This window comes from Kitasatospora sp. NPDC034023 (assembly GCF_055575795.1).
In genome coordinates this window covers 1-57,671 of record NZ_JBVIRY010000030.1, presented here as the reverse complement: position 1 = coordinate 57,671, position 57,671 = coordinate 1, and the positions used below count along the sequence as shown (strand labels likewise).

The window sequence follows — 57,671 nt, the reverse complement described above, 5'->3', positions numbered from 1 at the left end:
TCTTCAGCCGCCTCGGCACCCCGCACATCGGCTCGCCCAAGGCCTTCTCCTTCAACGTCCCCTCGATCAGCGGGGCGGGCGCGGTCACCGTCGAGCGCGGCGGCAAGACCGTCAAGGAGCGGCGCAGCTTCAGCATCACCGGCGGCATGTGCCCGCGCTGCGAGGGCCGGGGCAACGTCTCCGACATCGACCTCACCCAGCTGTACGACGACAGCAAGTCGATCTCCGAGGGCGCGATCACCATCCCCGGCTGGAAGACCGACAGCTGGTGGACCGTCGGCATCTACGCCAACTCGGGCTTCCTCGACCCGGACAAGCCGATCCGCAAGTACACCAAGAAGGAACTGCAGGACTTCCTGTACCGGGAGCCGACCAAGGTCAAGGTCAACGGCGTCAACCTCACCTACGAGGGCCTGATCCCCAAGATCCAGAAGTCGATGCTCTCCAAGGACAAGGACGCGCTGCAGCCGCACATCCGCGCCTTCGTGGAGCGCGCCGTCACCTTCACCACCTGCCCCGACTGCGAGGGCACCCGGCTCAGCGAGGCCGCCCGCTCCTCCAGGATCGCCGGGATCAGCATCGCCGACGCCTGCGCGATGCAGATCAGCGACCTCGCCGCCTGGGTCCGCGGGCTCGACGAGCCCTCGGTGACGCCACTGCTCACCACCCTGCGGCAGACCCTCGACTCCTTCGTGGAGATCGGCCTCGGCTACCTCTCGCTGGACCGCCCGTCCGGCACGCTGTCCGGCGGCGAGGCGCAGCGGGTCAAGATGATCCGCCACCTCGGCTCCTCGCTCACCGACACCACGTACGTCTTCGACGAGCCGACCACCGGCCTGCACCCGCACGACATCGACCGGATGAACAAGCTGCTCCTGCGCCTGCGCGACAAGGGCAACACCGTGCTGGTGGTCGAGCACAAGCCGCAGACCATCGCGATCGCCGACCACGTGGTCGACCTCGGCCCCGGCGCCGGTACGGCGGGCGGCACGGTCTGCTACGAGGGCGGTGTCGACGGGCTGCGGAGCAGCGGCACCGTGACCGGCCGCCACCTGGCCGACCGGGCCCCGCTGCGGGAGAGCGTGCGCAAGCCCACCGGGCACGTGGAGATCCGGGGAGCGAACACCCACAACCTGCGGGACGTGGACGTGGACGTGCCGCTGGGGGTGCTCACGGTGGTGACCGGGGTGGCCGGTTCCGGCAAGAGTTCGCTGATCCACGGCTCACTGTGTCGACAGTCGGGGGCTGCGGGCGAGGGCGTGGTCTCCGTCGACCAGGGCGCGATCAAGGGCTCGCGGCGCAGCAACCCGGCCACCTACACCGGGCTTCTCGAACCGATCCGCAAGGCCTTCGCCAAGGCCAACGACGTCAAGCCGGCCCTGTTCAGCGCCAACTCCGAGGGTGCCTGCCCGACCTGCAACGGCGCCGGGGTGGTCTACACCGACCTGGCGATGATGGCCGGGGTGGCCACCACCTGCGAGGACTGCGAGGGCAAGCGGTACCAGCCCGCCGTGCTGGAGTACCGGCTGGGCGGCCGGGACATCGCCGAGGTGCTGGCGATGTCGGTGACCGAGGCCGAGGAGTTCTTCGGCTCGGGCGAGGCCAAGCTGCCGGCGGCGCACCGGATCCTGGAGCGGCTGGCGGACGTCGGGCTCGGCTACCTCAGCCTCGGCCAGCCGCTCACCACGCTCTCCGGCGGCGAGCGACAGCGGCTCAAGCTGGCCACTCACATGGCGGACAAGGGCGGCGTCTACGTCCTGGACGAGCCGACCACCGGCCTGCACCTGGCCGACGTCGAGCAACTGCTCGGGCTGCTGGACCGGCTGGTCGAGTCCGGCAAGTCGGTCATAGTGATCGAGCACCACCCGGCGGTCATGGCGCACGCCGACTGGATCATCGACCTCGGCCCGGGCGCCGGCCACGACGGCGGTCGAGTGGTCTTCGAGGGCACCCCGGCCGACCTGGTCGCCGCCCGCTCCACGCCGACCGGCGAGGCCCTGGCCGAGTACGTCGGCTGAGACGCCGAGTACGTCGGCTGGGACTGTCGCAGGGCGGCAGCTGGGACTGTCGCAGGGCGGCGACTGGGGCTGGGCTGTCGCAGGAGGTCGGCTGAGGCTGCCGCAGGGCGGCATCAGCCCAGCGGGAGGGCCATCTCCAGGATCCGCGCCGAGGCGTCCAGCACGTACGGCGTCTCGCCCCCGGTGTACGCGAACCCGCGCCGCAGGTAGAAGGCGGCGGCGCGGGGGTTCGCCTCGTGCACCCCGAGGAGCATCCGGTCGGCGCCCAGGCCGCGCGCCCAGGCGAGGGCCGCGTCCAGCATGGCGTCCGCGACGCCGCGCTCGCGGCCGCGGTGCGCCGGGTCGACCCAGACGCCGATCAGGTCGACGGCGCCGGGCTGCTCCTTGGTGACGACCGACAGCATCGTGCCGACCCACTCCCCCTCGGCGTCGACCGCGACCAGGCCGACCTTGTCGGGTTCGTTGACCCAGTTCGTCCGGGCCCGCCAGTTGCCCTCGCCCTGGTGGCTCGCGTACTCGTGGGTCTCGCCGAACGCCATGGGCGTGTCGAGGAGTTGGGCGAGGCGCACCTCCCGCAGGCGCTGCCAGTCCTCGCGGCCGATCCGCTCGATCCGGTACTGCACGTTCTCCCCCGTCACCCGGGCCGTCACAACGACGCTGCCTCCGCCACCGGTGATCACCGGTGGCGGAGGCAGGATAACCGCAGCTCACGCCGCGATGCGCACGACGGCCCGCACTGCGGCTCGCATCACAGCCGGCACTGCGGCTCGCATCACAGCCCGTGTCACGGCCCGCGTCACGGCTTGATGCGGACCACCTGCGGGTCGTGGTCGCTCGCCTGCTGGGCGAACTCGGAGTTGATGTGGACCACGTCGTACTTGGCGTAGCCGACCTCGGGGCTGACCAGGATGTGGTCCAGCACCTGGGAGTTGCCCTGGTAGACGTAGGAGTACTGCTCGGTCTCCGGCAGCTCGTTCACCAGGTCGCGCAGCACGCCGCCCTTGGTGAGCGTCGCCAGGGCGGGCGAGAACTGGTAGTCGTTGAAGTCGCCGAGGGAGACGACCTTGGCCTCCTTGTCGGCGGCCAGCAGCTGGGAGAGGAAGGCCTGCTCGACGGTGGCCTGCTTGACCCGCTGCACCTCCGAGCTGCGGGTCGGCTGCTGGAACCGGCTGTCGATGCCCTGGTCGCCGCCCTTGCTGTTGAAGTGGTTGGCGATCACGAAGACCTTCTGGCCGCGGAAGACGAACTGGCCGACCAGCGGCTTGCGGCTGTTGGTCCACGCCTCGTCGCCGGGCTGGATCCGGCCGGGCGAGGCGGTCAGCGCGGCGGCGGCGCCGGTGCCGGTGACGCCTACGGCGGTGGTGGCGTTGCCGCCCGCGATGTCGGTGAAGGAGACCCGCTGCGGGTTGAACAGGAAGACCTGGCGGATGTTGCCGCCGGGCTCGCCGCCGTCCTTGCCGTCCTGCGGGTCGATCGAGCGCCAGTCGTAGGCCGGGCCGCCGGCCGCCTTGATCGCGGCGATGAACTTGGCGACGGTCTGGCTCGCGTCGACCGTGCCGTCGTTCTTGGAGCCGTTGTCGTCCTGGATCTCCTCCAGGGCGACGATGTCGGGCGAGCGCAGGTTGGTGACGACGCCCTGGGCCAGCTGGGCGAACTTGGCGTCCGGGTTGTTCGGGGCCAGGTTCTGCACGTTGTAGGTGGCGAGGGTGAGTTCGCGGTCGCTCGCCTGGGCGGTGACCTCGCGCTGGAGGTGGTTGTCCTTCAGCGTTCCCACGGTGCCGGCGACGAGCGTGTAGCCGCCGAAGTTGTTGTAGTCCAGCGGGCCGGTGGTGGCGCCGGTCAGCTCGTCGCCGACGTTGGCCACCGGGAAGGGCTGCTGGGAGACCGGCGCCTGCTGCTGCACCATCAGGCGGCCGACGTTGGGCTCGCGGTAGGACTCGTACAGGACGCCGCCGCGCTTGCTGCGCTGGTCCTGGCGGTCGGCGGCGACCCACAGCTCGTTGTACTGGTCGGTCGCCTGGACCACCCGGACGTCCTTGACCTGGACGAGCATGCCCTCCAGGGACTCGTAGAAGTCCAGGGCGTACTTCTCCGGGTCGAGCTTCGCGGCGTCGATGGTGCCGTCCGCGCCGGCCGCCGGGGAGTAGGTGCCGGGGATGTTGCGGGTGTCCACGACCACGGGGGCGGGCAGCGGGTTGCCGGCGGAGACGACCGTGATGCCCGGGGCGGAGATCTCGGTGACGGACTGCGAGCCGCCGGAGTAGCTCGGGTAGTACTCGGTGACCTTGCCGCTGACCAGCACCGAGTCGCCGACCTTGACGGTCGGGTTGCCGCCGGTGAAGACGAAGATGCCTTCGCTGGTGGCCGGGTCGGCGTCCGGGTTCGGGTCCTGGATCCAGAAGCCCTTGGAACTGCCGTACGCGCGCACGCCGGTGACGATGCCGGGCACGCCGGTGACGGGCTTGCCGGCCTGCGGGGATATCCGGGTGGTGCCCTGGACGTCGTGGATCCGCAGCGGGCCGGCCTCGGTCGGGGCGGGGGTGGCGGCGCCGGCGGCGTTGGCCACCGGGAGCGGGACGAGCACCAGCGAGGCGGCGAGCGAGGCCGGGACGAGGGCGGCGCGCAGCAGGGTTCTGTGCGGGCGGGATGCGGGGGCGGTGGTCACCGGGGCAGGTCTCCTAGCTCCGTCGTGCGGCACGGTCGTGGCACGGCGGTCCGGGCGGAGGCGCGGTCGAAGCGCGCGCTACTCGCGTAGAGGAAGAGCAGGGGACGGACGCCCGCCCCCCGCGGCGCCCCTCAAGATACGCGCGTAGAAAATGCCCCGACAAGACCTCGTCAGTGAACTGTCGGTTCCGCCCAGGTGACTTGACCGACGGTCAGCCCGGCCTGCTCACAGCCTTCTCACAGCCCGCTCCCGGCGGACTCCCAGGAAGCCTCGACGCGCTCCACGACCAGCTCGCACAGCTCGTGGGTGCGCAGCGCGTCGTGGGCGTCGAGGGTCCGCCCGGCGCGGACGGCGTCCAGGAATGCGAGCACGCACTGCTCGATGCCGCGCTGGCGGGCGACCGACACCCAGTCGCCACGGCGGCGCACGGTCGGCTGGCCGCGGTGGTCGATCACCTCGGCCAGGTTGTGCACCTCGCGCTTGGAGTCGCCGCCGGAGACCTCCAGGACCTCCTCGGTCGAGCCGGAGACCCGGTTCATGATGCCGAGCGCGGTGAAGCCCTGCCCGCCGAGGGTGAGGACCACGTGCTCGACCAGGCCGTTGCGGCTGCGGGAGCGGACGTCCACGTGCTCGATCTCGCCGGGGACGAGGAAGCGGAGCAGGTCCACGACGTGGATGAAGTCGTCGTAGACCAGGGTGCGGGCCTCCTCGGGCAGACCCTCGCGGTTCTTCTGCAGCACGATCAGGTCGCGCGGGCGCTCCTTGGCCTGGACGTAGCCGGGCGCGTGGCGGCGGTTGAAGCCCACCATCAGCGAGCGGCCGGTGCGGTCGGCGAGGTCGACCAGCCGGCGCGCGCCGTCGAGGGTGTAGTCGAGCGGCTTGTCCACGTAGACGTCCACCCCGGCGGTGAGCAGCCGCTCGACGATCGGGACGTGCTGGTCGGTGGCGGCGTGCACGAAGGCGGCCCGGATGCCGGAGCCGATCAGCGCGCCGAGGTCGGTGAACCGGCGCTCGGCCGCGATCCGGTACGCGTCACCGATGCGGTCCAGCTTCGCCCCGTCCCGGGTCATCAACCGCAGATCCAACCCCGGCAACCCGCCCAGAACCGGCAGATACGCCTTCTGCGCAATATCACCGATCCCGATGACCCCGACCGGAAGAAGGCCACCGTCGGGGACAGAGGTCGAACTCATCGGATTCTCCACACGCACGTCGACACCATCACCCCCACTCTATTCACCGGCTCCCGCACGCCACCAACCCGTCACAGTGCTTCACATGGGAGACACCGGACGCCGGGACACCCGTCGAGTGGGCTGGCGGGTCAGCAGGGTCCGGCGGTGCGGCCGGGGCTCAGGCGGCCAGCAGGGATTCCGCGATGCCGCGGGCCCGCCAGGCGGCGTCCGTGGTGCCCTCGCGCAGGGCGGTGACGATGGCGCCGTCCATCAGCAGGGCGAACTGCCGTGCGCGGCGGTCCGGTTCGGGGATGTCCGCGTCCCGCATGAGCTGCTCGACCAGCTCGATGACGCGCCTCTTGTGCAGCGCCGCCATCTCGCGGGCCGGGCTGGCGCGGTCGGCGATCTCGGTCATCGTGTTGATGGCGACGCAGCCGCGGTAGTCCTGCGCGGCGAACCGTTCGGCCAGCGCGTCGAAGACGTTGAGCGGGTGGCCGCCGTGGGCCGCGACCCGCTCGGAGAGCCAGGCGCGCCACCGCGCGTCCCGGCCTTCCAGGACGGCGGTCACCAGGGCCTCCTTGCCGGCGAAGTGCCGGTAGAAGGAGGCCCGGCCCACACCGGACTCGGAGAGGATGCGCTCCACGCCGACCGCGTGGATCCCGTTGGCGTAGAAGAGGGACTCTGCCGTGCTCAGCAGGCGCGCCCGTGCGTTGACTGCCATGGAGGCGATCCTAACCGCTCTTGACGCCAAACGGCACCGGTCGGTACCGTCCTCCAGTCGGTACCGATCAGTACCGTTTTTGCGGGACATTCGTACACGGGGGACGCATGAACGAGGACTGGGCCGAGGCCGCCGTCGAACTGGTCGCCGGCTACACGGTGGTGAACGCGGACGGTGAGGCGGTCTCCTCGGTGCCCAAGGCGCTGGTGGCCTTCCAGGGCGGCTTCGCCAAGCTGCGCCTGCCCGACACCGAGACGGTGCAGGTGGTCTCCGCCCCCGCCGTCCGCCTGATCACCCTCACGACCGGGTGACCCCGGCGGTCGGGCCCTCCGACCGCCCCCACCGACCAGCGGCTGCACGGCCGCCCGGGCCGGGACGCCACGCCACCTGCACACGGCGCGGCCGCCCGACCCGGGACGCCGAGCAGCCGCACATCCCTTTCCGGACCCCTCGCTGACGGACCCTCCCGCTTTCCGGACGCCCCGCCACAGCCCCCGCCACAGCCCCCGCCGCGCTACGCGCCCGCGGCGGCCGCCTCGGCGAGGGCGTCGAGGACCGGGCGGATCAGCGGGTGCCCGTCGGCGCCGGCCCGGACGGCCGCGAAGACCCGACGGGTGGCGAGCTCGCTGTCCACCGGGCGGACGGCCACCTGGCCGAGGTCGACGCCGCGCAGCGCCGAGCGCGGGACGAGGGCGACCCCGGCGCCCGCCGAGGCCAGCGCCACCACGGCCCGGAAGTCGTCCGAGGAGTGCAGCAGCCGCGGCTGGAACCCGGCGTGCTCGCAGGCCAGCAGGACCACGTCGTGGCAGGGGTTGCCCGGGTAGGGGCCGATCCAGGGCTCGTCGGCCAACGCGGCGACGGCGAGCGGTCCGGCCTCGCCGGCCAGCCGGTGGCCGAGCGGCAGGACGGCCTCGAAGGGCTCGGCGTACAGCGGCACCCGGGTGAGCCGCGCGTCGTCGGCGCGCAGGGCGCCGCGGTACTCGACGGCCACCGCGAGGTCGGCCCGCCCCTCCAGGACCATCGGCAGGCTGGCGTCGCCCTCGGCGTCCAGCACCTTGAGCCGCACCCCCGGCGCGCGCTCGCCGAGCAGGCCGATCGCGGGGGCGAGCACCAGCCCGATGCCGGTGGCGAAGGAGGCCACGGTGACCTCGCCGGAGACGCCCGCGCTGTAGGCGGCGAGGTCGGCCTCGGCGCGTTCCAGCTGGGCGAGCACGACGTCGGCGTGGCCGAGCAGGATCTCCCCGGCGGCGGTCAGCCGCACACCCCGGCCCTCGCGGGCGAGCAGGTGGTGCCCGGTCTCCTGCTCCAGGGCGGCCAGCTGCTGGGAGACCGCGGAGGGGGTCAGGTAGAGGGCGGCCGCCGCGGCGGTCACGGTGCGGTGGTCCGCCACGGCCCGCAGGGTCCGCAGCCGTCGTGCGTCGATCACAAGCCAATTCTGCCAGCGCGGCGGACCGGACCGGGCGGGCCGGGGTTCCCGACCGGAAGGATCGGCCCGCGGCGGGAGCGCGAGGTCGGACGGAGGTACCACCGGTGACGTATTTCCGGACGAGATCGCTTCACTTCGTTGACCGCCGGGCCGGGCGGCGCTTGGCTCGTGCCCAACGGGCCGCGGGGGTCGAGCGGGCCCGGCACCGTCATCTGGGGAGGATGATCGATGACCACCGCACGCACCCGCCGCCGGCTGGCCCGCGCCGCCTGCGTCCTGGCCGCCGCCACCGCGGTCGGCGCCGTGATGCCCGCCGCCGAGGCCCGGCCGCCCAAGGGCGATACCGCCCGGGTCAGCGAGGGGCCCAAGGGCGAGGGGCTCGACGGCGACTCCTACGGCCTCGGGCTGACCTCCGACGGCCGCTCCGTGCTGTTCAGCTCGACGGCGACCAACCTCGTCCCCGGTCACACCGATGCCACCGAGGGCCTCTACGTCAAGGACCTCCGGAACGGGCACGTCCAACAGGTCGACCTGGCCGACGACGGCTCCCGGCTGGACGCGAGCGTCTACGACGCCTCGATCAGCGGCGACGGCCGGTACGTGGCGTTCAGCACCGCCGCGACCAACGTGGTGCCCGGCCAGCAGAAGCACGAGTACGACGTCTTCGTCCGCGACCGGTGGACCGGCCGCACCGAGCTGATCAGCGCCGGCACCGGCTCGACGTCCGACGACCAGTCGATCCGCAGGGCCATCAACCCCAGCCTGAGCTGGGACGGCCGCTACGTGGCCTTCGCCTCCGACCGCACCGACCTCGGGGCGACGGTCAAGCGCGGCAAGGTGAACGTCTACGTCACCGACCGCTGGACCCACACCACCCGGCTGATCACGGTCGGCGCCGACGGCACGCCCGCCGACCAGAACTCCTTCGAGCCGACCCTGAGCGCGGACGGCCGGACCGTCGGTTTCACCTCGCGCGCCGGCAACCTGCTCCCACCCGGGCAGGACCCCGCCGGCACCTCCGGCACCTCCGCCGACACCTCCGGCACCTCCGACCCGGCCGACGACGCCACCGCACCCGCACCCGCACCCACCACCGGCGCGCAGCCCCGGCTGGCGGTGCCCCGGTTCTACCCCTTCTACGTCTGGGACGCCCGCACCGGCCGGATCAGCGGCGCCAGCTACGACGAGACGGGGGCCTTCCGGGCCTCCGGCCAGGACGGCCGGATCAGCCCCGACGGCCGCTACGCCGTCTACAGCGTCCCCCAGCCCGGCGGGCGGCCCGGCTCGCACGGGGTCCACCTGGTGGTCTACGCCCGCGAGTTGGCCACCGGCACCGTCACCCAGGTCAGCACCCCGCTCCCCGGCACCACGACGGACCTCTCCTCGTCCGAGCCCGTCATGACCTACGACAGCCGCTGGGTGTACTTCACGTCCGACGTCGAGACCCTGGTGCCGGACGACACCAACCAGCAGACGGACGTCTTCCGCCGCGACCTGTGGACCGGACGCACCGAGCGGGTGAGCCTCACCCAGGACGGTTCGCAGAGCACCGCCTCGTCGTTCACGCCGTCCGTGGACGCCTTCGGGGGCACCGTGGTCTTCAACGCCACGGACGGCGACCTCGTCCCGGGCGACACCAACAACCTCACGGACGTCTTCCGGCGCCGCCTCTGACGACACCGGCTTCGGCGGCACCGGCGTCGATGGCACCGACGTCGATGACACCGGCTTCGGCGGCATCGGCGTCGATGGCCTGATCCGATGCCGTCGATGGCCTGACTCCCTTGCGGGATACGTCCGTTGACGTATTTTCCGCCGAGATCACCCCCGGCCGTTGACCGTCGCGCCCTCCCGGCGATTGGCTCTCCAGGAGCCCGTCGCCGGGAGGGAGCCCGGCGGCAGGGGCGATCACTGGGGGAGGACAACACCCATGTCCCGCAACACCCGAACCACCCGCAACCGGTGGTTGGCCGGCAGCGGCAGCATCCTGGCGGCCGCCGCCGTGCTGGCCACGGTCGCCGTTCCGGCCCAGGCCGCCCCGGCGCCGCGCGGCACCGTCCAGGTCAGCGTCGGGCTGAACGGCGCCGTGCCGGACAACCAGTCGTGGAGCAAGGGGATCAGCGCGGACGGCCACTACGCCCTGTTCACCTCCTGGGCCACGAACCTGGTGTCCCAGCCCGCGAAGAGCGGACGCGACGCCTACGTCCGCGACCTGCGGACCGGCGGCACCGAGCGGGTCAACCTGGCCGACGACGGCTCGGTGCTGAACGGCTTCACCGACTACGTCGCGATCAACGCCGACGGCCGCTACGTCGTCTTCGAGAGCGACGCCGACAACGTGCTGCCCGGCCTGCCGGTCCAGGGCCGGACCGAGGTGTACGTCCGCGACCGCAAGACCGGCCGCACCGAGCTGGTCAGCGGCGGGCTCACCAGCACCGACACCGACAAGTTCCACGCCTCGTACGCGCCCTCGATCAGCGCGAACGGCCGCTACGTGGCCTTCGTGTCCTCCCGGACCGACCTCGTTCCGGGCCTCCAGGGCGGCGACCCCTCGCTCGCCAGGCCGTACACCTGGGACTACAACGTCTACGTCACCGACCGCTGGACCGGGAAGACCCGCCTGGTGTCCCTCGGCGCGGACGGCAAGCCGGGCGACAGCATGTCCCTCAACCCGACGATCAGCGCGGACGGCCGCACCATCGGCTTCACCTCCTTCGCGTCCAACCTGCTGCCGGCCGAGCAGACCCCGGCCCTCGCCGCCCCGGCCGCCGAGGCCGCCACCGCCACCGCCACCGCCACCGCTGCCACCGCCGCCGGGCCCGCCGCGCCCGCCGACGTCGAGCTCGCCCCGGGCACCGCCCCGGCCCTGCCCCGCGGCGCCCGGGAGGGCCTGGCGCAGCCGAACCTGGCCCGGCCGACCACCGGCGCCTACTACACGTACGACGTGCAGTCCGGCCACATCTCCGCCGCGAGCCTCGACCTCGACGGCAAGCTCGGCTACGCGAGCTTCGACGCGACGATCAGCCCGGACGGGCGGCGCGCGGTGTACGCCCTGCCCGAGCCCGGCGGGTCGACCGACGGCCACCGGTACCACCTGGTGCTGTACGTCCGGGACCTCAGGAAGGGCACCGTGACGAAGGTCAGCGGCGGTCTGCCCGGCACCACCTCGGTCGGCACCTCCGACCACGGCAGCATCACCGCCGACAACCGCTGGATCTACTTCTCCTCCGCCGCCGACAACCTGGTGGCCGGCCCGCAGCACCCGGGCTGGGACGTCTACCGCCAGGACCTGCGCACCGGCCGCACCGAGCGGGTCACCACCGCGCCGGACGGCTCGTTCGGCGACGGTTCCTCGGTCGACCCCTTCGTGGACGCCCACGGCGACACCGTGGTCTTCGGCTCGACCAGCGGCAACCTGGTCACCGGCACCAAGGGTCCGGCGGCCGGCGGCTACCAGGTCTTCGCCCGCCCGTCCGGGCACCACGGCGACGGGGACGACGACCAGGGCCAGGACGACGACTGATCCCGCCGACCCGGCCGCTCCCGCCGACCCGGCCGATCCGGCTGCTCCGGAAACCGCGAACGGGGGCGGGACGTCGGCCGGGCCGGCGTCCCGCCCCCGAAGCGGGAGGGTGGGGCGGATGGTCTGGTGAGCCGTGCGGCGGAGAGGCATCGACGCGCCTCCGCCGCACGGCGGTCGTGAGCCCGCGGGCCGGTCCGGTTCCGAGCGGACCGGCCCGCGGGCAGTCTCGGTGGGGTTGCTCCCCCAGCGGGTAGCTCCCCGGCGGGTAGCTCCCCGGCGGGTTACTCCCCCAGCGCGGCGCGCGCGTCCACGAAGGCGGCGACGGCGCGCTCGACGTCCTCGGTGGAGTGCGCGGCGGACAGCTGCACCCGGATCCGGGCCTGGCCGTGCGGGACCACCGGGTAGGAGAACCCGATCACGTACACGCCGCGCTCCAGCAGCAGTTCGGCGAGCCGGCCGGCCTCGGCCGCGTCGCCGATCATCACCGGGGCGATCGGGTGGTCGCCGGGCAGGATCTCGAACCCGGCCTCGGTCATCTTCGTGCGGAACAGCGCGGTGTTGGCCGCCAGTCGCTCGCGCAGCTCGTTGGACTGCTCGACCAGGTCGAGCACCTTCAGCGAGGCGGCCGCGATCACCGGGGCCAGCGAGTTGGAGAACAGGTACGGGCGGGAGCGCTGGCGCAGCAGGGCGACGATCTCCCGGCGGGCGGCGACGTAACCGCCGGAGGCGCCGCCGAGGGCCTTGCCGAGGGTGCCGGTGATGATGTCCACGCGGTCCATCACGCCGTGCAGCTCGGGGGTGCCGCGGCCGCCCGCGCCGACGAAGCCGACGGCGTGCGAGTCGTCCACCATGACCATGGCGTCGTAGCGGTCGGCCAGGTCGCAGATCTCCCGCAGCGGGGCGACGTAGCCGTCCATCGAGAAGACGCCGTCGGTGACGATCAGGCGGCGGCGGGCGTCCTGGGTCTCCTGGAGCTGCTTCTCCAGGTCGGCCATGTCGCGGTTGGCGTAGCGGTGGCGGCGGGCCTTGCTGAGCCGGATGCCGTCGATGATGCTCGCGTGGTTCAGCGCGTCGGAGATGACGGCGTCACGGTCGTCGAGCACGGTCTCGAAGACGCCGCCGTTGGCGTCGAAGCAGGAGGAGTAGAGGATCGTGTCCTCCTGGCCGAGGAACGCCGAGAGGCGGTCCTCCAGCTGCTTGTGGACGTCCTGGGTGCCGCAGATGAAGCGGACCGAGGCCATCCCGTAGCCCCAGCGGTCCAGGGCGTCCTTGGCGGCGTCCAGCACCTCGGGGTGGTCGGCCAGGCCGAGGTAGTTGTTGGCGCAGAAGTTCAGCACCTCGCCCGGCTTGCCGCCGCCGGTGACGGTGACCGCGGCGCTCTGCGGGGTCCCGATCACCCGCTCGGGCTTGAACAGGCCGGCCTCGCGGATCTCGTCGAGGGTGGTGGCGATGTCGGCGCGCACGTTGTCGAACACAACAGGCTCCTTTTGCGTCGGCGGGGTGGCTCAGGCGGTCCAGTCGAGGATGATCTTGCCGCAGTTGCCGCTCGCGGCGTCGTCGAAGGCGGCGGCGAAGTCGTCGGCGGCGTAGCGGCCGGTGATCACCGGGCTGAGGTCCAGGCCGCCCTCCAGCAGCACGGACATCGCGTACCAGGTCTCGAACATCTCGCGGCCGTAGATGCCCTTGATGGTGATCATCGAGGTGACGATCCGCGCCCAGTCGACGGCGAAGTCGTCGGCCGGCAGGCCGAGCATGGCGATCTTGCCGCCGTGCGTCATGTTGGCGATCATCGACTGCATCGCCTCGGGGCGGCCGGACATCTCCAGGCCGACGTCGAAGCCCTCGCGCAGGCCGAGCTTCTGCTGGCCCTCCTCGATGGTGTGCTCGGCGACGTTGAGCGCCAGCGTCACACCGACCTCGCGGGCCAGGTCGAGGCGGTACGGGGAGACGTCGGTGATCATCACGCTGCGGGCGCCGGCGTGCTTGGCGACGGCGGCGGCCATGATGCCGATCGGGCCGGCGCCCGTGACCAGCACGTCCTCGCCGACCAGCGGGAAGGACAGCGCGGTGTGCACGGCGTTGCCGAACGGGTCGAAGATCGCGGCCACGTCCAGGTCGACCGGCACCCGGTGCACCCAGACGTTGGAGGCGGGCAGCGCCACGTACTCGGCGAAGGCGCCGTCGCGGTTGACGCCCAGGCCGACGGTGTTGCGGCACAGGTGGCGGCGGCCGGCCAGGCAGTTGCGGCACTTGCCGCACACCAGGTGGCCCTCGCCGCTGACCAGGTCGCCGATCGCGATGTCCGCGACGCCGGCGCCGATCTCGGCGACCTCGCCGACGAACTCGTGACCGAGCACCAGCGGGGTCTTGATGGTCTGCTGCGCCCAGCCGTCCCACTTGCGGATGTGCAGGTCGGTGCCGCAGATGCCGGTCCGCAGCACCTTGATCAGCACCTCGTTGGGGCCGATCTCGGGCTTCGGGACATCGATCATCCAGAGGCCGGGCTCGGCCTTCTGCTTGACGAGTGCCTTCACGGGGGCGGCTCCTGACGCGCGGGGGGACGGCCTTCGGGGGTCGGGCAGGCCGAGGTGGCCCGGTTCGGCCGGTCCTGGCGGACGCACTCCGGGCAGGCAGAAATCTGCCTGGTGGGAGGGGGTGCGGTCCATCGAGGAATTCTTAAGGACGGCCACAGCTGGGCTAAACGATCGTGCCCGAGCGGCGGCCGGCAGGGGGTGCGGCATGCCGGTGCTCACTCGTTCGGCCGAGCGCGGAGCGGCGGGCGCGACTCCAACCGGCGGGTGGACGGGGACATTTGGAAGGGCTTGACCGGTTCTAAGCGGGTTTGACGGTTCCTGATGGCGGCCGCCAGCCGGATTGGGGCACTCGGCTGACGACGGGCCCGTTCGGATCAGCCGGGAACCGACCCGCGCGCGGCCCGGCGGCAGCGGTGCTTACGGTGGCGACGCTTCCCCCGCGCCCCGTGGAGCAGCACTCCGGGGCCCCAGCCCAAGGGGCCGACCGCCCCAGAGAGGCGCTCTCGCCACATGACCAAGACCCGACGGCCGCGACCGGCCGCCATCCGCCCGACCGTTGCGCGACCGGCCGGTGCGCACTCCGCCGGTGCCGGCTCGGCCGTTGCGCGATCGACCGCTGTCCGTTCGGCAGGGCGCGTGACCGCCGCCGCCCTGGCCCTGACCGGCCTGCTCGCCACCGCGGCCTGCTCCGGCGACTCGAAGCCCGCCCAGCCGGCCGGCGGCCCGGCGGTCGCCGGCGAGCCGGCCGCGCTCAGCCCGTCCCCCACCACCTCGGTGAACGTGTCCCCGGGCGCGGTGGTGCCACTGACCCCGGCCGTCACCTCACAGCTGGACTCCGCGATCCAGCAGGTGATGAGCCAGGCCTCCGTCCCCGGCATCTCGGTCGGCATCATCACGCCCGGCGGCACGTACCAGAAGTCCTTCGGCGTCGCCGACAAGACCAGCGGCGCGGCGATGGACCCCGGGCTGTACTCGCGGATCGGCAGCGAGACCAAGACCTTCACCGCGACCGCCGTCCTGCGGCTGGTGGACCAGGGCAAGGTGGCCCTGGACGACCCGATCTCCAAGTACGTGGACGGCGTCCCCGGCGGCGACGGGATCACCGTCCGCCAGCTCGGCGAGATGCGCAGCGGCCTGTTCCCGTACAGCTCCGACCCGGACTTCGTGAACACGCTGATCAGCAACCCGAACCACGTGTTCACCCCCGACCAGCTGCTCGCCTACGGGTACAAGCACCCCGCCGTCTCCCCGCCCGGCACCCAGTTCCAGTACAACAACAGCAACTACATCATCCTGGGCAAGCTGATCGAGAAGGTCGGCGGGCAGCCCGCCGGCGCGTTCCTCAAGGACCAGGTGTTCACCCCCGCCTCGCTCGCCAAGACCAGCTTCCCCGTCGACGCGAGCATCCCCGACCCGCACTCCCACGGCTACACCGACCAGACGCCCACGGGGGCGATCGAGGACGCCACCAACTGGAACCCGTCCTGGGCCTGGACCGCCGGGGCCGTCATCACCACCCTCGCCGACCTGGAGAGCTGGGCCAAGACCATGGCCACCGGCACCCTCGTCAAACCGGCCACCCAGGCCGAACGCCTGAAGACCCTGCCGACCGGCGACCCCGGCGTCACGTACGGCTTCGGGCTGTTCAACAACTACGGGTGGATCGGACACAACGGCTCGATGCCCGGCTACGAGAGCGTGGCCGTGTACCTGCCGGAGGCGCAGAGCACGCTGGCGATGCTGCTCAACACCGATGTGCTGTACCAGGGTTCGGAGCCGTCGTCGCTGTTCGCGAACGCGATCACCAAGATCATCTCGCCGAAGAACGTCTACTCGATCCCGCCGGCGACCGCCGCGCCGTCGGCGCCGGGCTCGGGGTCGGCGTCCGGTTCGACCTCCGGCTCGCCGTCCGCCTTCGCCACGATCACCGGCGGCACGGGCTCGCCGTCGGGGCCCTCGGCCACCGCGAGCGGCACCGGCTCGCTGCGCGTCTCCTGACCTCCCGCACCCACACGCCGGCGGCCCGAACGGACCCTTTCCGTTCGGGCCGCCGGCGTTCCGCCCGTGTTCGGCCTTTCAGTGTCAGCAGTGTTGACGACTGACGATCCGTCAGATTCCGAGCACCTTGCCGAGGTCGTACGAGACCGGCTCCTCCAACTGCTCGTAGGTGCAGCTCTCCGGGGTGCGGTCCGGCCGCCAGCGGCGGAACTGCGCGGTATGCCGGAAGCGGGTGCCCTCCATGTGGTCGTACGCGACCTCGACCACCCGCTCGGGACGCAGCGCGATCCAGGACAGGTCCTTGCCGCCGGTCCAGCGGCTGACCGCGCCGGGCAGCCGGCCCTCGGCGTGCGCGGCCTCGTCCGCCCAGGCGCCCCAGGGGTGCCGGGCGAGGTCGTCCATCCGCAACGGGGCCAGCTCCTCGACGAGTTCGCGGCGGCGGGCCATCGAGAAGGCGGCGCAGACGCCGACGTGCTGGAGCTTCCCCTCGGTGTCGAAGATGCCCAGCAGGAGGGAGCCGACCACCGGGCCGCTCTTGTGCTCGCGGTAGCCGGCCACCACGCAGTCGGCGGTGCGCTCGTGCTTGATCTTGTACATGGTCCGCTCCCCCGGCCGGTACGGCTGGTCCAGCGGCTTGGCGACCACCCCGTCCAGCCCGGCGCCCTCGTACTCGGCGAACCAGGTCTGCGCGAGGTCCCGGTCGGTGACGGCAGGGGCGGTGAACACCGGGTCGGCGGCCTCGGCGAGCGCCGCCTCCAAGGCCGGGCGGCGCACCGACAGCGGCTCGTCCAGCAGCGAGTCGTCCCCGAGGGCGAGCAGGTCGAAGGCGACGAAGGAGGCCGGGGTCTGCTCGGCGAGCAGCTTCACCCGGCTCGCGGCGGGGTGGATGCGCTCCAGCAGCTCCTCGAAGCGCAGCCGGCCGTCGCGGGCGATCACCGCCTCCCCGTCCAGCACGCAGCGGGGCGGCAACTCGCGCCGGAAGGCCTCGACCAGCTCGGGAAAGTACCTGGTCAGCGGCTTTCCGGTGCGGCTGCCGAGTTCCACCTCGGCACCGTCGCGGAACACGATGGTGCGAAAGCCGTCCCACTTGGCCTCGTACTGCATCCCGGGCGGGATCTTGGCCACCGACTTGGCGAGCATCGGCGCCACTGGCGGCATCACGGGCAGGTCCATGCGTCCGATCCTCGCCCCGTTCCCGCCGGGGCGCGCGCCAGGCTCGGGGGGCGTTCGCCGGGCTCGGGACGTTCGCCAGGGTCCGGGGGTGTGCGCGGGACTCGGGGGGCGCACGGGGCCCCGCGCGCTTAGCGTGAATGGCATGGGCTCAGCCGTGGAACTGGAAGTCGCCGGGCGCACCGTCCGACTGTCGAACCCGGACAAGGTGTACTACCCCGAGCGCGGCTTCACCAAGCTGGACGTCGCACAGTACTACCTGGCCGTCGCCGACGGAGTACTGCGCGGCCTGCGCGACCGCCCCACCACACTGCAGCGCTTCCCGGACGGCGTCGACGGCGAGTTCTTCTACCAGAAACGCGCCCCCAAAGGCCTGCCGGACTGGCTGCCCACCGCCCGGATCAACTTCCCCAGCGGCCGCTCCGCCGACGAGATCTGCCCCACCGAGCCCGCCGCCGTCCTGTGGGCGGCCAACCTCGGCTGCCTCACCTTCCACCCCTGGCCCGTACGGCGCACCGACACCGACCACGTGGACGAACTGCGCATCGACCTCGACCCGCAACCCGGCACCGACTTCCACGACGCCGCCCGCGCCGCCCACGAACTGCGCGCCCTCCTCGAAGAGCACGGACTGCGCGGCTGGCCCAAGTCCTCCGGCGGACGCGGCCTGCACGTGTACGTGCCGCTCGAACCCGAGTGGACCTTCACCGACGGCCGGCACGCGGTCATCGCCCTCGGCCGGGTCCTGGAACAGCGGATGCCCGGCAAGGTCACCACCGCCTGGTGGAAGGAGGAACGCGGCGAACGGATCTTCGTCGACTACAACCAGATGGCCCGCGACCGCACCATCGCCTCCGCCTACTCCCTGCGCGCCCGCCCCCGCGCCACCGCCTCCACCCCGCTGCACTGGGACGAACTCGACGACGCCACCCCCGAGGACTTCGACCTGCGCACCGTCCCGGCCCGCTTCGCCGAACTCGGCGACCCCAACGCGGAGATGGACGGCCAGGCGTTCCGCCTCGAAGGCCTCCTGGAGCTGTACGACAAGCAACTGCACGACGAGGGCCTCGGCGAACTCCCCTACCCGCCCGACCACCCCAAGGCGGCAGGCGAACCCACCCGCGTCCAGCCGAGCCGGGCCCGCAAGCACTGAAGGCAGCGGCATAGGCTGGCCCTTTCGACGGTTGGGGGCGCGGATGGGCGTGGAGACGGGCGTGCGGGGGCTGGCAGAGATCCTGGCGGACGCGGCAGGCGGGGTGTTCCCCCCGCCGGACGGATCGGTCACGGTGGTGCCGCAGCCGTCACCGCGCGAGACCGGAGTGGTGTCCTTCGCCGCCCACGCGGTCGTCTTCACCGACGAGGACCCGGCCTGGGTGCACTCGACGCTCGCCGCCACCCTCGGCGACCCGCTGTCCGCCCCGCTCTGCCCGCCCTTCCTGACCGCCTTCGGCGAACGCACCGGACGCACCGTCAACAACATCGACCTGCTGACGGTCGCCGACCGCCTGCCGGGTGAGCCGCCGCTGCCACTGACCGAAGTCCGGGACCGCGAGCACCCCCGGGTGCTCCGGGCCCTGCGCTACCGCGAGGACGTCCGCGTCTTCACCACCGACGGCGGCGTCAACGACGGCGGCGTCCTCATCCTCGGTCGCGGCGTCGCCGGCCGCTGGGAGTGCGCCGTCGAGGTCGACCCGCACACCCGGAACCGCGGCCTCGGCCGCACCCTCGCCGGCGCCGCCCGCCACCTCCTCCCCGAAGGCGACACGATCTGGGCCCAACAGGCTCCCGGCAACGCCCCCAGCGTCCGCGCCTTCCAGGCCGCCGGCTACCGCCCGATCGGCGCGGAAGCGCTGCTGGTGTCAGGGCCGGTCTGATCCACTCCCGCCGGACGGCGGCTCCCACAGCAGCCGGACCCGGTCTGCTGCCACGTCGTACCCGAGGAACGGCGGCTGCGCGACGCTGCTCTCGAAGAACATCGGAACCGACTTGCCCAGCCGCCGCCCGATCGCCGCCAGGAACCCGCAGAGGACGTCCAGCCGCTCCTGCCCCTGGAGCTCCCGGAGGTCGACGTCGAAGTCGATCTCCTCGTCCGAAGTGAACCGGAAGATCGCGCACACGTCGGGCACGGGCCACACCGACAGGCTCGGGCACTCGGCACCGGCCGGCCTGGACAGCACGACCTCGGCCGGTGGCAGCGGCCGCGCAGAGCGACCCTCGACGTATGCGGACTCCCAGCCCTGTTCCTCGACCAGATCGAGCACGGCCTGCCAGTCCGCCACCGTCGTGTCCGCGATGATCACGTCGGGGAGGTAGCCCCCGCCGGAGGGGTCGAGCAGCCACGCGACGTCGTCCCACAGCAGATCCGGCATGCCGCCATCCTGCCCGGGCACGCCCGGCCGCGCCGAGCGATTAGTCGGGCCGGGCGCCCGCCGGGGCCAGCTCGGCGATGATCCGCACCGCGTCGGCGATCTGCCCGTCGGTCAGGTCGCCGCGGGCGGTCAGGCGCAGGCGGGAGATGCCGTCCGGGACGGACGGGGGGCGGAAGCAGCCGACCGCGAGGCCGGCGCGGCGGCAGTCGGCGGCCCAGGCGACGGCGGCCTCGGGGCCCGGGGCGCGGACGGAGACCACGGCGGCGTCCGGCTCGCAGGCGTGCAGGCCGACGGCGGTGAGTTGCCGGGCGAGGGTGCGGGCGACCTCGCGGGCGCGTTCGGCGCGGGCCGGTTCGGCGCGCAGCAGGCGCAGGGCGGCGAGGGCGGCGCCGGCGGCGGCCGGGGCGAGGCCGGTGTCGAAGATGAAGGTGCGGGCGGTCTCGGTGAGGTGGCGGATCACCCGGCGCGGGCCGAGGACGGCGCCGCCCTGGGAGCCGAGGGACTTGGAGAGGGTCGCGGTGGCGACGGTGTCCGGCCGCCCGGCGAGCCCGGCCGCCGCGAGGGCCCCGGTGCCGCCGGGGCCGAGGACGCCCAGCCCGTGCGCGTCGTCCACGAGCAGGGCGGCGCCGTGCGCGCGGACGGCTTCGGAGAGCGCGGCCAGCGGGGCGGCGTCGCCGTCCACCGAGAACACCGAGTCGGTGACGACGAGCGCCCGCCGCTGCGTCCGGGCGGCGAGCACTTCGGCGACGGCCGCCGGGTCGCTGTGCGGGGCGCGGTGGACGTCGGAGCGGGAGAGCCGGCAGCCGTCGATCAGGGAGGCGTGGTTGTAGGCGTCGGACACGATCAGGGTGTCCGGGTCGGTGAGCGCGGTGAGCGCGGCCAGATTCGCCGTGTACCCGGAGGAGAACACCAGTGCCGCCTCGGCCCCGCAGAACTCGGCGAGTTCCTCCTCCAGTTCGGTGTGCAGCGCGGTCGTCCCGGTCACCAGCCGCGAGCCCGTCGCCCCGCCGCCCCAGCGCAGCGCGGCCTCGGCAGCCGCCCGTGTCACCACGGGGTGCCGGGTCAGCCCCAGGTAGTCGTTGCCGGCGAGGTCGAGCACCGGGTCCTCGGCGGGCCGGCTGCGCAGCGTACGCGTGAGGCCGGCCTCGGCGCGCAGCTCGGCGGCCTCGTCGAGCCAGTCGAAGACGTTCGCCGGAGCGAGCTCGGCGGTGTGCGGTTCGGAGGCAGGCGGGTGGACCATGCCCGGCACTCTGGCACGGCCCTCGCGGGCCAGGCAATGTGCCGCTCGGCACAGCTTTGGGGCACAAGCCCCGTGTCGTTCACTCAAACTTAACCTCAATTCCATCTCTCGGACCTTTAAACCCTTCCCCTCGCAAAGGCTTCATGTCGCCCACATCATCCCGCCGTCCCCGGACGACCCGCCCCGGCGGCCGTCCCGGATCCGCCCCTGGCACGCCGCCGTCGCCCTCGTGGTGGCGGCGGCGGTCGGTGGGGGGTTGTGGGCGTGGAAGCCGTGGCAGTCCGCGGACCTGCCGGAGCACGCGTGCTGGTCGCTCGTGGACGAGAACGATCTGAAGCCGCTGGCCGGCCCGGACGGGAAGGCCGTCGAGCCCAAGCCGGCCCGGGAGATCGCCACCCTCGAGAAGCCCGAGTCCGGGGACCGCGACTACCGCTGCACCGTCACGTGGACGGGCGGCGCCTTCCTGCTCGACGTGGACATCAGGCCGCCGTGGAACGGGGTCGACGCGGACCGCGCGAGCGACGCCCGCCTCGGCTCGGTCACCCCGCTGGATTTCGGGCCCGGTGCGACCGGCTGGATCGTGAACCACGACAGAGTCCGGCTCTACGTGTCGTGCGACTTCCAGGGCACGCAGCCGGACACCGGCCGCGCCGCGCCGCCGTACGTCGGCGTGCAGGTCAGCGGGGACCACATCGACGGCACCTCCCCGGCTGGGGTGGGGCAGGCGTACGCGGACATCGCCCTGAAGGTCGGCCGGGCCGCGCGACCGCGTACGAGTGCCACAACACCGTGCAGCTGCCCGCCGCCGCCCCGCGCGTCCCCTCCTAGCCCCGGGCTTTGCCCGGGGTGGCCGCGAGCAGGCAAGATAGCCGGGTGACCCTCCTTGATCTGATGCCGAAGCCCGCCACGCCCGACGCGCTGTACGAGACGTTCGCCGCCTGGGCGGAGGAGCGGGGGATCACGCTGTACCCGGCGCAGGAGGAGGCGCTGATCGAGTTGGTGTCGGGGAACAACGTGATCCTGGCGACGCCGACCGGGTCGGGCAAGAGCCTGGTGGCGGCGGGGGCGCACTTCGCGGCGCTGGCGGAGGGGCAGCGGACCTTCTACACCGCGCCGATCAAGGCGCTGGTGTCGGAGAAGTTCTTCGACCTGGTGAAGATGTTCGGCACCGAGCAGGTCGGCATGATGACCGGCGACGCGAGCGTGAACCCGACCGCGCCGATCATCTGCTGCACCGCCGAGGTGCTCGCCCAGATCGCGTTGCGCGACGGCACGCGGGCGGACATCGGCCAGGTGGTCATGGACGAGTTCCACTTCTACGCCGAGGCGGACCGCGGCTGGGCCTGGCAGATCCCGCTGCTGGAGCTGCCGCAGGCGCAGTTCCTGCTGATGTCGGCGACGCTCGGCGACGTCCGCCGCTTCGAGGAGGACCTGACCCGCCGGACCGGCCGTCCGACGACGGTGGTCCGCAACGCGACCCGCCCGGTGCCGCTGTTCTACGAGTACCGCCGCACCACGATGCACGACACGCTCGAGGAGCTGCTGCAGACCGGCCAGGCGCCGGTCTACGTCGTGCACTTCACGCAGAAGGAGGCGGTGGAGCGGGCGCAGTCGCTGATGAGCATCAACATGTGCTCGAAGGCGGAGAAGGAGGCCATCGCCGACCTGATCGGCAACTTCCGCTTCACCACCAAGTTCGGCCGCAACCTGTCCCGTTACGTGCGCCACGGCATCGGCGTGCACCACGCGGGCATGCTGCCGAAGTACCGCCGACTGGTCGAACGCCTCGCCCAGGCGGGCCTGTTGAAGGTGATCTGCGGCACCGACACGCTGGGTGTCGGCGTCAACGTGCCGATCCGCACGGTGCTGTTCACGGCCCTGTCCAAGTACGACGGCACCCGGGTGCGCATCCTGCGTGCCCGCGAGTTCCACCAGATCGCCGGGCGGGCCGGCCGGGCCGGCTTCGACACCGTCGGCCAGGTGGTGGCGCAGGCGCCGGAGCACGTGATCGAGAACGACAAGGCGATCGCCAAGGCCGGGGACGACCCGAAGAAGAAGCGCAAGGTGGTGCGCAAGAAGGCGCCGGAGGGCTTCGTCGGCTGGACCGAGGAGACCTTCGAGAGGCTGATCGGCGCCGACCCGGAGCCGCTGGTGTCCCGGTTCAAGGTGACCCACGCGATGCTGCTGTCGGTGATCGGCCGCCCCGGCAACGCCTTCGAGGCGATGCGCAAGCTGCTCACCGACAACCACGAGGACAGGGTGGCGCAGCGCCGGCACATCCGCACCGCGATCGCCATCTACCGCTCGCTGCTGCAGGGCGGTGTGGTGGAGCGGCTGCCGGAGCCCGACGCCGACGGCCGGATCGTCCGGCTCACGCTGGACCTGCAGGAGAACTTCGCGCTCAACCAGCCGCTGTCGACCTTCGCGCTGGCCGCCTTCGAGCTGCTCGACCCGACCTCGCCGTCGTACGCGATGGACGTCGTCTCCGTCGTCGAGGCGACCCTCGACGACCCGCGCCAGATCCTCGCCGCGCAGCAGAACAAGGCGCGCGGCGAGGCCATCGGCGAGATGAAGCGGGACGGCATCGAGTACGAGGAGCGGATGGAGCGGCTCCAGGAGATCACCTACCCGAAGCCGCTGGAGGAGCTGCTCACCCACGCCTACGAGGTGTACCGAGGGGCGCACCCGTGGATCGGCGACCACCAGCTGCAGCCGAAGTCGGTGGTCCGCGACCTGTACGAGCGGGCGATGACCTTCTCGGACTACGTCGGCTTCTACGAGCTGGCGCGCACCGAGGGCATCGTGCTGCGCTACCTGGCGGGCGCGTACAAGGCGCTGGAGCAGACCGTCCCCGAGGACGTGAAGACCGACGACCTCAAGGACGTCATCGCGTGGCTCGGCGAGCTGGTCCGCCAGGTCGACTCGAGCCTGCTGGACGAGTGGGAGCAGCTGGCCAACCCGACCGATCCGCAGGCCGCCGAGGTGCGGCTGGACGACAAGCCGGCGCCGGTCACGGCCAACGCGCGCGCCTTCCGGGTGCTGGTCCGCAACGAGATGTTCCGCCGGGTCGAGCTGTGCGCGCTGGAGCACTACGAGGAGCTCGCGGCGCTGGACGGCGAGTACGGCTGGGACGCGGACCGCTGGGCGGACGCCATGGACGGGTACTGGGACGAGTACGACGACCTGAGCACCGGCCCGGACGCGCGCGGCCCGAAGATGCTGATCATCGAGGAGGAGGACTCCGCCTGGCGGGTCCGGCAGATCTTCGACGACCCGGAGGGCGACCACGACTGGGGCATCAGCGCCGAGGTGGACCTGTTCGGCTCGGACGAGGAGGGCCGGGCGGTGGTGCGGGTGACCGCGGTGGACCGGCTCGGCGGCTGACGGATCGTCAACCGCGAAGGGGGGCCGGTTTTTCCGGGCCCCCCTTCGGCTTTCGCCCTCGGCGGGCCCGTCCGGACGGAAGGGGCCGCGAGCGGGGCCGTCACGTCCAACGAACGGGCCCGTCATCCAACGGACGGGCCGGTCACATCCAGACGAACGCCGAGCCCGCCGCGTAGGAGAGCGCGCGGGTGGCCTCGTCCAGGGTCTGCTCGGTGCTGGGCGCTGCCGAGCCGGTCGGCGTCGGGGCACCGGCGGCGGGTGCCCCCGTGGCGGGCGCGCCCGTGCTGCTCGGGGTGGAGGCGGCCGGGCGGCCGTCGCCGGTCCGCGAGCCGGTGACCGTCACGTAGTGCCCGACCGCCTCGACCCGCGGGTCGCCGCCCGGGTTGGCGCCGACGGGCTGCGCGGGGGCGGCGGTGGCGTCCGCGAGGATGAAGGCGACCGATCCGGGCTTGGCCCGCAGGGCCTCGGCGGCCTTGGCGGCGGAGGCCAGGTCGGGGAAGCGCAGCAGGGTGACGTTGCTGAGCACCGGGCGGTCCTGGCCGGTGAAGCTGACGGTCAGGTACGCCTGGCAGCCGCTGTCCTTCAGCGGGTCCTGGGCGCGGTCCTGGAGCACCTCGGCGCAGTTGTCGCCCTGCCGGGCCCCGTTGCGCCGTGCCTTGAAGGTGCCGACCTCGACCGGGCGCTGGGCCGGGAAGAAGTTGTCGACGTTGAGACCCTCGGGGTCGGTGCGCGGCGGCGGGGAGCCCACCACCGGCGGCGTCTTCGCGGCGTCCTTGGCGGACGGGCCGAGCCCGGGTATGTAGTCGCCGGGCATCGGGCGGGTGATGATCCATCCGCCGGCCACGACCACGACGACCACGACGACCCAGCCCACCGCCCGACGGCCGGTCAGTCGTCGGCCCCGCCTGGGACCGGCCCCCTCGGCGACCTGCTGTCCCGCCTGGCCTGCCCGGTCTTCCTGCCCTGCCCGGCCTTCCTGGCCTTCTCCCGGAGTCGGGGTGCGCTCCCCCTGCGTGGTCATGGCGCAGATTCTAAGCATCCCGGGGGTGGCGTGGGTCACGGGGGCGGGGGTTGTGGATCATCGTCCGCGCCGGGCTTGCGCTCCGCTCCCGTGCGGCCCGTCCACCCCTGAGCGCTACCCGTCGGTAACCTTCGTCCGGCGTCCGCGTCAAGCTCGTGACCAGCGACGGAGCCGTGACCTTCGACACTGTGGCAATCGGCACATCCTCACACCGATCTTCTGGCGGGTTTGCTCTGGCGCCGCTCGATCACCAGCAGGCAGGATCGCCCCATGGATCTGCTCGATACCCTCACCGCCAAGGGCCTGCGCGGCGACGTCCCGACCCGCGAGGAGGCCCTGGCCGTCCTCGCCACCACCGACGACGAGCTGCTCGACGTGGTCGCCGCGGCCGGCAAGGTGCGCCGACGCTGGTTCGGCCGCCGGGTCAAGCTCAACTACCTGGTGAACCTCAAGAGCGGGCTCTGCCCGGAGGACTGCTCGTACTGCTCGCAGCGGCTCGGGTCCAAGGCCGAGATCCTCAAGTACACCTGGCTCAAGCCGGACCAGGCCGCCGACGCCGCCCGCGCCGGGGTGGCCGGCGGCGCCAAGCGGGTCTGCCTGGTGGCCAGCGGCCGCGGCCCGACGGACCGCGACATCGACCGGGTCACCGACACGATGGCCGCCATCAAGGACGCCGACCCCGCGGTCGAGATCTGCGTCTGCCTCGGCCTGCTCTCCGACAACCAGGCGGAGCGGCTCAAGGCGGCCGGCGCCGACGCCTACAACCACAACCTCAACACCTCCGAGAGCACCTACGGGGCCATCACCAGCACCCACACCTACGCGGACCGGGTGGACACCGTGCAGAAGGCCCACGGCGCGGGCCTGTCCGCCTGCTCCGGCCTGATCGCAGGCATGGGCGAGAGCGACGAGGACCTGGTCGACGTCGTGTTCGCGCTGCGCGAGCTCGGCTCGGACTCCGTCCCGGTCAACTTCCTGATCCCCTTCGAGGGCACCCCGCTCGCCAAGGAGTGGAACCTCACCCCGCAGCGCTGCCTGCGCATCCTGGCGATGGTCCGCTTCGTCAACCCGGACACCGAGGTGCGGATCGCCGGCGGCCGCGAGGTCCACCTGCGCACGATGCAGCCGCTCGGCCTGCACATCGCCAACTCGATCTTCCTCGGCGACTACCTGACCAGCGAGGGCCAGGCCGGTCAGGCCGACCTCGACATGATCAAGGACGCCGGCTTCGAGGTCGAGGGCGCCGGCGAGGCCACCCTGCCGCGCCACCGCGCCGACATCGCCGACGCGGCCCAGGCCACCGGCGGCTGCGGCACCGCAGCCTCGGCCTGCGGCAGCGGCGGCGGCTGCGGCCCGTGCGGCGGCCACTCCCACGCCCCGGCGGAGGCCACCACCGCCCCGGCCGAGCCCGCCACCCCGGACGGCTCGGAGGACGACGAGCTCCGCAGCGACCTCGTCAAGGTCCGCCGACGCGGCGCCGGCACCGAACTCGCGCCCAACGCCTGACCGTTCCACCGCTCTGGAGAGTCGCCCACCATGCCCCAGCTGTCCGCGGACACGCTGCTCACCCTCGACCGCGCCCACGTCTGGCACCCGTACGGGCCGATGCCCGGCACCGTCACCCCGTACGTGGTCGAGTCCGCGTCGGGCGTACGGCTGCGCCTGGCCGAACCGGTCGCGGGCGGCCGGCGCGAGCTGGTCGACGGGATGTCGTCCTGGTGGGCGGCGATCCACGGCTACCGGCACCCGGTGCTGGACGAGGCCGTACGCGAGCAGCTGGGGCGGATGAGCCACGTGATGTTCGGCGGGCTCACCCACGAGCCCGCCGTCCGGCTGGCAGCCAGGCTGGTCGAGATCACCCCGGAGCCGCTGCAGCACGTCTTCCTCGCCGACTCGGGCTCGGTCTCGGTCGAGGTCGCGATGAAGATGTGCCTGCAGTACTGGCAGTCGATCGGGCGGCCGGGCAAGCGCCGGCTGCTGACCTGGCGCGGCGGCTACCACGGCGACACCTTCCACCCGATGTCGGTCTGCGACCCGGACGGCGGGATGCACCACCTGTGGGGCGGGGTGCTGCCCGGCCAGCTCTTCGCGCCGCAGCCGCCGGCCGGGTTCGACGCCCCGCTCGACGCCGAATACGCCGCCCAGTTCGAGGAACTGATGGCGCGTCACGCGGACGAGCTGGCCGCCGTCATCGTCGAGCCGGTGGTCCAGGGCGCGGGCGGCATGCAGTTCCACTCCCCCGCCTACCTGCGGATGCTGCGCGAACTCTGCGACCGGTACGGGGTGCTGCTGGTCTTCGACGAGATCGCCACCGGATTCGGCCGCAGCGGCGCCCTGTTCGCCGCCGACCACGCGGGCGTCTCCCCGGACGTGATGTGCCTCGGCAAGGCCCTCACCGGCGGCTACCTGACCCTGGCCGCCGCCCTGTGCACCGGCGAGATCGCCGACGGGATCAGCCGCGGCGAGATGCCGGTGCTCGCGCACGGCCCGACCTTCATGGGCAACCCGCTGGCCTGCGCCGCCGCCAACGCCTCGCTGGACCTCCTGCTCGGACAGGACTGGGCGGTGCGGGTCAAGCGCATCGAGGGCGGGCTGCGCGACGGCCTCGCGGCAGCCGCGACGGTGCCGGGCGTCCACGACGTACGGGTCCAAGGCGCCATCGGCGTCGTCCAGTTGGACCACCCGGTGAACGTCCCGGCGGCGACCGAGGCGGCCGCGCGGGAGGGCGTCTGGCTACGCCCCTTCCGCGACCTGATCTACACGATGCCCCCCTACGTGACGGAGGACGAGGACGTGGCACGGATCGCTGCCGCCGTGACCGCGGCGGCGGTGGCGGGATGAGCGCGCGCATCCTCTTCGTGACCGGGACGAACACGGACGTCGGCAAGACCGTCGCCACGGCGGCCGTCGCCTCGGCGGCGCTGCAGGACGGCCGCAGGGTCGCCGTGCTCAAGCCGGGCCAGACCGGTGTGACCGCCGAGGAGCCGGGCGATGCCGCTGAAGTCGCCCGCCTGGCAGGCGAACTGACGCTCCGCGAGCTCGTCCGCTATCCCGAGCCGCTGGCCCCCGACACCGCCGCCCGGCGGGCCGGGATGCCGTACCTCTCCCCCGCCGAGGTGGTGGCCGAGGTCGCCGAACTCGCCGCCACGCACGACCTGGTGCTGGTCGAGGGCGCCGGCGGCCTGCTGGTCCGCTACGACGACGAGGGCCGCACCCTCGCCGACCAGGCCCGGGCCGTCCTCGACGCCGGGCTCGACGCCGAGGTCCTGCTCATCGCCTCCGCCGGACTCGGCACGCTCAACATCGTCTCCCTCACGGCGGAGGCCCTGGCGGCGCGCGAACTCCCCCTCACGGGCGTCCTCGTCGGCTCCTGGCCCGCCGCCCCCGGCCTCGCCGAACGCTGCAACCTCGCCGACCTGCCGCGCTCCGCCGGCGCCCCCCTGCTCGGCGCCCTGCCGGAACGCGCGGGCTCGGCCGAGGACTTCGCCGCCCTCGCCCGCACCTCCCTCGCCCCCGAGCTGGGCGGCAGCTGGAACGCGGAGCACTTCGCACACCTCCACCGGCCCGAATAGGCCCGGCTTCGCTCGAAGGTGTGATCTCTGCGCCCGAACCATGGGTACGGGCACTACGGCTCAATACCGTTCCTTCCATGACAGACGGGCTCACCGTGGACGAGGCCCTGCGGGCCTTGGCCGCCCTGGAGGCGGCGTGGAAGGACGACGACGAGGCGCTGTCCGCCCTGGCGGCGGGCAGCGCCCAGGAACAGCCGCTGCCGGCGCTGGTCGCCGCGTACGGCGAACACGCGATGGACACCCTGATGGCGCTGGCCTTCGGGCTGCGCTCCACCATGAGCGACGAGGAACTCGCCGAGATCTCCGATGCGGTCAGCTCCAACATCGGCGCCCGGATGAGCGCCCTGCTCACCCAGACCCTCAAGGCCTGGGGCACCCTCGCCGACCCGGAAGACATCGCCATCACCAAGATCATCGCCCACACCGTGATCGACGCGATGCGGGCCGTCACCGAAGACCCCGGCAAGACCGAAGTCCTGCCCCTGCTCGCCACCTTCCGCAGCTACGCCCTCAACGACAGCTGAGAGCCGTACGATCCGGCGCGGGCGTCGAACCCGCTCGAAGCCCGCACGCGTCGGCTCCGGATCCAGAGCACCGACTGCCCTTGTCGGCCCGATGCGGCCCCAGTTGGTGTGTAATCACGCTGAGTCGGGGGCACACCGGCGTGGGCGAGGGGAGATCCTGGTGGACGAGCTGCAACCGACCGATCCGCGGCAGGTGGGGCGGTACCGGATCACCGGGCTGCTCGGCGCCGGCGGGATGGGCCGGGTCTACCTCGGGCACTCGCCGAGTGGCCGGTCGGTCGCGGTGAAGGTGGTGCGGCCGGAACTCGCCCAGGATCCCGAGTTCCGGCGCAGGTTCGCCCGCGAGGTGGCCGCCGCCCGGAGGGTCAACGGCTTCTTCACGGCCGCCGTCGTCGACGCCGACCCGGAGAACGCGACCCCGTGGCTCGCCACCGCGTACGTCCCCGGAACGGCCCTCGACCAGGCGATCGCGGCCCACGGCCCGTGGCCGGTGGAGAGCGTACGAGCCCTGGGCGCGGGCCTCGCCGAGGCGCTGGAGGCCATTCACGCGGCCGGCCTCGTCCACCGGGACCTCAAGCCCTCCAACGTCCTGCTCGCCCCGGACGGCCCCCGGGTGGTCGACTTCGGCATCTCCGTGGCCGCCGAGGCCACCGCGCTCACCCGCACCGGGATGATCGTCGGCACACCCGGCTTCATGGCCCCCGAACAACTCCTCGGCAGGCCCGTCACACCGGCCACCGACGTGTTCGCCCTCGGTGCCGTCCTCGCCTACGCGGCCACCGGAACCGGCCCCTTCGGCACCGGCTCGGCGCAGGCGCTCAACTTCCGTATCGCGTACGAGGAACCCGACCTCTCCGGACTCCCGCAGGGACTGGAGGTCATCGCCCGCTGCCTGGCCAAGGAGCCCGCGCAGCGCCCGTCCGTGACCGCGCTCATCGAGGAACTCACCCTGGTCCCGGTCGACGGCCGGCCGCCCACCGAGGCCGCTCCGCCGATCACCGCCTGGCGTCCGCCACCGGTCGCCCACCCGATGCCCGGCGCCGTGGCCGCTCCGACGGTCTCTCCAGTGGTCTCTCCGCCGGTCACGCCACCCGCGGGCGCGGCCCCACCGGTCCGCAACGTCTTCCCCTTCTGGATTGCCATCGCGGCACTGGCACTCGCCACGGTCCTGCCCCCGGTCGAAGGGTCATCGGTCGCCATCACGAGCCTGGCCCGCGGCTCCTGGCCGGTCGTCGCGGCCGTCGCACTCGGCGTCGGCACCTGCGCGGCAGCGTTGTTCCTCGCGCGCCGCACCCGCACGCTTCCCGTCCCACGCTGGCCCCGGTACGTACACGCTCTCGCCGCCGTCCTCAATACCGGGCTGTTTCTCTACTACCTGGACAGGATTGCAACGGCACGGGGCTTCGACACCCTCAGCTCCGGCGCCTACAGCTACGGCCTCGGAGCCGCGATGCTCATCCACGGCCTCGTCCGGTTCCCCACCTCGACGAGGCGTGAACGGAAAGACTGAGCGCGAGGAAAGAGCCGGATCCGTGCCCTCGCAAGGACTTACGATTGGCTCTCATTCCGTACCCGTCCCAAGGAGTTCCACGCCGTGTCTCCCATCGCGCTGGTCACGCCCAGGTCCTGGACGAAGTCCTCGCACAGCGTGTGGCAGTGGCAGTCGTTCCTCGCCGGCGTCAAGGCAGGCGACTCCGATGCAATCTGACTTATCCTCAACTCCGGTACCGCCCTCGATCTCGGGACTCCGCGGCAGCGGGCGGTGTTGGCCGCACTTCTGTTGCGGCCCGACGCGGTCGTGACGGTCGATCAGTTGACCGACGACCTCTGGGGCGACCAGCCGCCCGGTTCGCCCGTCGTCACCTTGCGGTCGTACATCTCGCAGCTGCGCAAGCTCCTGGAGCCGGTGCGTGAGACGCCAACCGTCCTGCTGTCCCAGGCCGGCGGGTACCGGCTGGCGATCGACGCGGACCGCGTCGACCTGTGGCGGGTCAAACAGCTGCAGGAGGCGGCCGGGAATTGCTTCACCGAGCAGCCGGAGCGTGCCCGGGGTCTCCTGGCGGAAGCGCTGTCGCTATGGCACGGGGAACCGCTCCTCGACCTGCCGGGGCCGCTCATGCAGCACGAGCGGGAACGGCTTTCGGAGCTGCGTCTCACGCTCCTGGAGGAGCGCCTCGCCCTCGACGTGACGATCGCCGATCCCGCCGCCTACCTGCCGGAGCTTGAAGCACTCGCCGACGCCCACCCGTTCCGCGAGCGCCTGCAAGGTCTGCTCATCCGCGCACTGCACCGGTTGTCCCGCACCCCCGAGGCCCGCGCGGTCTACGACGCGCTGCACTCGCGGCTGGTGGACCACCTGGGGATCGAGCCGGGGCCCGAGCTCGCCGCCCTGTTCCACGAGCTCGACGGAAGCGGAGGACCGGACCAACTCCCACCGGCACCACCGTACTTCACCGGCCGACACGACCACGTCGCCCAGATCGGCCAAGCCCTGACCGCACAGACCGGCCCGGGCCTGCGGCTGGTGACCGTGACCGGCATGGCCGGGGTCGGGAAGACGGCCCTCGCCGTGCAGGCCGCGCGCACCGTGCGCCCCGACTTCCCCGACGGCCGCCTGTACGCGGACCTGCGGGGCGCCGACCTGGTCCCTGCCAGCCCGTCCGACATCCTCGCGGAGTTCCTGACCACGCTGGGCGTCCGGCCGTCAGCCGTACCCAAGGACCTCGCGGGCAGGTCCGCCCTCTTCCGAACCGCCAGCGCCGGCAAGCGACTTCTCATCCTCCTCGACAACGCACGCGACGACGCCCAGATCCAGCCCCTGCTCCCCGGCTCGTCGGACTGCGCGGTCGTGGTCACCAGCCGGACGGTGCTCTACAGCGTGCCGTCGGTCCTGAACGTTCCGCTGGACGTGTTCAGCGAGCACGAGGCGATCGGCCTGCTCGACTCCGTCATCGGCACGGCGCGCCGGTCCGCGCAGAGCGGCCAGGCCGAGCTGCTGGTCGAGGCCTGCGGCCGGCTCCCCCTGGCCGTACGGATCGCCGCAGCCCGACTCGCCGCGACTCCACGCCAACCGATCGCCGATCTCGTCCAGCGGCTGGCCGAGGACCGTGAGGGCATCGCCGCGCTCCGCACGAGCGACCTCGCCATCGAGCAGGTCTTCGACCTCAGCTACCGCCTGCTCCCACCACCCCTGGCGACGGCCTTCCGGCTGCTCTCCTGGGTGGAACCGGACATCGGCCTCGCGTCGGCGTCCGCGGTCCTCGCCCTGACGGAGGACCAGGCGGAGCGGCTCGCCGAATCGCTGGTCGACCAGGCGCTGCTGGAGTCGATGAGCGCCGGTCGCTACCGCTTCCACGACCTGGTGCGTGCCTTCGCCCGCCGAGCCTCCCTGCGGCTCGGCGACGACGAGCGGGCCTCGGCCCACCACCGGCTGCTGACCCTGCTGCTCGGCCGCGCCCGGACGGCCTTCGCCCTCGCCGTACCCGGCGACCCCGTGGCCGACGTCTTCGGCGAGCCGAGCCCACCGGCGACCCCCCGGCCGAACCCACAGCCGACCCCCCTGTCGAGCCCCCAGCCCACCCCACCGGCGACCCTGCGCCCGCCCGCCCGATCACCCTTCACCGACCTGGCGGACGCCCGCCGGTGGGCACGGACCGAGACACCCGGCGCCGTGGCACTCGCGGCCGCCGTCGCCACCGCCGCCCTGCGCGATGCGGAATGCGGCACCGCCGTGCGATCGGCCATCGACCTGCTGATCGCCCTCAGCCCGCTCGGCCTGGGCGCCTTCGGCGGCCGCGCGGAGGAGGCCGCCCGCCTCCTCATCACCGCCGCCGTCGCATCCGGCGATCGCGCCGCTGAGGGCCGCTCCCGGTTCCTCCTGGGCACGATCCTGCTGGCCCGCGCCCGGCTGGACGAGGCGGGCGCACAGGCCCGCCAGGCCGCGCAGGCCTGCCAGGAGGCCGCCGACCTGCCCGTTCTCCGGCAGGCGCTGAACGACCTGGGCCTGATCGCGCAAGCCGAGGGGCGGCACGAGGAGGCGATCGCCGCGTTCGACGAGGCGGCGGCTCTCGCCCGGCGGCTCGGCCACCGGTCGGGCGAGGTGGCGAGCACCGCGAACGCGGCCCTGTCCCGGATCCGCAGCGGCCACGCGGCAACCGCGGCAAAGACCTGCCGACTGCTCCTCGCCGAACCCGCCGGCGGAACCTCCGACCCCGCGATGACCGCGTACGTGCACTACGTCCTCGGCCTCGCCTACCAGGTGCTGGACCGACTCGACGACGCCGCCGCGCAGATGCGTTCCTGCATCGACTGCGCGAACCCCGCCCGCGACCTGGACCGCGAGTCGGCGGCCCGCAGCCGCCTGGCCGACCTCCTGCGCCTGCTCGGACGGGTCGACGAGGCCGTGCAGGAGGCGGAGCGGGCACTGGCCCTGGCGACGGAAGGCGGGCGACAGCGCGAACGCGCCCTCGCCCACCTGGTGTCGGCCAATGCGATGACCGCCCGTGGCGACCACCGCGCGGCGCGGCATCACGAGGCGGAGGCCCACCTGCTACTCAGCCGGCTGAGCGCTCCTGAGTCCGCCGACGCGAAGCTGCTGCTGACCGCGCTGGCCACCGCCGATCGCGCCCTCACCTGCCGCGAGGAATGACGATCACAAGGCCGGTCCCGTTCCACGCGACCGTACTCGCCAGACAGTGCACGTCGGCCGACCCGCCGCAGGCCTGCGCCGGCGGCTCGGCCGGCGAGCCGTGCCGCCCGGGATCTCCCGCGACCACGGCGACGGCACCCATCACCGACGCCAGGACCGCCGCACCGGCAACCACCGCGCGGACAACAACCTTTCGACCCACTGAGGACGCTCCTTACTCGTGTCCGACCAAGCGTCCGAACCCTCGCAGGAGTCGGTGGACAGCCGATCAACACGACGACGGCCCCCTGTTGCCTCAGCCGCCTTCCCGGACCATGAACGGGCCGGTCTTCCACCCCAGGCGGGCCGGCCCGCCACTGGGCCAGTCCTGGTTCAGGTGGCGGCGGTTGTGGCCGAGGGCGCCCAGGTCGAGGGGGCGCAGGCTGCCGGATACCAGGCCGGCGGCCTCGGCGTCGGTCAGCGGCATGATGGTGTTGTACTGCGCGTCGTCGCCACCCCGCCAGTCGATGAACTCGGTGAAGATCCAGACGAACCGCTGCGAGCAGGCCCGGCAGCGCCGCACGGCGACGGAGAAGTGCGAGTCGTCGACGACCTCCGCCACGCGCTCGAACCCGTCGCCCTGACGCTCCCACGCCTCCCGCGCGTCCTCGCCGTAGCACAGCGCGCAGCCGAACTCGCTGATCGCCTCGCTCATCCCGTCCCCCTGGTCCCCGCGGTCGTCCCCAGGGGCCCATTATTCCGACGGGCATTTCCGCAGGCCGGGCCGGGGCTTCAGCGGGCCTCAGCGGGCCTCAGCGGGCCTCCGCGACCCTGAACGTGCCGGAGTTCCAGTGGAGGCCGGCCGGGCCGCCGGTGGGCCAGTCGTGCTCCAGGCGGCGGCGGTCACGGCCGAGGGCGCCCAGGTCGTGTGGGCGCAGCGTGCCGGATACCAGGCCGGTGGCCTCGGCGGTGGTGAGCGGCATGACCGTCACGTACTGGGCGTCGTCCCCGCCCATCCAGTCGACGGACTCGGTGAAGATCCAGACGAACCGCTGCGAGCAGGCCCGGCAGCGCCGGACGTCGACCGAGAAGTGCGAGCCGTCCACCACCTCGCTCTCCTGCTCGAACCCTTCCCGCTGCCCCCGCCACACGGCTTGCGCGTCCTCGCCGTAACAGGTCGCGCAGCCGAACTCCATCATCGGCCTTCTCATCGGTCGACTCCTTGTTCCGCCTGTTCCGCGAACGTCCCGTCGCGGCCCATGATGCCCGGACCGGCGGCGGACGGCAGTGGTTCGCCGATCATCGCCCGGCGCCGGTCCCGGATTTCCCCGGGGGCGGCCGACGGACCGGCCACCGGATCGTGTCAGCCGGAGCCGCGTCCCGCAAGAGTACTCATGGCCCGTACGCAGGCCTGACGCCCCGCCGGGCCCGCCGCGCACACCGGGGCACCGGACGCCGAAAGCACCGCGCCGTCGCGCACAGCAAGCCCGATGAGGCTGGTCGGACGCGAATCCCGGCGGAGGAACAATTCACCGACCATTTCCTCACCGTTCACATACGGGGGAAGGAAGGCGAGGAGAGGCGAGGCGATTGATGCCCGGCAAGTCTCCCGTCTCTCCTACCGGGCCACCGTGCGGGTGCCCGGCCGTGCGGTCAGGCGGTCAGGCGGCGGGGGCCGGGGGTGCCGGGTTGTCGACCAGGAGGTCGTGGCCGACATCGGTCAGGGTGTGGCGGACCTGTTTGCCCTGGCGCTGGGTGACGATCAGGCCGGCTCCGCGCAGGGCGGCGGCGTGCGCGGAGGCGGAGGGCGGGGTGACGCCGAGCTGGTGGGCGAGTTCGGTGGTGGAGCAGGGGCTGCCCGCGATGGCGCGCAGGACGCGGGCCCGGGCGGGGCCGAGGACGGCGGCGAGGCCGTCGGCGGTCGGCGGACGGGACGGCGGCTCGGCGGTCGGGGCGCCGACCGGGTGAAGCAGCACGCTCTGGCGGTTCTGGTCGGCCAGCAGGCCGATGCCGTGCTGGAGGAAGTAGTTGGGTCGCAGTTCCAGGCCCCGGCCGCCCAGTTCGAAGGTGCCGTCCAGATCGGCGACGGTGCACTCCAGCACTCCCTCGTCCCGCCAGACCGCGTTCGGGTGCAGCGAGTCGAGCATCGCGCCGATCCCGGAACGACCGGTGGTGCGGGTGTGGGCGGCGATGTCGGCTTCCAGGACGCGGCGGATCTCGGGCCAGTCCGGGGCGAGGCAGGAGCGGAACAGTGCCCAGGCACCGTCGCTGACCTCGCGCAGGCCCCGGGTGCCGTCGTCGCGCAACCGGGCGAGGGCGGTGGGGAGTTCGGTTTCGCTGCCGAACATCGCGAGGTCCTGCTCGACGGCCTGTTGCGGTACGGCGAGGATCGCGTCGAGCTCGTCGGTCAGCTGCCGGCGCACGGCGTCGAGGTCCGCTGCCATGAAGCTGGGAACGCCGATCGCGCTCGCGTTGACGAGGTCGAGGAAGCGCCCGGCCCGGTGCGGCACATGGCGGCGGACCCCCCGCCACCAGCGTTCGCTGCGCAGCCCGACGCAGTCGTGCACGCCGAGGCGCGCGGCTCCGGTCATCAGGTGGTCGAGCGGTGAGATGACGAACCGGGTCTTCGCGAGGTCCGCGACCCCGAATCTCAGTGTGATCACGAACCCTCCCCCGGCTCTTGCAACCACTGTGACCTGGCCCGTTCTTGACCATTAGGCCCAGAGGCTAATGCATGGCCGCCCGCCCGCCGCGCTTGGCATGCTCTCCCGGGTCGGCGCGGATCGGCGCGGCGGAGTCCCGCTCCGGCCCCCACCACGAGGGGAGTGGGGGCCGGGGCACCTCGTTCGGTATTCCGAACAATACGGCTCGGGTAGCGACCCGCAGCCGATCAGTGCCGGTGCCCGAGCGAGGGCCCGGACGCCGGCCCGGACGCCGATCCCAGCGCGGGCCGCGACACGGACTGCAGGGCCGGCTCGTCCGCCGCGTCGGCGAGGTGCAGCCGCTGCTCCGCGCGGTACTGCAGCAGGAGCACCGAGCGGACCGGCTCGCCGCCCACGGCGGTGTAGGAGTGCGGCAGCGTGGCGTCGAAGCCGACGTAGTCGCCGGGGCCGAGTTCGACCTCGCGGCGGCCCGCCCGGACCCGCAGCCGGCCGGCCTGGACGATGGTGTGCTCGGTACCGATGTGGCCGCCGGAGATCTGGGTGCCGTCGGTGCGTACCTGCTGGTCGTAGACCTCGAACACCACGTCCCCGGCTTCGATCCGGCGCAGCGGGCGCAGGTCGACGCCCCGGCCGCTCAGCACCTCGGCGTCGGCCGCCCGCACCACGGTCACCTCGTCGGCGGGCCGCGCCTCCACCAGGTCGGAGATCGGCACGCCGAGCTCCCGGGATAGTCCGAGCACGGTCTCCAGGGTGGGGTTGCCGGCCCCGGACTCCAGCTGGGAGAGCGTGGCCTTGCCGATTCCGGCCCGCCGGGACAGCTCGGACAGGGAGAGCCCGCGCTGCGCCCGCACCCGCTTCAGGTTGGCGGCGAGGACGCCCCGGACGGATTCCTCGGCGTCGTTCACGCTCGACCTCTTCTCTCCCGGCACTTGTTCGATATACCGTACGGGACGCATGCCGACGGACGAGGCAGCGTAGCGAAGCACGTCGCATCCACCACCCCTCCGCCGCCTTCCACCGCCGCCCACCACTCCTCCACCGCCGTCCACCACCCTCGCCAGGAGACCGTAGTGACCGAGCCCGCCGACACCATCAAGTACCGGAAGAACGGCCTCACGCGCGGCGTCACGGACGAACTCGCCGAGAACATGAAGCAGGGCTGGGCCGACACCGAGCGCACCGCCCTGGAGCCGGTCCCGCAGGCGGTGCACACCGCGCGCCGCCGCGCCGAGCTGTCCGCCGCCTTCCCCGGCGAGCTGCTGGTGGTCCCGTCCGGCAACCCCAAGGTGCGGGCCAACGACACCGACTACCCGTTCCGCCCGTCCTCCGACTACGCCTACCTGACCGGCGACCAGTCCCAGGACGCGGTGCTGGTGCTGGAGCCCACCGGTGAGAGCGGGCACACCGCCGTCCTCTACCTGCGCAACCGCTCGGAGGTCGACAACGGCGAGTTCTGGCTGGACACCCACGGCGAGCTGTGGGACGGCCGCCGCAACAGCCTGACCGAGAGCGAGCAGCTGCTCGGCCTGCCCTGCCGGGACGTGCGCGCGGTGCACGCCGACCTGCGCGCGGCGACCGGCCCGGTGCGCGTGCTGCGCCGCCACGACGCGGGCGTGGAGGCGGCCCTGGCGGGCCGGGCGGTCGCCGCGCGGGACGAGGAGTTCGAGGTCTTCCTGTCCGGACTGCGCCTGGTGAAGGACGAGTTCGAGATCGCCGAGCTGCGCTTCGCCTGCGCGGCCACCGCCCGCGGCTTCGAGGACGTGGTGCGCGTCCTCGGCACCGACACCGAGACGGCGGAGCGGCTGATCGAGGGCACCTTCTTCGTCCGGGCCCGGGTCGAGGGCAACGACGTCGGGTACGGCACCATCGCCGCGTCCGGCCCGCACGCCACCACCATGCACTGGGTGCGCAACGACGGCCACGCCAAGCCCGGCGACCTCCTGCTGCTCGACGCGGGCGTGGAGACCAACCACCTGTACACCGCCGACATCACCCGCACCCTGCCGGTCAGCGGCCGCTTCACCGACCTGCAGCGCAAGGTCTACGACGCCGTGTTCGCGGCGCAGGAGGCCGGCATCGCCGCGGTGAAGCCGGGCGCGGACTTCCGCGACTTCCACCGCGCCGCCCAGCGCGAGCTCGCCGAACACCTCACCTCCTGGGGCCTGTTCGGCGACCTGACCGCCGACAAGGTGTACGAGCTGGGCCTGCACCGCCGCTTCACCCTGGCCGGCACCGGCCACATGCTGGGCATCGACGTGCACGACTGCGCCCACTCCCTCACCGAGGTCCACGTGGACGGCCCGCTGAAGCCGGGCATGGTGCTGACCGTCGAGCCGGGCATCTACTTCCAGCAGAACGACCTGACGGTGCCGGAGGAGTACCGCGGCATCGGCGTGCGGATCGAGGACGACATCCTGGTCACCGAGGACGGCAACGAGAACCTCTCCACCGCCCTCCCCCGCCGCGCCGACGAGGTCGAGGCCTGGCTGGCCGCCCTGCGCGGCTGAGACAACCTGCGCGCAGCCGAAAGCGCAGCGCGGCACCCGGGGAGCCCGCCCCGGGTGCCGCGCACCGGTCACTTCAGCTTGCCCAGCGCCGTGCCCACCCGGGCCACCGCCTCCACGACCTCCTTGGACTGGCGGGCGGTGAAGCAGAGCCGGTAGAACCCCGGGGCGGGGTTGTGCGTGACGCCGGACCGGGTCAGGCCTCCAGCGGCTTGACCCAGCGGCTCCACTGCGGCTCGGGCCGGTAGCCGGCGGCCTGCCAGGTGCGGTGGCCGAGGGCGTTGTCGTCCAGCACCATGGCGTCGATCCGGCGGCCGCCGAGCGCGACGAAGCGCTCCTCGGCGGCGGCCAGCAGGGCCGCGCCGATGCCCCGGCGGCGGTGCTCGGGGTCGACGGCGAGGCGGTACAGGTGGCAGCGCCAGCCGTCCCAGCCGGCGATCACGGTGCCGAGGAGGGTCGCCGGGTCGTCGGCGGGGGTGGCGACGATCAGGCACGCGGGGTCGCGGGCGAGCAGCGCGGCCACGCCCGCCTCGTCGTCCGTGATGCTGGTGCCCTTGGCGGCTCGGGCCCAGAGGTCGAGCAGGGCGGGGATCTCGTCGGGGGCGGCGGGGCGCAGGGCGATCTGGTCGGTCATGCGGGCCTGTCTAGCAGCCGTTCCCGCCGCTGCGCCGGGAATTCCGCGGGCCGGACGCGCCGGGGAAGGGCCGGGGAAGGGCCGCCCCCGCCGGAGGTACCGTCAGCCGAGCCGTCAGCCGAGCCGCCACACCGTGGTGGTCTTGACGGCGGTGTCCTCCAGGTCCGCGACCACCGGCACCTGGTACGCCGCCACCGCCGTGAACCGCTCCCGCGGCAGGTAGGCACGGCCGGGGTCGCCGACGATGACGGTGGCGCCGCGCGCGGCGGCCCGTTCCAGGAAGGGCAGGAAGCGGGCGGCCATGGCCCGTTCGTAGAAGACGTCGCCCGCGAGCACCACCTCGGCGGGGGCGCCGTCCCCGTCCACCAGGTCCACCAGGGCGCCGTCCACCCGTACCCCGTTGGCCTCGGCGTTGAGGCCGATCGCGGCCACCGCGTAGGCGTCGATCTCGGCGGCGCGCACCGAGGTCGCGCCGCGCAGCGCGGCGGCCACCCCGACCAGTCCGGACCCGGCGGCGACGTCCAGCACCGTTCGGCCCGCCACCAGGTCGGGGTGGTCCAACACGTAGCGGGTGACGGCCACGCCGCCCGCCCAGGCGAAGGCCCAGAACGGCGGCGGCAGTCCGGCCTGCCCGCGCGCCCGCTCAGTGGTCTCCCAGAGGGCGATGGCGTCCTCGGCCATGTGCAGGCTGATCTCGGGCACGAAGGGGACGGGTTTCAGCTCGGTCTCGCGCCGGATGAAGGCGAGGTCTTCGGCCGGCTGAAGAGTACGCAGCTCACTCGGCATGTCCGCAGCATAGAGCCCGCGCGGGGGTGCTCACGCCCGCGCGGGCCCCGAACCGCCCGCGCGGGGTGCTGACGCCGCCGCGACGGTGCTCACGCCCGGCCGGCGGCCTTCTGGGTACGCCGGGCCAGCGAGTCGACCACGACGGCGGCCAGCAGCACCGCACCGGTGATCATGAACTGGATGGCGTTGCTCAGGCCCTGGATGTTCATCCCGGACTGGATCGAAGCGATCACCAGCGCGCCGAGCAGCGCGGACCAGGTCTTGCCGCGCCCGCCGAACAGGCTGGTGCCGCCGATGACGGCGGCCGCGATGGCGTTCATCAGCAGGTTGCCGCCGCCGGAGGTCTGGCTGGCTGACTGGATCTGCGCGGCCAGGAACAGGCCGCCGACCGCCGCCATCGTGGAGCAGATGGTGAACACGGTGATCCGGATCCAGGACACGTTGATGCCCGCGCGCCGGGCGCCCTCGATGTTGCCGCCGAGCGCGAACACCTGGCGGCCGTAGGAGGTGCGGCGCAGAGCGAAGTCCAGCACCACGATGAAGATCAGGAAGATCAGCAGCGCGAGCGGCAACCCCTTGTACTGGTTGAGCGTGTAGGCGGCGAGGAAGCCGACGATCGCCAGCAGGACGGTCCTGAGCACGATGTCGGTCATCGGGCGGGACGGGACGCCCGCGGCCTGGCGCCGGCGGGCGTCGAACAGCGAGGCGCCCAGGAACAGCAGGACGCCGATCGCCGCCGTGCCGTAGGCGGCGATCTCCTGGCCGTAGATGGTGCTGTAGAGCCGGGAGACGATGTCCGTGCCGGGGAGGTTGACGGTGCCGGTGCTGCCGAGGATCTGCAGCATCAGGCCGTTCCAGCCGAGGTTGCCCGCGAGGGTGACCACGAAGGCCGGGACACCGACCTTGGCGAAGAAGACGCCCTGGATGCACCCGACCACCGCGCCGCCGACGAGGGCGGTGAGCAGCGCGAGGTACTGGTTGACGCCGTCCGTGACGCTCAGGACGGCGTAGATCGCCGCGCACAGTCCGCTGACCGAGCCGACCGACAGGTCGATCTCGCCGAGCAGCAGGACGAAGACCACGCCGATCGCGATCATGCCGGTGCCGACGATCTGCTGCGACAGGTTGGAAAGGTTCTGGGCGGACAGGAAGCTGCTGTTCAGACTTCCGAACACGGCCCAGATCACGATCAGGGCCAGCACCACCGGCACCGAGCCGAGTTCACCACTGCTCAGGCGGCGGCGGAACTCGCCGAGGTAGCCCTTGACGCCCTCCTGGCGCACGATCAGCCGGGGGTCGACCGCGGGGGTGGCTTGGGCCGCCACCGGCACCGGCGCGTTGACGCCGCCCGTGGGCATGCTGTCCTCGGGCAGCGGGACGTGGTGGCGTTCGGGCTCGCCGCCCGGGGGGCTCCCGGGAATGTTCTCGCTCACTCGGAACCCTCCTGGCCACGGGCCTTCCGGCGGGTCACGGCGTTGTCCGTGGCTCCGGTGATGGCCGAGATGATCTCTTCCTGGTTGGTGTAGTGCTTGTCGAAGACGCCGTTGTTGCGGCCGAGGCGCAGCACCGCGACGGTGTCCGCAACGGCCATCACGTCCGCCATGTTGTGGCTGATCAGGATCACGCCGTGGTCCTGCTCGCGCAGCCGCTCGACCAGGTCGAGCACCTGGGCGGTCTGCTCGACGCCGAGGGCGGCGGTGGGTTCGTCCAGCATCACGACCTTGGGCGAGCCGATCAGCGCGCGGGCGATCGCCACCACCTGGCGCTGGCCGCCGGAGAGCGAGGCGACCGGGATCCGCACGCTGGGGATGCGGATGGAGAGGGTGTCCAGCAGCGTCTGGGAGCGCTTCTCCATCGCGACCTCGTCGAGGACGGTGAAGCGCCGGATCTCGCGGCCGAGGAAGAGGTTCCCGACCACGTCGAGGTTGTCGCAGAGCGCGAGGTCCTGGTAGACCGTCGCGATGCCCAACTGCTGGGCGTCCTGCGGCCGGTGGATGGTCACCGGCCTGCCCTGCCACTCGATGACGCCCTCGTCGGGCTGGTGTACCCCGGCGATCGCTTTGACCAGGGTGGACTTGCCGGCGCCGTTGTCGCCGACCAGGGCCACCACCTCGCCGGCGTGCACCTCCAGTTCGATGTCGGTGAGCGCCTGGACGGCGCCGAACCGTTTGGAGACCCCGCGCAGGGCCAGTACGGTCTCACCTGCCACAGTGACCAACTCCCTTGCCCCGCCTCCGTCGTGGAGGCGGGGCGCACTCGTGTCGGGTGTCGCGGGACTACTGGAGGCCGGCGGCCTGGCAGGCGGCGGCGTAGTCCGGCGTGCAGATCTGGGCGACGGTGTAGAGGCCGTCCTGGACCACGGTGGTCTTGATGTTGTCCTTGTTGACGACGATCGGGGTGATCAGGTTGGCCAGCACCTTGTTGTTGCTGCCGTTGGTCGCCGTCGTGGGCACGAGGCTGGGTGCGGGGGTCATCCCGGCAGCCATGGCGATGGCCATCTCGGCCGCGGCGTCGGTCTCCGGCTTGAACGGCTTGTAGATCGTCATGGTCTGGGTGCCGGCCACGATCCGCTGGATGGCGTCGAGTTGGGCGTCCTGACCGGTGAGCGGAGTGTTGATCCCGGCCGCCTTCTGCGCGGTGGCGATACCGGCGGCCATGCCGTCGTTGGCGGAGTAGATGCCGACCACGTTGGCCGGGCCGATCGCGGTGATGCCCGCCGCGGCCTCCTGGTTGGCCAGGTTCGGGTCCCACTGCGGGGTGTCGTACTCCTTGCCGATCTTCAGCTTGCCGTCGATCGCGCTGTGCGCGCCGGCCTTGAAGTCGGCCGCGTTGGGGTCGGTCGGCGAGCCGTTGATCATGATGATCTGGCCGGCGTTGGCCTTGCCGCCCACCGCCGCCACCAGGGCCTGGCCCTGCAGCTGGCCGACCTTGTGGTTGTCGAAGGAGACGTACGCGTCGACCGGGCCCTGGGCCAGGCGGTCGTAGGCGAGCACCTTGACGCCCGCATCGTGGGCCTTCTGGACCGAGGACTGGATCGACTTGGAGTCCACCGCGTCCAGGATCAGCACCTTGTCGCCCTTGGTGAGGGCGGTGTCCACCTGGGTCTGCTGGGTGGTCGCGTCCTGGTTGGCGTTGTAGTAGTCGATCTGTGCTTCCGGCGCCAGCTCCTTGATCTTCTGCTCGATCAGCGGGCGGTCGAACTGCTCGTAGCGGGTGGTCTTGGTCTCCGGCAGCAGCAGGCCGATCCGGACGGCGCCCACGGAGGCGCTGCCGCTCGCAGCCGCGCCGCTTGTGGTGCCGCCGGAGGACTGTTTGGCGCTGCCGCAGGCCGCGGCGCCCAGGCCGAGGGAAACCGCTGCGGTGACCGCGAGGACGCGGCGAAGCCCGATGCTCATGAGGATGCCTCTCCGGTTGGGTCCTCCCCCTTCTCCTCTCCGAGTCTGGGAAGCATCGGCCCCGCCCACGATTCCGGTGAGCCGAACGGGTATCCGGGGAGGCGGCTGGACTCGCCCCCGATCAAGCGTCTACATTTCTGTAGACGTCGGAGGCGCACGGCATCACCCCCCGGACAGCCGTGCGCCTCCGACCTCCTCCTTCAGCACTGCCGGTCAGTGCTGCCGGTCAGCACTGCCACGCGTTCAGCCGGGCGCGTTCACCCGCGTGCGTCCACCACCCGCTTGATCTTCCCGACCGAGCGCTCCAGGGTGTACGGCTCGACCACCTCGACCGCGACCGTGACGCCGACCCCGTCCTTCACCGCGCGCACGATCGCCTCCCGCGCCGCGTCCCGCTGCTCGGCGGGCGCATCCGGCCGGGCCTCGACCCGGACGGTCATCCGGTCCAGCCGCCCCTCGCGGGTGAGCCGCAGTTGGAAGTGCGGCGCAACGCCCGGGGTACGCAGCAGGATCTCCTCGATCTGGGTCGGGAAGACGTTCACCCCGCGCAGGATGATCATGTCGTCGCTGCGCCCGGTGACCTTCTCCATCCGCCGGAAGGCCGGGCGCGCGGTGCCGGGCAGCAGGCGGCTGAGGTCGCGGGTGCGGTAGCGGATGACGGGCAGCGCCTCCTTGGTGAGCGAGGTGAAGACCAGTTCACCGCCCTCGCCCTCGGGCAGCACCTCGTCGGTGAACGGGTCGACGACCTCCGGGTAGAAGTGGTCCTCCCAGATGTGCAGCCCGTCCTTGGTCTCCACGCACTCCTGCGCGATGCCCGGGCCGACCACCTCGGAGAGGCCGTAGATGTCGACGGCGTGCAGGTCGAGCCGCTCCTCGATCTCGCGCCGCATCTCCTCCGTCCAGGGCTCGGCACCGAAGATGCCCACCTTGAGCGAGGTGGCGCGCGGGTCGATGCCCTGCTTCTCGAACTCGTCGAGCAGGGTGAGCAGGTAGGACGGGGTGACCATGATGATGTCGGGCTCGAAGTCGCGGATCAGCTGCACCTGCCGGGCCGTCATGCCGCCGGAGGCCGGGATCACGGTGCAGCCGGCCCGCTCGGCGCCGTAGTGGGCCCCGAGGCCGCCGGTGAACAGGCCGTAGCCGTAGGCGATGTGCACCTTGTGGCCCGGCCTGCCGCCGGCCGCGCGGATCGAGCGGGCGACCACGTCGGCCCACATGGAGAGGTCGTTCTCGGTGTAGCCGACCACGGTCGGCAGGCCGGTGGTGCCGCTGGAGGCGTGGATCCGGCGGACCTGGTCCATCGGGACGGCGAACATGCCGAAGGGGTAGCCCTCGCGCAGGTCGGCCTTGGTGGTGAAGGGGAAACGGGCGAGGTCCGCCAGGGTGCGGCAGTCCTCGGGGCGGACGCCGGCCGCGTCGAACTTGCGGCGGTAGAGCTCCACGTTGCCGTACGCGTGCCGCAGGGTGGCCCGCAGCCGGGTGAGCTGGAGGGCGCGCAGCTCGTCCACACCCAGGCGTTCGCCGGCGTCCAGGAGGTCGGGTGGGACCGGTTCCCCGAGGTGTCGGCGCGGGACGGGTGCGGTGCCGGTCATCGTCGCTCCTTCGCTGGTCGGCCGATCCGGAGCAACCTACCGATCGTTCGGTCAGGCACGCTCAGGCCCAGTAATCCAGTACCCGAACCGACTGTCAAGGGATCGCGCCGGACTCCCGGAATGGGAGGTTCCAGCACCTTTGGGTCGACTTGACGCCGACCTCGGCCACCCGCTTGGCTGTCCGATATGAAAATCATTACAGAATCTTGACCCGCAGGCGGGCTCCCCCACCCCACCAGCATGGTTCAGTAGTGCGGTTTCTCCCCCGCACCCCGGAAGTGATCACCGTGCCCCCCACTCCTGCCCTGGTCAGCGCGCTGCGCGAGCTCGGCGACCGGCCCGCCGTCGTCGCCGACGGGCGCGCGATCAGCGGCATCGGCCTGCTGCTCGGCGTCTCCCCGCCGGGCGGCCTGCCGCGGGCCCTCGCCGAACGCGTCGCCCAACACGCCGCACTGGCACCCACCGCCGCCCGCGCCGCCGAACAGCGGCTGCGGTACTGGGCCGGCGTCCTCGGCCCGCCGCCGATCCGCCACACCGTGCTGCACCCCGTCACCGACCTCGCCGTCGAACTCGCCCTCGCCACCCTGCTCGCCGGCGGCACCGTCCACTGCGGCGACCCCGACCAGCAGCCCGACGAGCAGCTCGCCGCCATCGCCGTCAACCGCACCACCCACCTCAGCCTGCCCTCCGCCCTGCTCTGGCGCCTCAGCCGACAGCCCGGGCCCGGCCCCGGCACGCACGACGTCGGCCCGCGGGACCTCGACGCGCACAACCCCGCCGCCCATGACCTCGGCTCGCTGCGGCTCGTCCTGCACGTCGGCCCCGAGCCCCGCCAGGAGGACGTGTACGCCGCCGTCGACGCGCTCGGCGCCGTCCTCGCCCACGTCCGCGCCCCCGACAGCAACACCGAGGCCGCCGACCGCCGACTGCGCGCCGCCACCGAAGCCGCCACCGCCGCCGCCTGGAAGCACAGCATCGGCGTCACCGCCGAGCAGATACGCGACTTCGGCGCCCACCTCGACCAGGCCGTACTCTCCTCCCTGCTGCTCACCCTCCAGCAGAGCGGAGTCCTCACCGACCCCGAGCGCGGCTACCCCGAAGCCGAGGTACTGGCCACCGCCATGGTCACCCCCGCCCAACGCCCCCGCGTCACCCGCTGGCTGGACGCGCTCGCCCGGCACGGCCTGATCACCCGGCACGACGGCGGCGCGCAAGGCGCGATCTTCCACGGCGGGCCCGAACTCGACGCCGCCGAGGTCCGGGAGTCCTGGCGACCGGTCATCGAGGCCTGGGCCGACGGACTCGGGCCGGCCGCCGCCCTCGACCGGGTACGGCGCGGCGCGCTGCGGCTCCCCCGGCTGATCACCGGCGAGGCGACGCCCCATCCGGCTGCCACCCCGGTCCGCTGGGCCACCGCCCGCGGCTACCTCGGCACCGCCCTCGGCACCCTGGTCCGCGGCACCGCCGAGACCCACGACGGGCAGGCGCCGCTGCGCGTCCTCGAACTCGACCTCGAGCTCGACGGCGCCGACACCGCGGTCGCCCGGGCCCTCGCCACCCGGCCCCGCCCCAACGTCGACCACCACGTCACCCCGGACGGCGGCCGCTACGACATCGTCGTCGCCACCGCGACCCGGCGGCCGGAGGACGAGATCCCGGCACTGGTCCGGCTGCTCGCCCCCGGCGGCCGACTCCTGCTACTCGCACCCACCGCCGAACAGCTCGACCTGCTGATCACCGGCGACGCCCGGGGCCGCCTCACCGCTCACCCGGCGGAGCACTGGCAGGCCGCCCTCGCGGCGGCGGGCTGCCCGACCGTCCACACGCTGCCGGAGGACGGACACCCGATGGGGCTGCTGGGACAGCGGCTGTTCGCGGCCCGGGTGGACTGAGCCGAGGGGTCGCGGCGCCGATACGATCGGGGCCATGCCTCGGACCTCCCGCACCGCAGACCCGATCGCGTCACCCGGTTCAATCGCATCGATCGCGTCGATCGCGTCGCACGCATCGCACGCATCGGCCCAGTCACTCGGGTCACTCGCGTCGCTCGCGTCGCTCGGTTCGATCCTCTCGATCGGGTCCGTCGGATCCTTCCTCTCGATCGGCTCGGTGGGCTCGTTCCTGTCCATCGGCTCGATCGGGTCCTTCGGATCCGTCGGCTCGATCGGCTCGTTCGCGTCCGTGGGCTCGATCGGGTCCGCGATGTCCGCCTTCTCCGTGGGCTCCTGGCGCAGCGTGAGCGCGCTCGGCCGGGCCCGCTCCCGCCGGTCCACCCCGTCCTGTCGGTGACCCGGCCCGTCCCACCACCCCGGGGGGCGAACCATCCGTGGCCATCCCTGGCCATGCCTAGCCGTCCACGACCGTCCATGACTGCCCACGACCGCCCATGGCCGTGCGGTGAAGCCCGGTCAGCCACCGCCACCCGATCCGTACCATTTCGATACCGAAGCCTGGGTGAGCTGCGAGGATCCTCGCCGCCCGGGCCGCTGCCCGGGTAGGCTCCGCTTGTCCTCCGGCCCTCGCGCAGGCGGCCCCCTACCGCCGTGCCGCGTTCCGGGGGCGCACTCCCCGCGGGCCATTCGGTGGGCACCGCGCACTCGACATCGCGCGCCAGGGCAGTCGCGCGAACGGCGAAGGGCATCGCATTGGCGGATCGGCTCACCGGAGGAGACTCCTCGCTGCTGCGGCGGATCAACGCGGCGGTCACGCTCCGGGCGCTGCGCAACGGCCACTCCGTGACCCTCACTCAGCTCGTCGGCGAGACCGGCCTCTCCCGGCCGACCGTCGAGGGCGTGATCGAGGGTCTGGTCGAGACCGGGCTGGTCGCCGAGGTCGAGCAGCCGAGGGAGGACGGCCAGTCGGGCACCGGCCGCCGCGGCCGCCCGGCCCGCTGGTTCCGCTTCCGCGCCGAGGCCGGGCACATCCTCGGCATCGAGATCGGCGTGCACGACATCCGGGTCATCCTGGCCGACCTCACCGGCGAGGTGCTGGGCAGTCACTTCAAGCCGGTCGACGAGACCCTGGAGGCCGAGGACCGGCTCACCGCCCTCCGCACCGCCGTCGCCGAGGTGCTGCGCAAGGCCGGCGTCTCCCGCGACAACCTGTGGGCCGTCGGCATCGGCACCCCCGGCATCGTCGACCGCGACGGCACCATCCGGCTCGGCACCGCGATGCCCGGCTGGACCGGCCTCGACCTCGGCACCCGCCTGCGGCGCTCCTTCCGCTGCCCCGTCCTGATCGAGAACGACGCCAACCTCGCCGCCATCGCCGAGCACTGGCAGGGCGCGGCCCTCGGCGCCGACGACGTCGTCTTCGTGATGGCGGGCCTCAGCCCGGGCGCCGGCTCCCTCATCAACGGCAAGCTGCACCGCGGCTACGGCGGCGCGGCCGGCGAGATAGGCGCCCTGCACCTGCTCGGCCAGGAGGTCACCCCCGAGCGCCTGCTGTCCACCACCGGCAAACCGCTCAACCCCCTGGACGAGGCCGCCGTCGCCCGCGTCCTGCGGCTGGCCCGGGAGGGCGACGAGGTCGCGAAGGTCGCCATGGACCGCTTCCTCACCCGCCTCGTCCAGGGCGTCGCCGCGCTCGTCCTCGCCATCGACCCCCAGCTGGTGGTCATCGGCGGCTGGGCGGCCGGCCTCGACGGCGTCCTGGACCCCCTGCGCGAGCGCCTCGCCCAGTTCACGCTGCGCGCCCCCGAGGTCGCCCTGGCGGCCCTCGGCTCGGAGGTCGTGGCGATGGGCGCCCTGCGCGTCGCCCTCGACCACGTCGAGGAGCAACTCTTCGCGGTGGACCCGCCGCGGGCCTGACGCCGGTCGAGGCGTGGTGCCTGCTCCCGGTCTCGTCACCCAACGGCAAAGGCCCGGACGCCAGTTGGCGCCCGGGCCTCGACCTGAGGGTTTCCGGAAATGGTTCAGAAGGCGGTGCTTCAGGACGCGTGCTTCAGGAAGCGGTGCGGACCTCGGTGGTCGCGGCGACCGGGGTGACCTCGACCAGTCCGGTCTCGCCGAAGGTCAGCTTGCAGGTGTCCGCCCGGTAGGTGGAGACGGCCACCGCGACGAGGCGGCCGGCCGAGGCGTACTGGGTGGTCATGACCAGGACCGGGGTGCCGGGCGGACGCTCCAGGAGGGCGGCCTCCTCGGCCTCTGCGACACCGAGCTCGACCGAGCGCGACTCGCCGTCGACCTCCAGGCGCTCCAGCTGGCGCAGCACCGAGCGGGCACGGTCGCCCTCGGCGCGGAAGCCCGGCAGGTGCGGCAGGGCGGCGGCCGGCACGTGCAGCGACTCGCCGGCCATCGCGCGGCCCTCCACCATGCGGACCCGGCGGACGGTGTGCACGGTGGCGCCCTCGGCGATGCCGAGGCTCTTGGCCAGCTGCGCGGTCGCGGGGGCGGTGGTGCAGTCGACCGTCCGCCAGGACTGGCTGCGGCCGGCGCCGGGCCAGCCCTCCTCCTGCCGGTTGACCGGGACGCCGACCCGCGGGGCGGCGATCAGGGTGCCGATGCCCCGGCGGCGGACCAGGCGGCCCTCCAGCTCCAGCTGGTCGAGCGCCTGGCGCAGCGTCGCCCGCGCCACACCGAAGCGGGCGGAGAGCTCGCGCTCGTTGGGCAGGACCTGACCGATGGAGAACTCCGAGTCGATGGCCCGCAGCAGCACCGTACGCAGGTGCCAGTACTTCGGCTCCGGCACCGAGGAAAGCTGTCCTGTCGTCCCCACCGCGTCCTCCACCTGTGTACCTGTCCGCCCTGCGACAACGAGGGCGGATGCCGGGCCCACTGTCCGCTGTCGCGGCAGGTGGGAGAGCGGGCTTTTATCCGTCCTTCTTTATTAAAGGTCCTTGCAGTAAGCGACCCTAGGTGCTCCGTCCGGAGATGGTCAAGACCAATGGCGCGGCTCGACGCGACTGTCACACATATTCATGCCGCGTTCACGACAGCTCCTGTCAGTCGCTGTCGGAATCCGGCGGGCCCGGCCTGCCCGGCCGCCCGCAGCGCGTCACGGCACCGGTCGGCTACGGCGAGTCGGTAGGCTGCCCGGGTGATCGTGGTGACAAGTGTGAATGTGAACGGAATCCGGGCGGCGGCCAAGAAGGGCTTCGTCGAGTGGCTGGCCGGCACCGAGGCGGACGTGATCTGCCTGCAGGAGGTGCGCTCCGAACCCGAGCAGCTCCCCGTCGAACTCCGCGACCTGGACGGCTGGCACGCGGTCTGGGCCCCCTCCGTCGCCAAGGGCCGCGCCGGTGTCGCCATCCTGTCCCGGAAGGAACCGCAGCGCACCACGATCGGATTCGGGTCGGAGGAATTCGACAATTCGGGCAGGTATGTGGAAATCGACCTTCCCGGCCTGACCGTCGCCAGCCTCTACCTCCCCTCCGGCGAGGTCGGCACCGAGCGCCAGGACGAGAAAGAACGCTTCATGGCGGAATTCCTCGTCCACCTCACCGCCCTGCGCACCCGCGCCGCCGCCGACGGCCGCGAGGTCGTCGTCTGCGGCGACTGGAACATCGCCCACCGCCCCGAGGACCTCAAGAACTGGAAGGCCAACCAGAAGTCCGCCGGCTTCCTCCCCGAAGAGCGCGCCTGGCTGTCCCGCGTCTACGACGAGGCCGGCTACATCGACGTCGTCCGCGCCCTCCACCCCGACCGCACCGGCCCCTACTCCTGGTGGTCCTACCGCGGCCGTGCCTTCGACAACGACTCCGGCTGGAGAATTGACCTAATCGTGACAACTCCGGGCATTGCGGACAAATCCATCGCGGCCTACGTCGAGCGCGCGGCATCCCACGCGGAACGGTGGTCCGACCACGCACCCGTCACCGCCGAATTCGACTTCGGCGGCAACTAACCTACAGGAAGCCACAGTTAGTAGATACCAGCGGTGCCCTGGTGCCTGCGGGCGGCGCTCAGCCCAGGCCCACCCGCGCCAGCGAGCGACGCCTGCGATCTTGCCCGGCCGGTTTGACAAGTCGATTCGTTGCACCCACCCCGCCAGGGGCATCGCGAGCGCAGACTGACGGGAAGGCCTGTGACACCGCACGCCGAACGGTGGTCCGACCACGCGCCGTCACCGCGGTCTACGACGTGAACAACTGATCCTCTCGACTGCGCCGCGTGATCGCCGTCTTCGGTGAGCACGCGACGCCCGACGCCGACTACTTCTTATTGTCCGTCGGGTTGATAATCACCTTTCCGCTGTTGAGATCGATCCGATTGTTCGGAGGCGCGGACTCACCCTCCTCATCGCGGAGCATCAGCTCGGTCTGCTGCTGTTCCACCTGAACGCGCTTCATGCTCTGGAAGGCCGACTGGAACTCGTCCAGCCCCGCTTGGGAGATCGACGTCCCCTTTCGCTTGACCTTGGTCGCCCAGCGCCACAGGCGTTCGACCACCATGACGAGGATCAGGAAGATGACCATTAATTCCATGTGAGTGCACCACTTCGGCATGGGTGAGCGGAGGACAAACGGGACCCCGACGACGACCACCCTTCAACGGTCCGCGGCCGGTCGGCGTTCCGGGTCGGCCCGGATACGCCCCGCATCCACCCCGCATCCACTCGAACGGCGTTCATCCGGAAACGATCCTCCGGAAGCGGTCGTCGTCGATGTTCGCGCCGGAGAGGACCACGCCGATCCGCGCCCCAGCCGGCTCGACCCGGCCCGCGAGAAGCGCGGCCACCCCGCAGGCGGCACTCGGCTCCGTGATGATCCCACCGTACTTCCAGAGGAAGCGCATCGCCGCCTCCAGCTCACGGTCCGTCACCACCGCCACCCCGTCGAGCAGCCTCCGGTTGACCTCGAAGGTGAACCTTCCGGGGGTCCGGTGGCGCAGTCCGTCGGCGAGCGTACGAGGCGGAACGATCTCGACGCGCCGGCCGGCGAGCAACGAGCGTGCCGTATCGTCCCCCTCCGCCGGCTCGACCCCGGTCACCGTGACGCCCGGGTCCAAGGCCTTGGCCACGGTCGCGCACCCCGCCGCCAGGCCCCCTCCCCCGACCGGCATCAGGAAGTGGTCCACCCCTCCGGTCTCCTCGAACAGTTCCAGAGCGACCGTACCGTGGCCCGCTGCGACGTCCGGGTCGTCGGACGAGGGCAGCAGGACGAGGTCCCGCTCGGCCGCCAGACCCCGCGTGATGGCGTCACGGTCGTCACGCGCCGGGTCGTAGAAGACGACCTCGGCGCCGCAGGCACGCACGGCCTCCAGCTTCGCCCCTGGAACGTCGCGCGGCAGGACCAGCAGCGCCGGGACGCCGAAGCCCTCCGCCAGTCCCGCCACCGCCTTCCCGTGGTTGCCGGAGGAGCCGGCGATCACTCCCCGTCGCAGAACGGCGGGGTCGAGCATCAGCATCTTGTTCAGCGCCCCGCGGTACTTGAAGGCGCCGGTGTGCTGGTACATCTCCGCCTTGAGGAAGACCGACGCGCCCAGTTCCGCGTCGAGTTCGGGCAGGCGGAGCACCGGCGTGCGGACCACCAGTCCGTCCAGCCGGGCCGCGGCCCGCTCGACATCACCGATCAGCATCTTCAGCACGGCTCCCCCTACCAGCCGAACCGGGAGGAGTCGATCTTCTGCCAGATCGCCGCCAGCACGTCCGGTCGCGCCATCTCCTCATGCTCGCAGGACAACCGGACCTCCTCGACACCCTCGGAGACGAACGACCGCCACCGCTCGGCGGACTGCGACACATCCTCGCTCCCCCCGGCGTCCGCGCCGCCGTCCGCCGTGAACACCAGGGCCTCGCCCGTGAAGGCCCGCGGCACGTGCCGCTGCTGGTTGCCCGCGTTGTTCCCGAAGATCTCCAGGATCGAGCCGGCGACCTCGTCACTGAGCGTACTCAGAATCCCGCCACCGGCACGGAACGCAGCCGCCACATCGGCGATCTCGAGCTCCTCCTCCCCGTTCCGGTCGACCTCGATGCCGAGCCCCTCGATCGCCAGCGCCATCAACTGCGCCTTGCTCAGCGGGGCAGCATCCTCGGCCTGGGCCTTCGTGTACGGGTCGAGCAGCACCAGCGTCTCCACCTCCTCACCTGCCTCCTGCAACTGGACGGCCATCTCATGGGCGACGATCCCGCCGAGCGACCAGCCCAGCAGGTGGTACGGGCCCGACTCCTGCACCGCGCGGATCTGCCGGATGTAGTCCGCGGCCATGTCCCCGATGGAGCCCGGTAGTTCGTCGGGCCCGGCGAGCCCGCGCGCCTGCAGCCCGTACAGGGGGTAGTCCGACGGCATGCTGCGGAGCAACGGCGAGTAGCACCAGCTGATGCCGACGCCGGGGTGCACGCAGAACAGCGGTGCACGGCTGCCGCTGCTGCGCAGGGGCAACAGGACGCCGAGCGCGTCCTGCTGGGTCGCCGCGCCACCGAGGCGCTTGGCCAGCTCGGCGACGGTCGGTGCCTCGAACACCGCACGCACCCCGAGCTCCACCCCCAGGACCGCCTTGACCCGGCTCGCCAGCCGGGTGGCCATCAGGGAGTCACCGCCGAGTTCGAAGAACCCGTCGTCCACGCCGACCTTGTCGAGGCCGAGGACCTCAGCGAACACACCGCACAGAACCTCCTCCTGCGGGGTGGCGGGTGCACGGCCCTCACCGGCAGAGGCGAAGTCGGGTGCGGGCAGGGCCTTTCGGTCGAGCTTGCCGTTGACCGTGAGCGGGATCGCGTCGAGGACGATCACCGCGGCCGGGACCATGTACTCCGGCAGGGACGCGGCGACCTCGGCCCGAATGTCGGCGGTGTCGAGCTCGGTGCCCGGAGTCGGGACGACGTAGGCGACGAGGCGCTTGTCGCCGGGTCGGTCCTCGCGGACCAGGGCGACCGCCTGCGCGACACCGGTGGTGCGGGCGAGTGCACTCTCGACCTCGCCCAACTCGATCCGGAAGCCACGCACCTTCACCTGGTCGTCGCCGCGCCCGATGAACTCGAGGATCCCGTCGGCGTTCCAGCGGGCGGTGTCGCCGGTGCGGTACATCCGCTCACCCGGCACGCCGAACGGGCACGCGACGAAGCGCTCGGACGTCAGCGCACGGCGGTTGAGGTAACCACGTGCCAGACCGCTGCCGCTGATGTACAGCTCACCAGTCACGCCCACGGGCACCGGACGCAGCGCCGAATCCAGCACGTACGCACCGCTGTTGTCCATCGGCCGACCGATCGGCACCGCCGCCGGCACCACATCACCCGCCGCGTACGGGACCTGGGTGGTAAACGCCGTGGTCTCGGTGGGACCGTACGTCGTACGCACGACCAGACCCGGGTGGGCGTCCAGCAGCGCGCGCACGGCAGTCGGCGAGACCACATCACCGCCCGTCGACACCTCCCGCACCCCGGCGAAGATCTCCGGCGTCTGCTCCGCCAGCACACCGAACAGACCCGCCGTGGCGTGCACGTTGGTGATCCCGTGCTCCGCGATCAGCCGACCGCGCTCCGCCGCGTCCACCCGGCCCGCCGGCGCCAGCACCAGCCGCCCGCCGCGCACCAGCGGCACCCAGATCTCGTACGTCGAACCGTCGAACGCGTGGTTGGCCTGCACCATCACCCGCTCGGCGACGTCCGCGCTCCACGCCGCGTCCAGGCAGAACGTCACCACGTTGCGGTGCGTGGCCGCGACACCCTTCGGCAGACCCGTCGACCCCGACGTGTACATCACGTACATCAGGTTGTCGCCGGCGACATGCACCCCCGGATCCACCATGGGCGTGGCATCCAAGGCGCTGTCCAGGGTCAGCGGGAGACAGGTCAGCCCCGACTCCGTCGCCAGCGGATGCCCCCCGTGCGCCGCATCGACCAGCACGACCCCGGCCCCGGCCTCCCGCACGACCGACCGCAGACGGTCCACCGGGTTCGCCGCGTCCAGCGGCAGATACGCACCGCCCGCCTTCAGCACACCCAGGAACGCCACCAGCATCTCCGGTGAACGGTCCACCAGGACCCCCACCAGACTCTCCACGCCCACACCCAGAGCGATCAGACGATGCGCCAGCGCATTCGCCCGCTCGTTCACCTCCCGGTAGGTCAGCGACACCTCACCCGACACCACCGCGATGCTGTCCGGCACCCGCGCAACCTGCGCCTCGAACAGCTCCACCATCGACACCGCCGCAACCCGCCGCGCCGTACCGTTCCACTCCTCCACCACCCGCTGACGCTCACCCGCCGACAGGACGTCGACACGCCCCACCGACACCGACGGATCAGCCAACACCGCCTCGAACACCCGCAGGATCCTCGAGCCGATCTCCTCGGCCGCCGGAGCGTCGAACAGATCCGTGGCATAGCCCAGGTCCAGCGCCAGCCGGCCACCGTTCTTCATGGCGGCGATGCTGAGCGGGTAGTGGGTGGCGTCCTTTCCGGGCACCCCCGCGATCCGCAGACCGGCAACGCCTGCCGCCGCCTTCGGATCGATCGGATAGTTCTCGAACACCGTGAGCGTGTCGAAGAGTTCACCCACACCCGCGAGGCGCTGGATGTCGGCGAGACCCAGATGTTGGTGAGCCATCAGCTCCACCTGCTGGGACTGCACCTCGGCCAGCAGATCCTCCAACGAGGACGCCGCATCCAGCCGCACCCGCACCGGAACCGTGTTGATGAACAGGCCGACCATCGACTCGACCCCCGCCACCTCCGGCGGACGGCCCGAAACCGTCGCACCGAAGACCACGTCATCACGCCCGGTCAACCGACCCAGCACCATCGCCCAAGCCGCCTGCACCACCGTGTTCAGCGTGACACCGCGACCACGCGCCCAGGACTCCAGGGCGGACGTCCGGTCCTCCGACAGCTCGACGATCACGTGTTCCGGCATGTCCGGTGTGCGCGAACCGGTGTCCGGCACCAGCCTCGTTGCGTCCCGAACACCGTCGAAGGCCTCGGCCCAGGCCTGCTCGGCCAATCCACGGTCCTGGCCGGCCAGCCAGGACACGTAGTCCCGATAGGACGCGGGCTGCGGAAGGCCCAGGGCGTTCCCGTCGGCCTCGTAGGCAGCGAACAGATCCTGCACCATCAGCGGCAACGACCACCCGTCGAGGATGATGTGATGGTTCGTGATGACGAGTCGCCAGTGCTCGTCGCCCAGACGGACGAGGGCGAAGCGGAGCAGGGGCGGTCGGGTCAGGTCGAAGCGGCCGCGTTCCTCGTCCAGGATCCGAGCCAGCCGCTCCTCCCGCGCCGCCGGCTCCAGACCGCGCAGGTCCTCCTCACGCCACGGCACCTCCACCCTCCCGGCAACCGCCTGCACGGTCACACCCGAGGACAGCACCCGGAACCCGGCCCGCAGGCTCGCATGCCGGTCCAGCAGCGCCTGGCAGGCCCGACGCAGAGAACGCACCGACAGCGCGCCCTCGACCTCGAAACCGAACTGACCGGTGTAGACATCCACCGCCTCGACGTCGTACCGGGCGTGGAAGACCATGCCCTCCTGCACCGGCGACAACGGCCAGACATCCTCCAACTCGACCTCTGCCGACTCCAGTTCGGCGACATCGGCGGAGCTCAGCGCGACCAGCGGGAAGTCCGACGGCGTGTGCCCGCCCGAACCCGGCTGCTCCACGTGCGCGACCAGCGCGCGCAGAGCCGTCGACCAACCGTCCAACAGCTCCCGAACCTCAGCCTCCGCAAACAGCGCACCGGGCCACGACACGCTGACCACCAGATGGGGGCCGTCGGCACGGTCCTCGGTCATCGCGTTGATCGTCAGCGCGTGACCCATCGGAGCCCCGGCATCGGGACCGGGGTCCGCCGATTCCGGCGCCGGGGACCACGGGTCCGTCCCGTCATTGCCCGCGAACCGGCCGAGGTAGTTGAAGACGATCTCCGCGCCGGCCTTCTCCTCCAGCTCTCCGAGGTGGGCGGCGGTCTGCGGGTTCAGGTAGCGCAGCAGCCCGTAGCCGAGACCGTGGTCGGGCAAAGACCGCAGGTGCTCCTTGACCCGCTTCACCGCCTCACCCAACGCGGCACCTCCGGCGAGGGCTTCGTCGACGTCCAGGCCATGGAGGTCCAGACGCACGGGGAAGAGGCTGGTGAACCAGCCCACCGTGCGGCTCAGAGGACGTTAAGTCCGTTTCTGGTAGATGCCTCGTCCGGGTTGGGTGAGGAAGCCCTGGCGGGTGAGGCGTCCGAGGCGGGAGCGGGTGACATT

Annotated in this window: 46 protein-coding genes (1 of these 46 running past the window's edge); 20 read left to right on the top strand and 26 right to left on the bottom strand. The window is 72.2% G+C overall.

What is annotated here, in order from left to right:
- Nucleotides 1-2,018, top strand: the 3' portion of a protein-coding gene (locus ACZ52R_RS31965) for an ATP-binding cassette domain-containing protein (protein ID WP_465618867.1). Its footprint begins 379 nt before the window's first position; the window shows 2,018 of its 2,397 coding nt (coding positions 380-2,397); its start codon lies beyond the left edge, outside the window; the stop codon is at nucleotides 2,016-2,018.
- 113 nt (nucleotides 2,019-2,131) lie between these two features.
- Here ACZ52R_RS31965 and ACZ52R_RS31960 read toward each other — a convergent pair whose 3' ends face one another.
- From ACZ52R_RS31960 to ACZ52R_RS31945, 4 genes are all read right to left on the bottom strand, one after another.
- Nucleotides 2,132-2,698: a GNAT family N-acetyltransferase gene (locus ACZ52R_RS31960; protein ID WP_465754596.1), complete on the bottom strand. Its 567-nt coding sequence runs from the start codon at nucleotides 2,696-2,698 to the stop codon at nucleotides 2,132-2,134.
- A gap of 116 nt (nucleotides 2,699-2,814) precedes the next feature.
- Nucleotides 2,815-4,683 (bottom strand): endonuclease/exonuclease/phosphatase family protein, encoded by a 1,869-nt coding sequence (locus tag ACZ52R_RS31955; protein WP_465754595.1) that lies wholly within the window; start codon nucleotides 4,681-4,683, stop codon nucleotides 2,815-2,817.
- A gap of 236 nt (nucleotides 4,684-4,919) precedes the next feature.
- Nucleotides 4,920-5,876, bottom strand: a complete 957-nt coding sequence (locus ACZ52R_RS31950) for a Gfo/Idh/MocA family protein (protein ID WP_465663159.1) — start codon at nucleotides 5,874-5,876, stop codon at nucleotides 4,920-4,922.
- A gap of 160 nt (nucleotides 5,877-6,036) precedes the next feature.
- The gene (locus ACZ52R_RS31945) at nucleotides 6,037-6,579 is read right to left on the bottom strand and encodes a TetR/AcrR family transcriptional regulator (protein WP_465754594.1); all 543 of its coding nucleotides are present in this window, start codon (nucleotides 6,577-6,579) and stop codon (nucleotides 6,037-6,039) included.
- Between the two features lie 107 nt (nucleotides 6,580-6,686).
- Between ACZ52R_RS31945 and ACZ52R_RS31940 the strand changes: the two genes are divergently transcribed.
- A complete protein-coding gene (locus tag ACZ52R_RS31940) occupies nucleotides 6,687-6,890 on the top strand; it encodes a hypothetical protein (RefSeq protein WP_465618858.1) in 204 nt (67 codons plus the stop codon).
- 203 nt (nucleotides 6,891-7,093) lie between these two features.
- Here ACZ52R_RS31940 and ACZ52R_RS31935 read toward each other — a convergent pair whose 3' ends face one another.
- Nucleotides 7,094-8,005 (bottom strand): LysR family transcriptional regulator, encoded by a 912-nt coding sequence (locus ACZ52R_RS31935; protein ID WP_360502921.1) that lies wholly within the window; start codon nucleotides 8,003-8,005, stop codon nucleotides 7,094-7,096.
- A gap of 228 nt (nucleotides 8,006-8,233) precedes the next feature.
- Here ACZ52R_RS31935 and ACZ52R_RS31930 point away from each other — a divergent pair, with 228 nt between their 5' ends.
- Complete coding sequence (locus tag ACZ52R_RS31930; protein ID WP_465754593.1) at nucleotides 8,234-9,679, top strand: hypothetical protein; 1,446 nt, start codon at nucleotides 8,234-8,236, stop codon at nucleotides 9,677-9,679.
- Nucleotides 9,680-9,935: 256 nt separating this feature from the next.
- Nucleotides 9,936-11,528, top strand: a complete 1,593-nt coding sequence (locus ACZ52R_RS31925; protein WP_465754592.1) for a TolB family protein — start codon at nucleotides 9,936-9,938, stop codon at nucleotides 11,526-11,528.
- A 281-nt stretch (nucleotides 11,529-11,809) separates the two neighbouring features.
- Here the strand turns inward: ACZ52R_RS31925 and ACZ52R_RS31920 are convergent, their stop codons facing one another.
- Together ACZ52R_RS31920 and tdh are read right to left on the bottom strand one after the other, a co-directional pair.
- On the bottom strand, nucleotides 11,810-13,003 hold the full coding sequence (locus ACZ52R_RS31920) for a glycine C-acetyltransferase (protein WP_360502912.1): 1,194 nt from the start codon (nucleotides 13,001-13,003) through the stop codon (nucleotides 11,810-11,812).
- Between the two features lie 30 nt (nucleotides 13,004-13,033).
- On the bottom strand, nucleotides 13,034-14,062 hold the full coding sequence (gene tdh / locus ACZ52R_RS31915; protein ID WP_465618852.1) for an L-threonine 3-dehydrogenase: 1,029 nt from the start codon (nucleotides 14,060-14,062) through the stop codon (nucleotides 13,034-13,036).
- A gap of 636 nt (nucleotides 14,063-14,698) precedes the next feature.
- On the opposite strand from tdh, the gene ACZ52R_RS31910 reads away from it, so the two are divergent.
- Nucleotides 14,699-16,060 (top strand): serine hydrolase domain-containing protein, encoded by a 1,362-nt coding sequence (locus ACZ52R_RS31910; RefSeq protein WP_465618850.1) that lies wholly within the window; start codon nucleotides 14,699-14,701, stop codon nucleotides 16,058-16,060.
- Between the two features lie 111 nt (nucleotides 16,061-16,171).
- Here the strand turns inward: ACZ52R_RS31910 and ACZ52R_RS31905 are convergent, their stop codons facing one another.
- Nucleotides 16,172-17,233 (bottom strand): ATP-dependent DNA ligase, encoded by a 1,062-nt coding sequence (locus ACZ52R_RS31905; RefSeq protein ID WP_465618848.1) that lies wholly within the window; start codon nucleotides 17,231-17,233, stop codon nucleotides 16,172-16,174.
- A gap of 142 nt (nucleotides 17,234-17,375) precedes the next feature.
- On the opposite strand from ACZ52R_RS31905, the gene ligD reads away from it, so the two are divergent.
- Complete coding sequence (ligD, locus tag ACZ52R_RS31900) at nucleotides 17,376-18,383, top strand: non-homologous end-joining DNA ligase (protein WP_465663150.1); 1,008 nt, start codon at nucleotides 17,376-17,378, stop codon at nucleotides 18,381-18,383.
- 43 nt (nucleotides 18,384-18,426) lie between these two features.
- Nucleotides 18,427-19,104 (top strand): GNAT family N-acetyltransferase, encoded by a 678-nt coding sequence (locus ACZ52R_RS31895; RefSeq protein WP_465754591.1) that lies wholly within the window; start codon nucleotides 18,427-18,429, stop codon nucleotides 19,102-19,104.
- On the opposite strand, the gene ACZ52R_RS31890 is transcribed toward ACZ52R_RS31895, so the two are convergent.
- Both ACZ52R_RS31890 and ACZ52R_RS31885 read right to left on the bottom strand, forming a co-directional pair.
- On the bottom strand, nucleotides 19,090-19,599 hold the full coding sequence (locus ACZ52R_RS31890; protein ID WP_465754590.1) for a ubiquitin family protein: 510 nt from the start codon (nucleotides 19,597-19,599) through the stop codon (nucleotides 19,090-19,092). The genes ACZ52R_RS31895 and ACZ52R_RS31890 overlap by 15 nt on opposite strands.
- A 40-nt stretch (nucleotides 19,600-19,639) precedes the next feature.
- On the bottom strand, nucleotides 19,640-20,839 hold the full coding sequence (locus ACZ52R_RS31885; protein ID WP_465663146.1) for an 8-amino-7-oxononanoate synthase: 1,200 nt from the start codon (nucleotides 20,837-20,839) through the stop codon (nucleotides 19,640-19,642).
- 316 nt (nucleotides 20,840-21,155) lie between these two features.
- Between ACZ52R_RS31885 and ACZ52R_RS31880 the strand changes: the two genes are divergently transcribed.
- Together ACZ52R_RS31880 and ACZ52R_RS31875 are read left to right on the top strand one after the other, a co-directional pair.
- A complete protein-coding gene (locus ACZ52R_RS31880) occupies nucleotides 21,156-21,716 on the top strand; it encodes a hypothetical protein (RefSeq protein WP_465754589.1) in 561 nt (186 codons plus the stop codon).
- A 14-nt stretch (nucleotides 21,717-21,730) separates the two neighbouring features.
- Nucleotides 21,731-24,223 carry a DEAD/DEAH box helicase gene (locus ACZ52R_RS31875; protein WP_465754621.1) on the top strand — a complete coding sequence of 831 codons (2,493 nt, stop codon included), beginning with the start codon at nucleotides 21,731-21,733 and terminating at the stop codon, nucleotides 24,221-24,223.
- Between the two features lie 142 nt (nucleotides 24,224-24,365).
- Here ACZ52R_RS31875 and ACZ52R_RS31870 read toward each other — a convergent pair whose 3' ends face one another.
- Nucleotides 24,366-25,244: a hypothetical protein gene (locus tag ACZ52R_RS31870; protein WP_465754588.1), complete on the bottom strand. Its 879-nt coding sequence runs from the start codon at nucleotides 25,242-25,244 to the stop codon at nucleotides 24,366-24,368.
- 270 nt (nucleotides 25,245-25,514) lie between these two features.
- Here ACZ52R_RS31870 and bioB point away from each other — a divergent pair, with 270 nt between their 5' ends.
- From bioB to ACZ52R_RS31840, 6 genes are all read left to right on the top strand, one after another.
- Nucleotides 25,515-26,750 carry a biotin synthase BioB gene (bioB, locus tag ACZ52R_RS31865; protein ID WP_360502880.1) on the top strand — a complete coding sequence of 412 codons (1,236 nt, stop codon included), beginning with the start codon at nucleotides 25,515-25,517 and terminating at the stop codon, nucleotides 26,748-26,750.
- Nucleotides 26,751-26,780: 30 nt separating this feature from the next.
- On the top strand, nucleotides 26,781-28,085 hold the full coding sequence (locus ACZ52R_RS31860; protein WP_465663138.1) for an adenosylmethionine--8-amino-7-oxononanoate transaminase: 1,305 nt from the start codon (nucleotides 26,781-26,783) through the stop codon (nucleotides 28,083-28,085).
- Nucleotides 28,082-28,816: a dethiobiotin synthase gene (gene bioD / locus ACZ52R_RS31855; RefSeq protein WP_465618830.1), complete on the top strand. Its 735-nt coding sequence runs from the start codon at nucleotides 28,082-28,084 to the stop codon at nucleotides 28,814-28,816. The genes ACZ52R_RS31860 and bioD overlap by 4 nt, the downstream gene beginning before the upstream one ends.
- Before the next feature lie 77 nt (nucleotides 28,817-28,893).
- On the top strand, nucleotides 28,894-29,340 hold the full coding sequence (locus tag ACZ52R_RS31850; RefSeq protein ID WP_465754587.1) for a hypothetical protein: 447 nt from the start codon (nucleotides 28,894-28,896) through the stop codon (nucleotides 29,338-29,340).
- 160 nt (nucleotides 29,341-29,500) lie between these two features.
- Nucleotides 29,501-30,850, top strand: coding sequence for a serine/threonine-protein kinase (locus ACZ52R_RS31845; protein WP_465618828.1), 1,350 nt, complete (start codon nucleotides 29,501-29,503; stop codon nucleotides 30,848-30,850).
- Nucleotides 30,851-31,051: 201 nt separating this feature from the next.
- Nucleotides 31,052-33,988 carry an AfsR/SARP family transcriptional regulator gene (locus ACZ52R_RS31840; RefSeq protein WP_465754620.1) on the top strand — a complete coding sequence of 979 codons (2,937 nt, stop codon included), beginning with the start codon at nucleotides 31,052-31,054 and terminating at the stop codon, nucleotides 33,986-33,988.
- A 295-nt stretch (nucleotides 33,989-34,283) separates the two neighbouring features.
- Here ACZ52R_RS31840 and ACZ52R_RS31835 read toward each other — a convergent pair whose 3' ends face one another.
- From ACZ52R_RS31835 to ACZ52R_RS31820, 4 genes are all read right to left on the bottom strand, one after another.
- Nucleotides 34,284-34,682 (bottom strand): hypothetical protein, encoded by a 399-nt coding sequence (locus ACZ52R_RS31835; RefSeq protein ID WP_465754586.1) that lies wholly within the window; start codon nucleotides 34,680-34,682, stop codon nucleotides 34,284-34,286.
- Between the two features lie 97 nt (nucleotides 34,683-34,779).
- A complete protein-coding gene (locus tag ACZ52R_RS31830) occupies nucleotides 34,780-35,178 on the bottom strand; it encodes a hypothetical protein (protein ID WP_465618826.1) in 399 nt (132 codons plus the stop codon).
- Between the two features lie 450 nt (nucleotides 35,179-35,628).
- On the bottom strand, nucleotides 35,629-36,630 hold the full coding sequence (locus ACZ52R_RS31825) for an ArsR/SmtB family transcription factor (protein ID WP_465618825.1): 1,002 nt from the start codon (nucleotides 36,628-36,630) through the stop codon (nucleotides 35,629-35,631).
- A gap of 227 nt (nucleotides 36,631-36,857) precedes the next feature.
- On the bottom strand, nucleotides 36,858-37,535 hold the full coding sequence (locus tag ACZ52R_RS31820; RefSeq protein ID WP_465618824.1) for a helix-turn-helix domain-containing protein: 678 nt from the start codon (nucleotides 37,533-37,535) through the stop codon (nucleotides 36,858-36,860).
- 165 nt (nucleotides 37,536-37,700) lie between these two features.
- Between ACZ52R_RS31820 and ACZ52R_RS31815 the strand changes: the two genes are divergently transcribed.
- Nucleotides 37,701-39,137 (top strand): aminopeptidase P family protein, encoded by a 1,437-nt coding sequence (locus ACZ52R_RS31815; protein ID WP_465618823.1) that lies wholly within the window; start codon nucleotides 37,701-37,703, stop codon nucleotides 39,135-39,137.
- 68 nt (nucleotides 39,138-39,205) lie between these two features.
- Here ACZ52R_RS31815 and ACZ52R_RS31810 read toward each other — a convergent pair whose 3' ends face one another.
- The 7 genes from ACZ52R_RS31810 to paaK form a co-directional block, all read right to left on the bottom strand.
- Nucleotides 39,206-39,364, bottom strand: a complete 159-nt coding sequence (locus tag ACZ52R_RS31810) for a hypothetical protein (protein WP_465618822.1) — start codon at nucleotides 39,362-39,364, stop codon at nucleotides 39,206-39,208.
- On the bottom strand, nucleotides 39,331-39,768 hold the full coding sequence (locus ACZ52R_RS31805; protein ID WP_465754585.1) for a GNAT family N-acetyltransferase: 438 nt from the start codon (nucleotides 39,766-39,768) through the stop codon (nucleotides 39,331-39,333). Before ACZ52R_RS31805 ends, ACZ52R_RS31810 begins: the two co-directional genes overlap by 34 nt.
- A gap of 114 nt (nucleotides 39,769-39,882) precedes the next feature.
- A complete protein-coding gene (locus ACZ52R_RS31800) occupies nucleotides 39,883-40,554 on the bottom strand; it encodes a class I SAM-dependent methyltransferase (protein ID WP_465663128.1) in 672 nt (223 codons plus the stop codon).
- Between the two features lie 89 nt (nucleotides 40,555-40,643).
- A complete protein-coding gene (locus ACZ52R_RS31795) occupies nucleotides 40,644-41,912 on the bottom strand; it encodes a sugar ABC transporter permease (RefSeq protein WP_465619224.1) in 1,269 nt (422 codons plus the stop codon).
- A gap of 71 nt (nucleotides 41,913-41,983) precedes the next feature.
- Entirely contained in the window at nucleotides 41,984-42,763 is a 780-nt protein-coding gene (locus ACZ52R_RS31790) for an ATP-binding cassette domain-containing protein (RefSeq protein ID WP_396287959.1), read from the bottom strand.
- Between the two features lie 67 nt (nucleotides 42,764-42,830).
- Nucleotides 42,831-43,949, bottom strand: a complete 1,119-nt coding sequence (locus ACZ52R_RS31785) for a sugar ABC transporter substrate-binding protein (RefSeq protein ID WP_465618819.1) — start codon at nucleotides 43,947-43,949, stop codon at nucleotides 42,831-42,833.
- A 257-nt stretch (nucleotides 43,950-44,206) separates the two neighbouring features.
- Nucleotides 44,207-45,541: a phenylacetate--CoA ligase PaaK gene (gene paaK, locus ACZ52R_RS31780; protein WP_465754584.1), complete on the bottom strand. Its 1,335-nt coding sequence runs from the start codon at nucleotides 45,539-45,541 to the stop codon at nucleotides 44,207-44,209.
- Nucleotides 45,542-45,828: 287 nt separating this feature from the next.
- Between paaK and ACZ52R_RS31775 the strand changes: the two genes are divergently transcribed.
- From ACZ52R_RS31775 to ACZ52R_RS31765, 3 genes are all read left to right on the top strand, one after another.
- Nucleotides 45,829-47,433, top strand: coding sequence for a methyltransferase domain-containing protein (locus ACZ52R_RS31775; RefSeq protein ID WP_465754583.1), 1,605 nt, complete (start codon nucleotides 45,829-45,831; stop codon nucleotides 47,431-47,433).
- A gap of 34 nt (nucleotides 47,434-47,467) precedes the next feature.
- Nucleotides 47,468-47,830, top strand: a complete 363-nt coding sequence (locus ACZ52R_RS31770) for a hypothetical protein (protein ID WP_465754582.1) — start codon at nucleotides 47,468-47,470, stop codon at nucleotides 47,828-47,830.
- A 356-nt stretch (nucleotides 47,831-48,186) separates the two neighbouring features.
- Nucleotides 48,187-49,350, top strand: a complete 1,164-nt coding sequence (locus ACZ52R_RS31765) for an ROK family protein (protein WP_465663122.1) — start codon at nucleotides 48,187-48,189, stop codon at nucleotides 49,348-49,350.
- Between the two features lie 133 nt (nucleotides 49,351-49,483).
- Here ACZ52R_RS31765 and ACZ52R_RS31760 read toward each other — a convergent pair whose 3' ends face one another.
- Nucleotides 49,484-50,257, bottom strand: a complete 774-nt coding sequence (locus tag ACZ52R_RS31760; protein WP_360503988.1) for a GntR family transcriptional regulator — start codon at nucleotides 50,255-50,257, stop codon at nucleotides 49,484-49,486.
- Nucleotides 50,258-50,578: 321 nt separating this feature from the next.
- On the opposite strand from ACZ52R_RS31760, the gene ACZ52R_RS31755 reads away from it, so the two are divergent.
- Entirely contained in the window at nucleotides 50,579-51,385 is an 807-nt protein-coding gene (locus ACZ52R_RS31755; protein WP_465754581.1) for an exodeoxyribonuclease III, read from the top strand.
- A gap of 307 nt (nucleotides 51,386-51,692) precedes the next feature.
- Here the strand turns inward: ACZ52R_RS31755 and ACZ52R_RS31750 are convergent, their stop codons facing one another.
- The 3 genes from ACZ52R_RS31750 to ACZ52R_RS31740 form a co-directional block, all read right to left on the bottom strand.
- The gene (locus tag ACZ52R_RS31750) at nucleotides 51,693-51,956 is read right to left on the bottom strand and encodes a DUF6191 domain-containing protein (RefSeq protein ID WP_465754580.1); all 264 of its coding nucleotides are present in this window, start codon (nucleotides 51,954-51,956) and stop codon (nucleotides 51,693-51,695) included.
- 151 nt (nucleotides 51,957-52,107) lie between these two features.
- Nucleotides 52,108-53,058 carry a threonine ammonia-lyase gene (locus ACZ52R_RS31745; protein WP_465754619.1) on the bottom strand — a complete coding sequence of 317 codons (951 nt, stop codon included), beginning with the start codon at nucleotides 53,056-53,058 and terminating at the stop codon, nucleotides 52,108-52,110.
- Between the two features lie 17 nt (nucleotides 53,059-53,075).
- Complete coding sequence (locus ACZ52R_RS31740) at nucleotides 53,076-57,566, bottom strand: amino acid adenylation domain-containing protein (protein ID WP_465754579.1); 4,491 nt, start codon at nucleotides 57,564-57,566, stop codon at nucleotides 53,076-53,078.
- Between the last annotated feature and the right edge of the window lie 105 nt (nucleotides 57,567-57,671).

Excerpts from the sequence above, each read along its gene's own strand:
- ACZ52R_RS31785 (WP_465618819.1), bottom strand. The coding sequence starts at position 43,949 with ATGAGCATCGGGCTTCGCCGCGTCCTCGCGGTCACCGCAGCGGTTTCC.
- ACZ52R_RS31890 (WP_465754590.1), bottom strand. The coding sequence starts at position 19,599 with ATGCCGGATCTGCTGTGGGACGACGTCGCGTGGCTGCTCGACCCCTCC.
- ACZ52R_RS31895 (WP_465754591.1), top strand. The coding sequence starts at position 18,427 with ATGGGCGTGGAGACGGGCGTGCGGGGGCTGGCAGAGATCCTGGCGGAC.
- ACZ52R_RS31875 (WP_465754621.1), top strand. The coding sequence starts at position 21,731 with ATGCCGAAGCCCGCCACGCCCGACGCGCTGTACGAGACGTTCGCCGCC.
- ACZ52R_RS31860 (WP_465663138.1), top strand. The coding sequence starts at position 26,781 with ATGCCCCAGCTGTCCGCGGACACGCTGCTCACCCTCGACCGCGCCCAC.
- ACZ52R_RS31750 (WP_465754580.1), bottom strand. The coding sequence starts at position 51,956 with ATGGTCATCTTCCTGATCCTCGTCATGGTGGTCGAACGCCTGTGGCGC.
- ACZ52R_RS31745 (WP_465754619.1), bottom strand. The coding sequence starts at position 53,058 with ATGCTGATCGGTGATGTCGAGCGGGCCGCGGCCCGGCTGGACGGACTG.
- ACZ52R_RS31805 (WP_465754585.1), bottom strand. The coding sequence starts at position 39,768 with ATGACCGACCAGATCGCCCTGCGCCCCGCCGCCCCCGACGAGATCCCC.
- ACZ52R_RS31795 (WP_465619224.1), bottom strand. The coding sequence starts at position 41,912 with ATGCCCACGGGCGGCGTCAACGCGCCGGTGCCGGTGGCGGCCCAAGCC.
- ACZ52R_RS31950 (WP_465663159.1), bottom strand. The coding sequence starts at position 5,876 with ATGAGTTCGACCTCTGTCCCCGACGGTGGCCTTCTTCCGGTCGGGGTC.
- ACZ52R_RS31905 (WP_465618848.1), bottom strand. The coding sequence starts at position 17,233 with ATGGACCTGCCCGTGATGCCGCCAGTGGCGCCGATGCTCGCCAAGTCG.
- paaK (WP_465754584.1), bottom strand. The coding sequence starts at position 45,541 with ATGACCGGCACCGCACCCGTCCCGCGCCGACACCTCGGGGAACCGGTC.
- ACZ52R_RS31925 (WP_465754592.1), top strand. The coding sequence starts at position 9,936 with ATGTCCCGCAACACCCGAACCACCCGCAACCGGTGGTTGGCCGGCAGC.
- ACZ52R_RS31770 (WP_465754582.1), top strand. The coding sequence starts at position 47,468 with ATGCCTCGGACCTCCCGCACCGCAGACCCGATCGCGTCACCCGGTTCA.
- ACZ52R_RS31850 (WP_465754587.1), top strand. The coding sequence starts at position 28,894 with ATGACAGACGGGCTCACCGTGGACGAGGCCCTGCGGGCCTTGGCCGCC.
- ACZ52R_RS31940 (WP_465618858.1), top strand. The coding sequence starts at position 6,687 with ATGAACGAGGACTGGGCCGAGGCCGCCGTCGAACTGGTCGCCGGCTAC.
- ligD (WP_465663150.1), top strand. The coding sequence starts at position 17,376 with ATGGGCTCAGCCGTGGAACTGGAAGTCGCCGGGCGCACCGTCCGACTG.
- bioB (WP_360502880.1), top strand. The coding sequence starts at position 25,515 with ATGGATCTGCTCGATACCCTCACCGCCAAGGGCCTGCGCGGCGACGTC.
- ACZ52R_RS31945 (WP_465754594.1), bottom strand. The coding sequence starts at position 6,579 with ATGGCAGTCAACGCACGGGCGCGCCTGCTGAGCACGGCAGAGTCCCTC.
- ACZ52R_RS31800 (WP_465663128.1), bottom strand. The coding sequence starts at position 40,554 with ATGCCGAGTGAGCTGCGTACTCTTCAGCCGGCCGAAGACCTCGCCTTC.
- ACZ52R_RS31885 (WP_465663146.1), bottom strand. The coding sequence starts at position 20,839 with ATGGTCCACCCGCCTGCCTCCGAACCGCACACCGCCGAGCTCGCTCCG.
- ACZ52R_RS31930 (WP_465754593.1), top strand. The coding sequence starts at position 8,234 with ATGACCACCGCACGCACCCGCCGCCGGCTGGCCCGCGCCGCCTGCGTC.
- ACZ52R_RS31870 (WP_465754588.1), bottom strand. The coding sequence starts at position 25,244 with ATGACCACGCAGGGGGAGCGCACCCCGACTCCGGGAGAAGGCCAGGAA.
- ACZ52R_RS31830 (WP_465618826.1), bottom strand. The coding sequence starts at position 35,178 with ATGAGAAGGCCGATGATGGAGTTCGGCTGCGCGACCTGTTACGGCGAG.
- ACZ52R_RS31835 (WP_465754586.1), bottom strand. The coding sequence starts at position 34,682 with ATGAGCGAGGCGATCAGCGAGTTCGGCTGCGCGCTGTGCTACGGCGAG.
- bioD (WP_465618830.1), top strand. The coding sequence starts at position 28,082 with ATGAGCGCGCGCATCCTCTTCGTGACCGGGACGAACACGGACGTCGGC.